The sequence below is a fragment of the Nocardioides sp. WJ219 genome (assembly GCF_058559815.1).
On the sequence record NZ_JBZUJV010000013.1, the window covers coordinates 1 to 57,671 of the forward strand.

Annotated in this window: 38 protein-coding genes and 3 tRNA genes (1 of these 41 running past the window's edge); 18 read left to right on the forward strand and 23 right to left on the reverse strand. The window is 74.2% G+C overall.

The window, feature by feature from the left end; genetic code table 11:
- From AC4MBH_RS22375 to AC4MBH_RS22400, 6 genes are all read right to left on the reverse strand, one after another.
- A partial coding sequence (locus AC4MBH_RS22375; protein WP_491797623.1) for an Ig-like domain-containing protein occupies positions 1–3,092 on the reverse strand: 3,092 nt, incomplete at its 3' end.
- 119 nt (positions 3,093–3,211) lie between these two features.
- Positions 3,212–3,538 (reverse strand): hypothetical protein, encoded by a 327-nt coding sequence (locus AC4MBH_RS22380; protein WP_491797624.1) that lies wholly within the window; start codon positions 3,536–3,538, stop codon positions 3,212–3,214.
- A 102-nt stretch (positions 3,539–3,640) separates the two neighbouring features.
- The gene (locus AC4MBH_RS22385; protein WP_491797625.1) at positions 3,641–10,015 is read right to left on the reverse strand and encodes a DUF5979 domain-containing protein; all 6,375 of its coding nucleotides are present in this window, start codon (positions 10,013–10,015) and stop codon (positions 3,641–3,643) included.
- 104 nt (positions 10,016–10,119) lie between these two features.
- The gene (locus AC4MBH_RS22390) at positions 10,120–11,730 is read right to left on the reverse strand and encodes an RNA polymerase sigma factor (RefSeq protein WP_491797626.1); all 1,611 of its coding nucleotides are present in this window, start codon (positions 11,728–11,730) and stop codon (positions 10,120–10,122) included.
- 111 nt (positions 11,731–11,841) lie between these two features.
- Complete coding sequence (locus AC4MBH_RS22395; RefSeq protein WP_491797627.1) at positions 11,842–12,939, reverse strand: AI-2E family transporter; 1,098 nt, start codon at positions 12,937–12,939, stop codon at positions 11,842–11,844.
- Between the two features lie 205 nt (positions 12,940–13,144).
- Complete coding sequence (locus AC4MBH_RS22400) at positions 13,145–13,987, reverse strand: helix-turn-helix domain-containing protein (RefSeq protein ID WP_491797628.1); 843 nt, start codon at positions 13,985–13,987, stop codon at positions 13,145–13,147.
- Positions 13,988–14,089: 102 nt separating this feature from the next.
- Between AC4MBH_RS22400 and AC4MBH_RS22405 the strand changes: the two genes are divergently transcribed.
- On the forward strand, positions 14,090–14,797 hold the full coding sequence (locus AC4MBH_RS22405; protein ID WP_491797629.1) for an SDR family NAD(P)-dependent oxidoreductase: 708 nt from the start codon (positions 14,090–14,092) through the stop codon (positions 14,795–14,797).
- 128 nt (positions 14,798–14,925) lie between these two features.
- Entirely contained in the window at positions 14,926–16,749 is a 1,824-nt protein-coding gene (locus AC4MBH_RS22410) for a thiamine pyrophosphate-requiring protein (RefSeq protein WP_491797630.1), read from the forward strand.
- Between the two features lie 3 nt (positions 16,750–16,752).
- On the opposite strand, the gene AC4MBH_RS22415 is transcribed toward AC4MBH_RS22410, so the two are convergent.
- Complete coding sequence (locus AC4MBH_RS22415; protein WP_491797631.1) at positions 16,753–17,181, reverse strand: DUF2000 family protein; 429 nt, start codon at positions 17,179–17,181, stop codon at positions 16,753–16,755.
- 49 nt (positions 17,182–17,230) lie between these two features.
- On the opposite strand from AC4MBH_RS22415, the gene AC4MBH_RS22420 reads away from it, so the two are divergent.
- Positions 17,231–18,091 (forward strand): AraC family transcriptional regulator, encoded by an 861-nt coding sequence (locus AC4MBH_RS22420; protein WP_491797632.1) that lies wholly within the window; start codon positions 17,231–17,233, stop codon positions 18,089–18,091.
- Here the strand turns inward: AC4MBH_RS22420 and AC4MBH_RS22425 are convergent.
- The 3 genes from AC4MBH_RS22425 to AC4MBH_RS22435 all read right to left on the reverse strand — a co-directional run bounded on the left by AC4MBH_RS22425 (position 18,058) and on the right by AC4MBH_RS22435 (position 21,102).
- The gene (locus tag AC4MBH_RS22425) at positions 18,058–18,957 is read right to left on the reverse strand and encodes a DICT sensory domain-containing protein (protein WP_491797633.1); all 900 of its coding nucleotides are present in this window, start codon (positions 18,955–18,957) and stop codon (positions 18,058–18,060) included. The two genes, AC4MBH_RS22420 and AC4MBH_RS22425, sit on opposite strands and share 34 nt — an antisense overlap.
- Positions 18,958–19,028: 71 nt before the next feature.
- The gene (locus tag AC4MBH_RS22430) at positions 19,029–19,715 is read right to left on the reverse strand and encodes a helix-turn-helix transcriptional regulator (protein WP_491797634.1); all 687 of its coding nucleotides are present in this window, start codon (positions 19,713–19,715) and stop codon (positions 19,029–19,031) included.
- A 97-nt stretch (positions 19,716–19,812) separates the two neighbouring features.
- The gene (locus tag AC4MBH_RS22435) at positions 19,813–21,102 is read right to left on the reverse strand and encodes an acyl-CoA dehydrogenase family protein (RefSeq protein ID WP_491797635.1); all 1,290 of its coding nucleotides are present in this window, start codon (positions 21,100–21,102) and stop codon (positions 19,813–19,815) included.
- A gap of 114 nt (positions 21,103–21,216) precedes the next feature.
- On the opposite strand from AC4MBH_RS22435, the gene AC4MBH_RS22440 reads away from it, so the two are divergent.
- The gene (locus AC4MBH_RS22440) at positions 21,217–21,912 is read left to right on the forward strand and encodes a hypothetical protein (RefSeq protein WP_491797636.1); all 696 of its coding nucleotides are present in this window, start codon (positions 21,217–21,219) and stop codon (positions 21,910–21,912) included.
- On the opposite strand, the gene AC4MBH_RS22445 is transcribed toward AC4MBH_RS22440, so the two are convergent.
- The gene (locus tag AC4MBH_RS22445; RefSeq protein WP_491797637.1) at positions 21,878–22,444 is read right to left on the reverse strand and encodes a GNAT family N-acetyltransferase; all 567 of its coding nucleotides are present in this window, start codon (positions 22,442–22,444) and stop codon (positions 21,878–21,880) included. The two genes, AC4MBH_RS22440 and AC4MBH_RS22445, sit on opposite strands and share 35 nt — an antisense overlap.
- Before the next feature lie 89 nt (positions 22,445–22,533).
- Here AC4MBH_RS22445 and AC4MBH_RS22450 point away from each other — a divergent pair, with 89 nt between their 5' ends.
- Complete coding sequence (locus tag AC4MBH_RS22450) at positions 22,534–23,211, forward strand: PaaI family thioesterase (protein WP_491797638.1); 678 nt, start codon at positions 22,534–22,536, stop codon at positions 23,209–23,211.
- A gap of 191 nt (positions 23,212–23,402) precedes the next feature.
- On the opposite strand, the gene AC4MBH_RS22455 is transcribed toward AC4MBH_RS22450, so the two are convergent.
- Positions 23,403–24,920, reverse strand: coding sequence for an NAD(P)/FAD-dependent oxidoreductase (locus AC4MBH_RS22455; protein ID WP_491797639.1), 1,518 nt, complete (start codon positions 24,918–24,920; stop codon positions 23,403–23,405).
- 234 nt (positions 24,921–25,154) lie between these two features.
- Between AC4MBH_RS22455 and AC4MBH_RS22460 the strand changes: the two genes are divergently transcribed.
- From AC4MBH_RS22460 to AC4MBH_RS22470, 3 genes are read left to right on the forward strand one after another with little or no spacing between them, the layout of a single operon-like run.
- Entirely contained in the window at positions 25,155–26,147 is a 993-nt protein-coding gene (locus tag AC4MBH_RS22460; protein ID WP_491797640.1) for an ATP-binding protein, read from the forward strand.
- On the forward strand, positions 26,144–26,524 hold the full coding sequence (locus AC4MBH_RS22465) for a fluoride efflux transporter FluC (RefSeq protein WP_491797641.1): 381 nt from the start codon (positions 26,144–26,146) through the stop codon (positions 26,522–26,524). Before AC4MBH_RS22460 ends, AC4MBH_RS22465 begins: the two co-directional genes overlap by 4 nt.
- Complete coding sequence (locus AC4MBH_RS22470) at positions 26,521–26,844, forward strand: fluoride efflux transporter FluC (RefSeq protein ID WP_491797642.1); 324 nt, start codon at positions 26,521–26,523, stop codon at positions 26,842–26,844. Before AC4MBH_RS22465 ends, AC4MBH_RS22470 begins: the two co-directional genes overlap by 4 nt.
- 6 nt (positions 26,845–26,850) lie before the next feature.
- Here the strand turns inward: AC4MBH_RS22470 and AC4MBH_RS22475 are convergent, their stop codons facing one another.
- The 4 genes from AC4MBH_RS22475 to AC4MBH_RS22490 all read right to left on the reverse strand — a co-directional run bounded on the left by AC4MBH_RS22475 (position 26,851) and on the right by AC4MBH_RS22490 (position 28,059).
- Positions 26,851–27,201, reverse strand: a complete 351-nt coding sequence (locus AC4MBH_RS22475) for a metallopeptidase family protein (RefSeq protein ID WP_491797729.1) — start codon at positions 27,199–27,201, stop codon at positions 26,851–26,853.
- A gap of 57 nt (positions 27,202–27,258) precedes the next feature.
- Positions 27,259–27,651, reverse strand: a complete 393-nt coding sequence (locus tag AC4MBH_RS22480; protein ID WP_491797643.1) for a hypothetical protein — start codon at positions 27,649–27,651, stop codon at positions 27,259–27,261.
- Positions 27,652–27,802: 151 nt separating this feature from the next.
- Positions 27,803–27,876: transfer RNA gene (locus AC4MBH_RS22485), tRNA-Asp, on the reverse strand.
- A gap of 110 nt (positions 27,877–27,986) precedes the next feature.
- Positions 27,987–28,059 (reverse strand) — tRNA-Glu (locus tag AC4MBH_RS22490).
- A 116-nt stretch (positions 28,060–28,175) separates the two neighbouring features.
- Between AC4MBH_RS22490 and AC4MBH_RS22495 the strand changes: the two genes are divergently transcribed.
- The 4 genes from AC4MBH_RS22495 (at position 28,176) to AC4MBH_RS22510 (ending at position 32,938) form a co-directional block, all read left to right on the forward strand.
- Positions 28,176–29,549 (forward strand): TerD family protein, encoded by a 1,374-nt coding sequence (locus AC4MBH_RS22495; protein WP_491797644.1) that lies wholly within the window; start codon positions 28,176–28,178, stop codon positions 29,547–29,549.
- A gap of 10 nt (positions 29,550–29,559) precedes the next feature.
- Positions 29,560–31,143, forward strand: a complete 1,584-nt coding sequence (locus tag AC4MBH_RS22500) for a TerD family protein (RefSeq protein ID WP_491797645.1) — start codon at positions 29,560–29,562, stop codon at positions 31,141–31,143.
- An 87-nt stretch (positions 31,144–31,230) separates the two neighbouring features.
- A complete protein-coding gene (locus AC4MBH_RS22505) occupies positions 31,231–32,805 on the forward strand; it encodes a serine/threonine-protein kinase (RefSeq protein ID WP_491797646.1) in 1,575 nt (524 codons plus the stop codon).
- A 59-nt stretch (positions 32,806–32,864) separates the two neighbouring features.
- A tRNA-Phe gene (locus AC4MBH_RS22510) sits at positions 32,865–32,938 on the forward strand.
- 62 nt (positions 32,939–33,000) lie between these two features.
- Here AC4MBH_RS22510 and AC4MBH_RS22515 read toward each other — a convergent pair.
- From AC4MBH_RS22515 to AC4MBH_RS22530, 4 genes are read right to left on the reverse strand one after another with little or no spacing between them, the layout of a single operon-like run.
- Positions 33,001–33,723 carry a hypothetical protein gene (locus AC4MBH_RS22515; RefSeq protein ID WP_491797647.1) on the reverse strand — a complete coding sequence of 241 codons (723 nt, stop codon included), beginning with the start codon at positions 33,721–33,723 and terminating at the stop codon, positions 33,001–33,003.
- Positions 33,724–33,731: 8 nt separating this feature from the next.
- Positions 33,732–45,413 carry a DUF7927 domain-containing protein gene (locus tag AC4MBH_RS22520; protein WP_491797648.1) on the reverse strand — a complete coding sequence of 3,894 codons (11,682 nt, stop codon included), beginning with the start codon at positions 45,411–45,413 and terminating at the stop codon, positions 33,732–33,734.
- Complete coding sequence (locus AC4MBH_RS22525) at positions 45,406–46,341, reverse strand: fimbrial biogenesis chaperone (RefSeq protein ID WP_491797649.1); 936 nt, start codon at positions 46,339–46,341, stop codon at positions 45,406–45,408. Before AC4MBH_RS22525 ends, AC4MBH_RS22520 begins: the two co-directional genes overlap by 8 nt.
- A 20-nt stretch (positions 46,342–46,361) precedes the next feature.
- A complete protein-coding gene (locus tag AC4MBH_RS22530) occupies positions 46,362–46,922 on the reverse strand; it encodes a hypothetical protein (protein ID WP_491797650.1) in 561 nt (186 codons plus the stop codon).
- 336 nt (positions 46,923–47,258) lie between these two features.
- Between AC4MBH_RS22530 and AC4MBH_RS22535 the strand changes: the two genes are divergently transcribed.
- Positions 47,259–48,938, forward strand: a complete 1,680-nt coding sequence (locus AC4MBH_RS22535) for a PAS domain-containing sensor histidine kinase (protein WP_491797651.1) — start codon at positions 47,259–47,261, stop codon at positions 48,936–48,938.
- 153 nt (positions 48,939–49,091) lie between these two features.
- Positions 49,092–50,993 carry a putative bifunctional diguanylate cyclase/phosphodiesterase gene (locus tag AC4MBH_RS22540; protein WP_491797652.1) on the forward strand — a complete coding sequence of 634 codons (1,902 nt, stop codon included), beginning with the start codon at positions 49,092–49,094 and terminating at the stop codon, positions 50,991–50,993.
- 32 nt (positions 50,994–51,025) lie between these two features.
- On the opposite strand, the gene AC4MBH_RS22545 is transcribed toward AC4MBH_RS22540, so the two are convergent.
- Positions 51,026–51,745: a sigma-70 family RNA polymerase sigma factor gene (locus tag AC4MBH_RS22545; protein WP_491797653.1), complete on the reverse strand. Its 720-nt coding sequence runs from the start codon at positions 51,743–51,745 to the stop codon at positions 51,026–51,028.
- A gap of 209 nt (positions 51,746–51,954) precedes the next feature.
- Between AC4MBH_RS22545 and AC4MBH_RS22550 the strand changes: the two genes are divergently transcribed.
- Positions 51,955–52,470: an RsiG family protein gene (locus tag AC4MBH_RS22550; protein WP_491797654.1), complete on the forward strand. Its 516-nt coding sequence runs from the start codon at positions 51,955–51,957 to the stop codon at positions 52,468–52,470.
- A gap of 84 nt (positions 52,471–52,554) precedes the next feature.
- The gene (locus AC4MBH_RS22555; RefSeq protein WP_491797655.1) at positions 52,555–53,583 is read left to right on the forward strand and encodes an LLM class flavin-dependent oxidoreductase; all 1,029 of its coding nucleotides are present in this window, start codon (positions 52,555–52,557) and stop codon (positions 53,581–53,583) included.
- Positions 53,584–54,124: 541 nt separating this feature from the next.
- On the opposite strand, the gene AC4MBH_RS22560 is transcribed toward AC4MBH_RS22555, so the two are convergent.
- Both AC4MBH_RS22560 and AC4MBH_RS22565 read right to left on the reverse strand, forming a co-directional pair.
- Positions 54,125–54,889 (reverse strand): class I SAM-dependent methyltransferase, encoded by a 765-nt coding sequence (locus tag AC4MBH_RS22560; RefSeq protein WP_491797656.1) that lies wholly within the window; start codon positions 54,887–54,889, stop codon positions 54,125–54,127.
- Positions 54,890–55,912 carry a methylenetetrahydrofolate reductase gene (locus AC4MBH_RS22565; protein ID WP_491797657.1) on the reverse strand — a complete coding sequence of 341 codons (1,023 nt, stop codon included), beginning with the start codon at positions 55,910–55,912 and terminating at the stop codon, positions 54,890–54,892.
- Between the two features lie 133 nt (positions 55,913–56,045).
- On the opposite strand from AC4MBH_RS22565, the gene AC4MBH_RS22570 reads away from it, so the two are divergent.
- Entirely contained in the window at positions 56,046–56,807 is a 762-nt protein-coding gene (locus tag AC4MBH_RS22570; RefSeq protein WP_491797658.1) for a histidine phosphatase family protein, read from the forward strand.
- Positions 56,797–57,671, forward strand: partial view of an NAD(P)H-hydrate dehydratase gene (locus tag AC4MBH_RS22575; RefSeq protein WP_491797659.1) — the 5' portion only. 40 nt of this gene lie beyond the right edge of the window; 875 of the gene's 915 nt are visible here — the first part of the coding sequence; its start codon is at positions 56,797–56,799; its stop codon lies off the right edge, out of view. Before AC4MBH_RS22570 ends, AC4MBH_RS22575 begins: the two co-directional genes overlap by 11 nt.

Here is a 57,671-nt window from a genome sequence, read left to right on the forward strand (position 1 = left end):
CCGGTGTAGCCGGGGGCCGGGGTGAAGGTGACCGTGCCGTCGGTGTTGATCTGCCAGGTGCCCTCAGTGGTGGCCAGGGTCTTGCCGCCGTTGGTGGCCTGCCCACTGGTGAACACCGTCGCCGACGGCACCAGCGGCGCCGTCGGGTCACCGGCATCGTCGTCGGTCACCGCCGGCAGCGTCACCGGGGTCTCGAACGGCGTGCTCGCGGTGTCGTCGTTGGCCACCGGGCTGATCGGCGCCACCGTGATCGTGATCGTCGAGGACACGTCGTTGCCGTTGGCGTCGGTGACCGTGTAGGTCACCGGCGTCGCGACGTCGGTGAACTGCGGCTCGGGATCGAAGGTGACCTCACCGGAGACCGGGTCGACGGTGTAGAAGCCCTCGCCCGGCACCGTCAACGTCCGGCCGCCGTCGGAGACCGTGCCCGGGTTGCCCGCGGCCAGGAACCGCACCGAGGTCTCGTCCCAGCTGCCCGCCGTACCGTCGGCCAGCAGACCCGGGGTGTCGTTGGTCAACGGGTCCACCGTCACCTCGACGTCCTGCGGCGTCTCGTCCTCATCCGGCGTCGCCGACGGACCCGGACGCACCGTCACCGTCAGCAACGCCGTGTCGGTCGTGCCGTTGTCATCGACGATCCGGTACTCCACCGCCGGCGTCGTACCGACGTAGCCCGCCACCGGGGTGAACGTCACCGTGCCGTCACCGTTGACCTGCCAGGTGCCCTGAGCGGTGACCAACGTCTTGCCACCCGCAGCCGCCTGCCCGCTCGTGAACACCGTCGCCGACGGCACCAACGGCGCCGAGGGCGCCCCCGCCGCGTCATCGGTCACCGCCGGCAACGTCACCGGGGTGTCGAACGGCGTGCTCGCCGCGTCGTCCTCGGCCACCGGACTGACCGGCGCGACGGTGATGGTGATGGTGGAACCGGTCTGGTTGCCGAAGGAGTCGGTGACCGTGTAGGCCGCCGGGGTGGTGGTCTGGGTGAACTGCGGCTCGGGGTCGAAGGTGACCTGGCCGCCGGCGCCGATCGTGAACACGCCCTGCCCGGGGATGGTCAGCGTCTTGCCGCCGCCCGAGACGGTGCCGCCGGGGGTGCCGCCCGGGGTGAAGACGAGCGACCCCGCGTCGAACGTGCCCGGTGCGCCGTTGGCGCCGGCGCCGGGGGTGTCGTTGCCGAGGGCGGGCGGGTCGAGGACGACGGTGACGTCCTGGGGCGTGACGTCCTCGTCGGGCACGGCGGTCGGGCCCGGGCGGACGGTCACGGTCAGCAGGGCCGTGTCGGTGCCGCCGGCCGCGTCGGTGATCCGGTACTCCACGGGCGGGGTCGTGCCGACGTAGCCGTCGGCCGGGGTGAACGTCACCGTGCCGTCGCCGTTGACCTGCCAGGTGCCCTGCGCGGTGACCAACGTCTTGCCACCCGCAGTCGCCTGCGCGCTGGTGAACACCGTCGCCGACGGCACCAACGGGGTGCCGGGGTCGCCCGGGCTGTCGTTGCCGGTGGCCGGCAGGTTCACGGGGGTCTCATACGGCGTGTTGGCGCTGTCGTCGGTCGCCACCGGCGGGCCGGAGGCGACGGTGATCGTCGCGCTGTCGGTGTTGTCGCCGGTCGCACCGCGGTCGGTCACCGTGGCCACGTTGTCGAACGTCGCCCCGGACGCCGTGCCATCCGGGATGGCCTGGGTGTAGGTGACGGTGACGGTCTCACCGGGGTCGAGCCCGCGGGACCCGGTGTCGGGCGAGCTGGCGACGCCGTCGGCGTACGGACGCGAGCAGGTCAGCGTGGCCGGCATGGCGGCGCCGGGAGCCGCGTCGCAGCTGACCGCACCCCGCGCCAGGCCACGGTCGTTGCTCCCACCGGTGACGACCGCGGAGACGACCGTCTTGACGCCCGGGCCGGGCAGGGTGTCGGACAGCGTGAGCAGGTCGCCCCGCGCCATCGGGTCGGGCCCGTTGTTGGTGACGGCGACCGTCCAGACGACGGTCTGGCCCGGCGCCGGGGCGGGGTCGTCGACGGTCTTGGTCACGGCGAGGTCGTAGCTGCAGGGCACGAAGTCGAGGAGGACGTCGCCGGCCTGGCCGGCGCCGGCGGTCGCACGCTGGCCCGCCGGGGCCGAGCTGACACCCGACACCGCCGCCCCGGCTCCGCCGGGGCTGGTGGCCGCCACGAAGCTCGACCCACCTCCGCCGCCCGCGCCGGAGACGCCGGTGGGCTTCAGGCCGCCCGTGCCGTCGTCGTTGGTGGTGCTCGAGGCGCCGCCGCCGGCACCGAACCAGCCACCGCCACCGCCACCGCCGCTGTCGGGGTTGGCGTCGACGCCGCCGTTGCCACCGGTGCGGCCGTCGCCGGCCGTGCCGTTGCGGGCCGGGGTCGCGCTGTTGACGCCACCCGCGCCGGGCGCGTCGGTGCCGCCCCCGCCGCCACCACCGACGGTCACGTCGTCGGCGGCGTTGCTGTCACGGCCGTTGGTGCCGGTCGCGCCCGCCGTCACACCGGGGCCGGTCGGCAGACCGGCTGCCCCGCCTGCGCCGCGGTTGGTCGAGTGCCCGCCGGCCGAGCCACCGCCGCCGCCGGCCACCACGACGTCGGTGCCGTCGAGCTGGAGCGACGTCCAGCCGCCACCGCCGCCGCCCTGGTGGGTGACGCCGGACGTGGGGGTCGCCGTGCCGCCGCTGCCGCCGCCGTTGGCTCCCGCGACGCGGTCCTGGGCGCCGCCGCCGCCCACCACGCCGGTGTAGCTCTCGCCGGGGACGACCGAGTACCGCGCGTTGATGCGGGCCGCCGCGCCGTTGGCGCCCGGCTGGCTCGTGCCGCCGGCGACCAGGTTGTGACCACCGGCGCCACCGGTCACCCGGACGTCGACGAAGCAGGACCCGTCGGGCACGACGCCGGAGTAGGGCCCGACCGCCGTGACCGAGCGCGTCTGCGGGTCGGGGGCCGGCGCGGCGACGGCCGGGGTGACGCCGGGGCCGCCCGCGACGCCGATCAGGCCTGCCGACACCGCGACCCCGAGGGCGAGGAGCGAGCGGGCGGTACGGGTGGAGGGTCCCGGACGCGTGGCGGAACGATGGGCGGAGGGGGCGCTGGGCATGCCAAGACTTTCGGGTGGGGAGGGGGTCGGCCCACCCGAAAGGGGGAGGGACGCCGTGCCAAGGTAAAGGATTTTCAGCGGTTTCGTGGAATGACCGGTGAGACGGGAGTCCCGGGGGGTCATCGGCGACCGGCACCGGCGTGGGACGACCACGCGTCGGGGAACGGCGCCGGCCAGCGCTGGTCGTGGCCGACCGGCGGGAAGAGCACCCGGAGGCGCACCTCACCGTCGGTCAGCTCGCGCCACGCGAGCCGCTGACGCTCCTCGTCCCGCTCCACGGGGCGACCGGGGAGGACCCGGGCGGGATCGACGCCGTGGTCACGCAGCCAGGTCGCGATGACGGCGGCCAGGTGCGGTGGCAGGTCGTCCACCGGAGCGGGGAGCTCCAGCACGTCCGGGACTGCCGCCTCGTCGAGCACCGCGGCCGCGGTTGCCGTACAGCTCATCGTCAGGACCTATCTGAGTGGGGGTCTTCCCAGGTAAGACGCCGCGACGCGGCCCGGCTTACGCGGGACGGCGCGGAAAGTTCCGGCCGCCCCGCCGGGCCTTCAGCGCGGCTGCCGGGCCCGTCGCCGCCCGTCCCGGACCAGGACGCCGCCGAGCAGCAGGAGCCCCGCTCCGGCCAGCGCCAGCAGCAGGCTCGGCCCGCCGGTGTCCGGCAGCCCCCACCCCTGGCCGTCCTGGTCGCCCGGGCCGTCGTCGCCGTCGTCCTGACCGTCGTCCTGACCGTCGGTGTTCTCGTCCACGACGGAGAACGTGTTGACCACCGTCACCTCGGCCCCCGGCGCCACCACGACGACGCCGTCGTCGTCACCGTCGGAGTCCTCGAAGGTCACCGTGGCCCCTGCGGGCACGTCGACCTCCTCGACCTGGCACTCGGCACCGAGCGGCACGCTGATGGTCCTGGTGGCACCGGCGCGCAGCCGGAAGGCCGCGTCGCGGGGGGCGAGGGACACGTCGCCCTGCCCGGTGGTGCAGGCGACCTCGAAGCGGTAGGGGCCCGCCGGGCCACCGACCACCCGCTTGCCCACGACGAGCTCGCCGGCGGCGAAGGTGTTGGTCACCGTCGTGCGCGTCGAGCCGTCGGCCGCGACGACCGCCGGGGTGGCCGGGCCGCCGTGCTCGACGACGGTCGACGTCGCGCCGCCGTCGTCGGTCTCCACCACCCAGCACTCCGCGCCGACGGGCAGTCCGTCGATCGTGACCGGCTGGTCGTCGGTGACCTGGTGGGCCTGCTCGGTGAGCAGCGGCGTGCGGACGCCGTCCTGGGGCAGCACGCAGGTCACCGCGACGGTGTACTCACGTCCGTCGGCGTAGCCCGCCGCGTCGCCGTCGACGACCTTCTCCACCGTGTACGACGCGAGGTCGAAGGTGTTGGTCGCCGCCAGCTCCAGCTGCTGCAGGTCGTCCGGCGTGCCGGCAGCCACCTCCAGGCCGGTCGCGAACGAGCCGGCGTTCAGCGCGTGCGACGTCGCACCACCGGTGCCGGTCTCCTCGCCCCAGCAGCGGGAGCCGAGCGGCAGGAGCACGGGGTCACCGCCGGCGTCGGTGAGCGCACGTCGCTCGCCGCCCTTGATCTCCACCGAGTCGGAGAACACCACCGAGGTGGGGTCACCCACCGCGCAGGTCACCAGCACGGTGTAGACGGCGTCCACGGCGTACTGCTCGGTGGCACCGGCGCCGGCCAGGACCTTGCTGAGGGCCAGGGTGCCGGCGGAGAACTCGTTGACGAACGTCGCCGTCACGGTGTTGTCGGCGTCGTTCTCCACGATCTGCAGCGTCACCGGCGGTGGGGTGCTGTCGGCGCCCCCGGTGCCGGTCTCGGTGACGGTGCACTCGGCCCCCACCGGGAGCAGCAACGAGACCTCCTCCTCGATCTCGGTCGCGTCCCCGACGCGCTCGAGCAGCACGGTCTCGGTCGGGAGGGCGGTGCCCTCGAAGGTGCAGGCGACGGTGAACGCGAACGGCCCGTCCGGCAGCGTCGCACCCGCGCCCTCGATCTCCTTGCGGATCCGCAGGTGTCCCTGCTCGAAGGTGTTGGTGACGACCAGCTCGAGCGGCTCGGTCGGCGCCGCGGTGACGACCACGCCGTTGGCGGGGACGACCTCGGTGCTGGTCGCTCCCCCGTCGCCGGTCTCCACGGCGGTGCACAGGGCGCCGGTGGGCGCCGGCACGACCTCGGTGTCGTTGCCGACCAGCGACAGCGTCCGGGGGAACCCGGTGACGACCTGGCCCTGCCAGGTGCAGCTCACGTCGACGGTGTACGTCGTCGACCCACCGAACGACGCGGCCGCGCCCTCGACGGCCTTCTCCACGGTCACCGCGCCGAGCGGGTAGTCGTTGACCACGTTGACCCGCTGCGGCTGGCCGCCGCCGAGGCTCGGGGCGATGACCCGGATCGCGGGGTCGTTCGTCGGGTGGTTGGTGACGCCGCCCAGGGCGTCGTCCTCCCAGACCGCGCACTCGGCGCCAGCCGGGATGCCGTCGACCCGCTGGGTCTCCCCACCCTGCAGGCGGAGCGTGTCCTCGGCGACGACGGTGTCCGCCTGCCCGCCGATCGGGTCGATGGTGCACCGGTAGTCGATGTCGAACGTCCGGCCGGCCAGCGGCAGCCCGGCCGGGTTGGCGCCGACGACCTTGGAGACCTCGAGGCTGCCGTAGGCCGTCGCCACGCCGACCTTGATCGGCTCGGTGGGCGGCAGCACCCGCTCCTGACCGTTCGAGCGCAGCGTCTTCTCGGCGTGGCCGAAGGAGTTCCAGGCGATCGTCGGGTCGGCGACGCGCGGCACGTCGAGCGGCGTCGTCATCGAGAAGCCGATGCTGACGCCCTGGCCGGGAGCCAGCGGGGCACCCGTGCCCCAGGCGACGCGCAGCTGCATGCCCACGGCGGCGGGGCCGAACGCACCGTCCCAGGTGTCCGCGCCGCAGGTGTCGGACATCGAGAGGTCACCGGTGCACAGGTCGGCCTCGGTGTCGGCGTACTCGACCGACAGCGCGCCGGCGCCGTTCAGCGTCGGCGCACCGGCCAGGGTCGGCCGGTTCTGCCACTGGGTGCCGCGGTCGAGGCCGCTGAGCACGACGCCCTTGTCGCCCGCGACGGGGAACCGGTCGATGACCCGCATCTGGGTGGCGGGCTCGGTGCCGGCGTTGACGAAGGTGAGGAGGTAGTCGTACTGGTCGCCCGGGTTGACCAGCGCGACGCACGGGAACGCGGTGTAGGTGCGGCCGCCCTCGCTCCGGGTGGGGCAGCTCGCGTCGCCCACCGGCACGGTCCGGAGGGAACGGTTGTTCCACCAGCCGAGGGAGTCGCGGCCGGCGACCCACTTGCGGGCCTCGAACGCCGCGCCGGCCTTGGTCGAGACCGCGGCGGAGTCGGTGCACCAGGTGCCCTCGGCGTCGGGCGCCGAGCCGGTCCCCGGCGCGCAGGTCAGGCCGTCGGCGGGCGAGGTGGCCCCCATGACGTTCTGGTGCAACTGGCCCTCGCTCACGCCCGGCGAGAGCCGGACCTGGATCTCGATGACGAAGCGGGTGCTCGGTCGCATCAGCCAGTCGCCGAACTCCCAGCGCAGACCCGCGATCCGGCCGCCCTGCGTGGTGGTCTCGAACGTCGGCGTCGGCACCGGCGCGGTGCCGGCCGGCACCTGGGCGTCGACGACGCGGTAGCCCACGCCGTTCTCGAACGACTCGTCGAAGGTGAGCCCGGCAGGCAGCAGGTCACGCACGACCACGTCGGGCAGGTTGGTGGAGCCGGTGTTGGTGACCAGCAGCCGGAACGGCGCGGTCTCGCCGGGGGCGATGGCACTGTCGGGCGTCTTCGTCACGTCGAGCTCGGCGTCCCCGTCGGTGAAGGTCAGGTCGGCGGTGACCGGGTCGATCTCCTGCAGCTGGCCGGGGTTCTGGAGGCTGGTCTCGAGCCCCCCGGTCAGGGTGTTGGAGACCTGCTCGGGGATCGGCGTCGACGGGTCGGAGCGCAGCGTCGTCCGTGGGTGCACGTCGACCACGACGATGCCGGTGCACGCCTCCGGCGTCGGGGCGCCCTCGCACGGACGGAGGTCGTAGCCGCCGCCGTTGCTGGTGAAGGTGAACCGCAGCCCCACCACGTCGTCGGCGGCGACGCCGGCGGGCAGCGGGTACGCCGACCCGTTGGTGATCGGCGCGACGGGAGTGCCGGTGACCCACGCGCCGGCGACGAGGGCGTCGACCTGCACGCGGTTGGCCCCGCGCGGGAACTGCACGGACCGCACGGCACCGACGTCGATCGCGTCGTAGAACTGCGGGCGCTGGTCGGTCAGCCGCAGGCGGTTGGCGCTCATGTTTCCGGTGTTGGCGATCGTCATCCGCACCTGGGCGGTCTGCTCGTCCATGCCGGGGATCGGCGTGACCAGCTCACCGGGGGTGATCCGCTTGTTGATGGCGGCCGCGCTCTGCGCCGGCGCCGTCTCGACGGCCGGCGAGCACGCGGGGTCGCCGCTCCAGTCGAGGGCGCCGGCGGCGAAGCAGTTGTTGAGCTGCACGTCGTCGGCGATGCCGGCGCGACGCTGGACGAACAGGTCGAGGAAGACCCGCTTGGTCGGGGCCAGCTCGCCGTCGACGACGACCCGGATCCCGAGGGCCCGCTCGAGGAGCCCCGCGTCGGCGGTGGCGTACGGCACCCAGGCGCCGGTGCCTCCGGCGGCGTCGTCGAAGACCTCGACGGAGACGTCGGGCACGCCCGAGTCCTTGCGCGCCGTCGCGGAGACGATCCGGACCACGCTGAACGGGCTGACCACGCCGTCGGTACGCGGGCGGCCGTCGCCGTCGACCGGCGGGTCGTAGAGGATCGGGTCGACGAGCGGCACGTTGCCGTTGTTCTGCAGGGTCAGGCTGAACTGGATCGGCTGGCCCGGCGGCAGCTCGGTCTGGCTGACGGTCTTGACCCCGGTGCCCGAGCGGCGCTCGCGCTCGACCGGCAGGGTCGCGCAGGCGTTGCCGCTGCTGGTGCCGGTGCTGCTGCTGGTCGTGGCCTTGGCCTGGAACGACGCGCAGTTGCCGACGCCCGGGGAGCTGCCGTTGGGCAGCTCCTCGTCGGTGACCAGCGCGTTCAGCCTGCCGTGCACGTCGAGGAACGCGGTCGCGTCGATGGCGATGGAGGGCTGACCGTTGCCGTCGACACCGGTGTAGACGACCTCGATCCGGGTGACCCGGGTGCCGGCACGCGCGACGTCGACGGTCTGGTTGCCGGTGTGGTCGACGACCAGGTCGGCGCTGCCGTCGGCGTAGGAGACCACGAGGTGGGCACCGGTCGCGCCGGCCGGGAAGCGCAACCGGACCTTGGAGACGTCGAGCTTGTCGAACTCGGAGGCCGGGACGGCGTCGGGCTCGACGATCCGGATCTCGCGCAGCGGGAAGGCAGACCTGTTCTGGACCGACACGGTGGCGGTCACGGGCGAGCTGCGACCGACCACGGCGTGCTCGCCGGCCTCGGCCGGGTTGAAGTCGGCGTCGGTGTCGGGGCGGAACGTCTTGCCCGCGTTGACGACGACGGTGTCGGGGAGGACGTCGTAGGTGTCGCAGGCGGCGGCGCCCTGGGTCAGGTCGCCCTCGTCGTCGACCGCGCCCGGGACGGCGCAGTTGCCCACCGTGACCTTGGCGGTCGGGCGCAGTGCAGCGCCGCTGGAGCGGAAGGTGTCGCGCAGCTCGAGGCCGGCCGCCACGGCACCGCCGGTGGCGTCGTACGGCAGGGTCGCGCCGTCGGCGTCGTCGAAGACGACCACGAAGCCGGTGACCGCGCCGGCAGTGGTGCCGCCGGGCAGGGCCAGCGCACCCAGGGTCGTGGCGGACGCTCCGGCGGTGTAGTCGCCGGGCCAGGCGCACGCGGAGCCCGCGTCGGTGCAGACGAACAGCCGGGCGCGGTCGGCGCCCAACGGCCACCGGGTGACCTCGACGCCGGTGAGGTCGAAGTGCTCGAAGGTGTCGACGTCGGCCTCGGTGATCAGGAGCTCGTCGACGGCTGCGGAGCTGGAGGAGTTGTTGCGGACCCCGAGGTCGATCGTCGACGCCTCGCCGCTGAGCGCGACCGCTGCGCCGTCGCGCCAGTTCTTGGTGGCGACCGGTCGGACCTCGCGCGGCACCGAGACCGTCACGTCGGAGGTCGACTCGGCCGGCGGGGAGTTGTCGGCGACCGTGCTCCCGGTGTTGGGGATGACGGTCCCGTCGGCGATCGCCGTGGCGGCGGGAAGCCGCATCCCCACGTCGAACGTGCGGGTGGCGCCGTCGTTGAGGCCGACCGAGCCCACCGGCTCCTGCAACGGCTCCACGAACCGGATGCTCAGGACCCGGGTGGCCGGGTCGTAGGAGACGGTGCGGCTGCCCGGGATGCTGTTGGGCAGCGAGGTGACGTCGAGCCCGGCCGGCAGGACGTCGGTGAAGGTCTGGTTGACGCAGCCGATCTCGAGCCCGGAGCAGCGGACCACCAGGGTGTAGGTGAACTCCGCGCCCGGCGTCAGCGGCGCGCCCTCGAGGCTGTTGGTCTTGGTCACGCCCACCTGTGACGGCGGCAGGTCGGCGCGGGCCTGGGGGAGGCGGTCGACCTCCGCGTCGACCTGCGGGTCCACGTCGGGGTCGGCTTCCGGGTCCGCGGACGCCGGGGCGCTCGGCGGGGCGTCGTCCTGCCCCGTCGCCTCCTCCGCCGGCGCCGGTGGAGCGGTGTCCTCGCTGGTGTCGGGCGCCTCGGTGCTGCCGGTCGGCGACCCAGTGGGTGCGGTCGGGACCGCACCCGGCTCGGAGCCGGGTTCGTCGGACGACGCGGCGCTCGCACCGGTCCAGGACAGGAGCGCGACGACCATCAGCAGCGCCGCCAGGCCACGCAGGCCGGGGCGGGCGGGACGGCGCGGGACCTCGCGGCGGTGCGCGGAGGTGGTCCGGGCTCGGTGACCTCGGGACATGGGACGTGCGGCACTCATCGTCGACCTGGACCTATCTGCTTCGGGGTGTGTCGCAGGTAGGACGCCGGGGGTACACGCCGCTTACGCGGGTCTGTCCAGAAATCTCAGCGGGAGTAGGCGAGCCGGTCGTTCCGCGGGCGCGGGTCGCGGTTGCCGGTGGCGTGCACGACGGCGTCGAGGCCGAACGCCCCGGGTGCGACCACGTCGAAGGCGAGCGGGCCGCGGGTCGACACCACGTCGCAGATCACCCGCAGCGGGCGGTCGTCGACCTCGCGGCACGACGCCGCCGCCCACGACGGCCCGCTGTGCACCGTCCACGAGTCCACGCCGCGGAACGACACGGACACCTGGACGACGGGCAGGCCGCCGTCGCCGACCCGGAGCTCGACGTGCTGGTACTCCACCAGGTCCTCACCCCGGGCGTCGTCGAGCCACAGGTCGGCGCGCGGCGCGGGCGGTGGGGGCGACGGGTCGACGGGCACCGTGGGCGGCTCGGTCGGCAGCACGGGCGTCGTCGGCGGCGTCGTCGGCAGGGGTGGCACGACGGGCGGGGGGGTCGGCGGGACCGTCGGCTGCGTCGGGGAGCCGGACGGTGAGCCGGACGGGCCGGCGGGACCGGACGGGCCGGGGGCGGGCTGCGTCGGACCCGGGCGACCGGGGGTGGGTGCCGCCGGGTCCGAGGGCGGGGTCGCCGGGTCGCTCGGGGACCCGTCGGTCGACGGGGACGACGAGGTGTCGACGCCCGCCTGTCCCCCGCTGCCCGCGGCGTCGCCGCGGTCCGCGCGGTCCGGCGACCGCGTCGCGACCACCGCCTGCACCCCGCCGGCGGCGAGGACGACGGCCGTCACCGCCGCGACCGCGACCAGGACGTGCCGCTTGCGCGGTCGCCCCGACGCCAGCTCGGCGTCGGAGGGCGCGACGGGGCTGCCCTCCCAGGCGGCCGTCACGTAGGCGGCGCCCGCGACGCCGAGCACACCAGGTCCGAGCAGCAGCCCGGTCCCGCGGCTGATCCGGCGCAGGTCGGCCACCGCCGACGTACAGGTGGCGCACGCGGCGAGGTGGGTCTCGACCGCGCGCCGCCGCCGGGGGCGCAGGGCGCCCCGGGCGTGCGCGGCCAGGGACCCGCGGGTGGGCTGGCAACCGTCGGCCAGGGGACCGAGGTGGGCGGTCAGGTAGGCCTCGCGCAGCCCGTCGCGGGCCCGGAAGGCGAGGGCGGCCACGGCGTTGGCCTTGATGCCGAGCAGCCGGCCGATGGTGTCGTGGTCGTCGTCCTCGACCACGGTGTGCCACAGCACCGTCTGCCACCGCTCGGGGAGCGTGCCGAACGCCTGGGCGACCAGCCGGGCCTCCTGCTCCGCCTCGACCGGGTCGCTCGCCGCCGGTGCCGTCTCGTGGTCGTCCGGCTCGTCCTCCCAGACGTAGCGCCGGTCCTTGCGGACGTGGTCGACGTGGACGTTGCGCACCGCGGTCAACAGGTAGGGACGGAACGACGTGACCGGCCCGCCGCCGTCGCGCAGCGCCCGCAGCACCCGGGCGAACGCCTCCGAGGCGACGTCGTCGGCGGTGACCGGGTCGGTCAGGCCGCGGGCGAACCGGAGCGCCGCCGAGTGGTGACGCTCGAAGAGCGCCGCCACCGCTGCGGAGTCGGCTGCCCGGGCCAACGCCATCAGCTCGGCGTCGCTGGCGTCACCCGCGCGGTCGGCTTGCATCGTCATGGCGCCGGTCAGTGTGCCACCGCAGGTCAACGAGCCCCGCTCCCGGCGGCCGACCGGGATGGTGGCGACCGACGGCGCCCGGGTCCAGGACGGCGAGGAGTGGGCCCCTGGCTACGTCGTCCGGGACCCCGTCGCCGTCGGCGTGGTGCGCTCGTCGGCGCGGCCCGTCCGCTCGTCGACGACCTCGTCGAGGTACCGCAGCACGACGGCGACCACGGCCACGACCGGTACGGCGAGGAACGCGCCGGTGATGCCGAACAGGGTCGACCCGAGGGCGACCGAGAGCAGCACGACGGCGGCGTGCAGCTGCATGCTCTTGGACTGCAGCCACGGCGAGAGCACGTTGCCCTCCAGCTGCTGCACGGCCAGGACGACGCCGAGGATGATCAACGCCCCGGTGGGGCCGTCGGAGACCAGGGCGACCAGGACGGCCAGCGCACCGGCGACGAAGGCCCCGACGATCGGGACGAAGCCGCAGACGAAGGTCAGGATCGCCAGCGGGATCGCCAGCGGTACGCCGACGATCACCAGCGCCAGACCGATCAGGACGGCGTCGATCGCGCTCACGATCGCCTGGGTGCGGATGTAGCCGCCGAGCGTGGTCCACGAGCGGCGCATCACCTCGGACAGGTGGGCGCCGACGTGGTCGCCGGCCACGCGCTCGACGAGCGGCAGGAAGCGGCGGCCGTCCTTGAGGAACAGGAACGTCAGGATCAGGGTGATGATGACCGTCACGGTCACCGAGGTCGCGGCACCGACACCGGTCAGGACGCCGGAGGCGATCGCGGAACCGCTGTTGCTGAGGCGGTCCTGGACGGCCTGGATGCCGGCGTCGATCTGGGCAGCGCTGACGAAGTTCTGTGCCTGGACCCAGTCCTGGAGCTCCTGGAGACCGGCACCGGCGTCGGAGGCGATGTCGCCGGCCTGTCCACCCACGGCTGGGGCGATCAGGAAGCCGACACCGACCAGCACCCCGAGTCCGCCGAGGAGCGTGACGGCTGCGGCGGGCCCGGGTGGGAGCCGGAGGCGTCGCTCCAGCAGCCGCGCCACCGGCTCGAGGACCGAGGTCAGCAGCAGCGCCAGCGCGACCGGCAGCAGGATGCTCCACAACCGGCCGACGAGGAGGCCGACGAGGACCGCCGCGATCGCGATCAGGATCCAGCGACCGCTCCACGTCGCCAGCCAGGCGATGCCGCGGCCGATCACCACGGGTCGGGTCGGGGGCGGGGCGACGGTGACCCGAGGCGGCGCCGGCGCCTCCGTCGTACCCGACCGCTGCTTGCGGCGGGCCGCGCTACGGATGACGGTCGGCGGACGCGGTGGAGGTCACGGTCATGCCTGCGACGCTAGGGCCGCGGCGCGGCGGGTACCTCCACCCGTGCAGGGGAGCCCGCTGGGCAGTCCGGTTCGGGGCTCAGCCCTCGGCGGGCTGCTCCCGGGCGCGGGTGGCCGAGAGGGTGCCGAGCAGGGCCAGCGCCTCCGCGCTGCGCGAGCCCGGCTCGGCGTGGTAGACGATCAGCTCCTGGCCGGGCGCGGAGCGCACGTCGAAGGCGTGGATGCCGAGCGTGAGCCCGCCGACCTCCCGGTGGTGGAACCGCTTGCTCTCCAGCCGCTTGCCCCGGGCCTCGTGCCGCTCCCACAGGGCCACGAACTCCGGGGACTCGCGGCTCAGCTCGGCGAGGACCTCGCGGATGCGCGGGTCGTGCGGTGTCCGCCCCTGCAGGACCCGGAACCCGGCGACGGTGTTGCGGGCCACGAGGTCCCAGTCGGGGTAGAAGGTGCGGGCGTCGGGGTCGAGGAAGACCTTGCGCATCAGGTTGGGGCCCTGCTGGAAGCCCTCGAAGAGCGCGAACGCGAGCGCGTTGCCCGCGAGGACGTCGTAGGCCCGGCCGAGGATGACCGCGGGGGTCTCGGACCACAGGTCCATCAGCCGCAGCAGCTCGGGGTCGACCCGCTCGGGGAGCACGACCCGCTCGGTGTCGGGGAGGAGCCCCGCCACCCGGTAGAGGTGCAGGCGCGCGTCGGCGTCGAGCCGCAGCACCTGGCTCAGCGCGTCGAGCACCTGCGCCGACGGGCTCTGCTCGCGGCCCTGCTCGAGCCGGATGTAGTAGTCGACGCTCACCCCGGACAGGGTGGCGACCTCCTCGCGCCGCAGGCCCGGCACCCGCCGCACGCCGTACGTCGGGACGCCTGCGGTCTCCGGGCTCACCTGGCCCCGGCGCGCCCGCAGGAACTCGCCCAGAGGAGTGGTCGCCATGACGTCGATGCTACGAGCGCCGCGACCGTCGTGGGTGGGTGCAGCACCCCCAGGGGCGAGGCGCCCTCCCCGGCGGCACCGATCTGCGCGACGGTCGTCGGCATGACCCAGGACAGCACCGGCACCGACGTCACCGCCGCTCCGGGCACGATCGCCGTCGTCGGCGCCGGCCCCGGCATCGGCGCGGCGGTGGCGCGCCGCTTCGCGACGGAGGGGTACGCCGTGGGGCTGGTCGCCCGCGACGCCGAGCGCCTCGCGCGGCTCGCCGCCGGCCTGCGCGACACGACCGGCGCGACGGTCACGACGGCCACCGCCGACGCCACCGATCCCGACGCGCTGCGCGCGGCGCTCCGGTCGACGGCCGACGACCTCGGCACGGTCACCGCCCTCTGCTACAGCCCGATCCCGGACCTCGGGTTGATCAGGCCCGTGCTCGACACCCGCCCCGACCAGCTCCTGGCGTCGTTCGGGCTCGGCGTCGCCGGCGCGGCCGCCGCCGTCGAGGCGGTCCTCCCCGGGATGCGCGAGCGCGGCCGGGGGTCGCTGCTGTTCACGACCGGGAGCGCGGCGATCGCGCCGCACCCCGACCGCGCGGCCAGCGCGGTCACCACGACGGCGGTGACGACGTACGTCGCCCTGCTGCAGCGCGCCCTCGCCGGGACCGGGGTGCGTGTGGGGCACACCGTCATCGTCGGTCCCGTCGGTCCCGGTCGGTCCGACGCGCACGACCCCGACGACGTCGCGGCCGACCTGTGGCGCCACCACCGGGGCGAGGCCGGCGGCGACCCCTCGGTCCTGCGCCTGCACTGAGCCCACGGGCGGACCGGCGGCCGGGTGAAAGCCGGCCGGCCGGTTACCGGAGGCGGACCGCTCCGGACGATCGAGAGGACCACCGCCATGAGGGCTGCCGTGCGTCACGCCGTGGACGACGCTCACCGATGACCGACGACGAGCAACCCTTCCTGGTCGCGGACCTGGTGGTCGAGCGCCTGGGCGCATGGGGCGTCCACCGGATGTTCGGCTACTCCGGCGACGGCATCAACTCCCTCCTCGGTGCGCTGCGCCGGGCCGGAGGCGAGCCGACGTTCGTGCAGGCCCGGCACGAGGAGAACGCCGCGCTGATGGCGGTCGGCCACGCGAAGTACTCCGGCGAGGTCGGCGTGGTCACCAGCACCCAGGGTCCGGGTGCGGTCCACATCCTCAACGGCCTGTACGACGCCAAGCTCGACCACGTGCCCGTCGTCGCGATCGTCGGGCAGCAGGAGACCACGGTCCTCGGCTCGCAGTACCAGCAGGAGATCGACCTTCCCGCGCTGTTCGCCGACGTCGCCCCCGGGTTCGTGCAGACCGTCCTGGCCCCGGAGCAGGCGGCGATGGTCGTCGACCGCGCCTTCCGCACCGCGCTGGCGACCCGCGGCCCCACCGTCGTCGTGCTCCCCCACGACGTCCAGAAGGAGCCCGCGCCCGACGGTGTGCCGCACGAGCACGGGGTCGTGCCGACCGCGGTGGAGTGGCGTCGTCCGCTGGTCGTGCCCTACGACGACGACCTGCGCGCGGCGGCCGACGTGCTCAACTCCGGACGGCGCGTCGCGCTCCTGGTCGGCCAGGGCGCCCGCGAGGCCGGTGCGCAGGTGCGCGCCGTCGCCGAGCGGCTCGGGGCCGGCGTGACCACCAGCCTGCTCGGCAAGCCGTGGGTCGACGAGCGGCTGCCCACCAGCTGCGGCGTGATGGGCCACCTCGGCACCACGGCGTCGGGCTGGCTGATGGACCAGTGCGACACCCTGCTCGTCGTCGGCAGCAACGACCCGTGGACCGAGTACTACCCCGCGCCCGGACAGGCGCGGGCGGTGCAGGTCGACCTCGACGGCCGCCACCTCGGCAACCGCTACCCCATCGAGGTGGGCCTGGTCGGCGACGCCGCCGAGACGCTCACCCGGTTGCTCCCCCTCCTCGACGAGCGCACCGACCACGCCTGGACCGACGAGGTGCGTGCCCGCGTCGAGCGGTGGCACGAGATCGGCGAGCAACGGGCGACGCTCCCCGCCGAGCCGCTCAGCCCCGAGCTCGTCGTACGCCGGCTGAGCGAGCACCTGCCGGCCGCGTCGCGGGTCTCGGTCGACGTCGGCTCGGTCGTCTACTGGTACGCCCGGCACCTGCGCCTGCCGCCCGGCGTCCAGGCGCACCTCTCGTCGACCCTGGCCAGCATGGGCTCCGCCCTGCCCTACGGCCTCGCCGCCAAGTGGGACCGGCCCGACCTCCCGCTGGTGGCGCTGGTCGGCGACGGGGCCATGCAGATGAACGGCATCGCCGAGCTGGTCACGGTGTCCCGGGCCTGGCCCACCTGGGCCGACCCGCGGTTCGTGGTGCTCGTCCTGGTCAACGGCGACCTCGCCGAGGTGACGTGGGAGCAGCGCGAGATGGAGGGCGACCCGAGGTTCGCCGACAGCCAGGACCTCCCCGACTTCCCCTACGCCGGCTACGCCGACCTCCTCGGGCTGCGCGGCATCCGGCTCGACGACCCCGCCGACGTCGACCGCGTCTGGGCCGAGGCCCTCGCGGCCGACCGGCCGGTGGTCATCGAGGCGCGGGTCGACCCCGACGTCCCGCTGCTGCCGCCGTTCCCGGCGGGCGCGGCCAAGCTGGCGGGCTTCCGGCGCGGCCTGGCCCAGGAGGGCGCCGCCGGCGAGCACGCCCGCGCGCTGCTCGACGCCCATGCGGCCCACGAGGGCGACGAGGGCGAGGGAGGCGACGGGCCCGGCTGAGCCCTACGGGTGCAGGTGCGCGCCCTTGACCGTCTTGTCCACCGCGTTGCGCGGACCGTGCACCGCCACGCCGACCAGGTCGAGGTCGGCGCCCGCCACGGACGCCACGACCCCGCGGTTGGCCTCGTCGTGGCCGGTCCGGAACATGTCGCCGGTGTAGACCGCCAGCGGGATCTCGCGCCGGACCGCGCGCTCGCGCGCGGCGGTCAGGTCGGCCGCGGACCCCTCGAAGACGAGCACGGGCATGCCGAGCAGCGGCAGGTACTGCTGGCCGTCGGCGTCGACGTAGGGGTCACCCACGAGGTTCGGCGCGGCCGCGGTGATGCCGCTGACCAGGAACGCGGTGACGTTGAGGCGCTGCCACGGCTCGAGGTCGTCGCGCACGATGACGGCGATCTTGGTGTCGAAGGGCGGCACGAGGGCTTCGTTCATGGCTCCATGCTCGGTATGGAGGACCGAGGTGGCTTGTACGTTCTTGACCGTGGGCGCCCCTCCTCCCGAACCGGTCCTGCGCCCGAGCCACCCCGGCGTCGGCGGGGTGCGGGAGGTGCTGGCCGCCCACTTCCCGGCCGAGTCGCACGCCTACCCGATGCACAGCCACGACGCGTGGACCCTGATGGTGATCGACGACGGCGCGGTCTCCTACGACCTCGGTCGTCGCGCGCACGTCGCCCCGCCCGCCGCGGTGACCCTGCTGCCGCCCGACGTGCCCCACAACGGGAGGGCCGCCGGCCCCCGGGGCTTCCGCAAGCGCGTCGTCTACCTCGACCCCGACGCCCTCGACGGCGTCGCCGTCGACCGGGTCCTCGGCGACCCGTGCCGCCGCGACCCCGCGCTGGTGCGGCAGGTCGCCGCGACGCACCGGGCGCTGGTCGGGGCCGCGGCCACGACGGACCGGCTCGACGCCGAGTGCCGGCTGGCCGTGCTGCGCGACGGCCTGACGGCGAGCTGGGGCGGACCCACGACGTCCGACCCGCGTCCGCCGGCCTCGCTGGCGGTCCGGCTGCGCGAGCTGCTCGACGCCGGGGTGGTCGACGGCGTCGGCCTGGACGCCGCCGCTTCCGAGCTCGGCAGCAGCGCCTCGAGCCTCGTGCGCGCGTTCCAGCGCGAGGTGGGGATGTCACCGCACCGCTACCTGGTGAGCCGTCGGCTCGACCTCGCCCGCCGGCTGCTGCTCGAGGGCGCGAGCGCGGCCGACGCCGCCACCGCGGCGGGCTTCTTCGACCAGGCCCACCTGACCCGGCACTTCCGGCGCTACCTCGGCGTCACGCCGGGTGCGTTCGCCGGCGGGGTGGCTCGGCGTCCGGGTCAGGGACGGCGGGTGAGCGGGTCGTCGACGTAGGCGACGACCCGGTTGAACAGCGAGGTCACCTGGGCCAGGTCGGCCTGGCGGGAACCGAGCGCTCCGTCGAGGCGGCGGGCGACGTCGTCGGCACCCGTGGCGCCGAGGTCGGCGGCCACCCGGGCACACACGCGCGCGGCCTCGCGGACGGCGCCCTGCTCCACGGTCCACACGGTCTCGAAGATGCGGTCGCGGTCACGCACCGACGCCTGGCCGGGGAGCTCCCACGCGGTGAGGGCGAAGGACAACGCGTCCCCGTCGCACACGACCGCCCACTCCCGGCTCATCGGGTGGTCGGGCGGCAGGGCGACCGGCACCGGCTGGCCGGACCCGACGTCGTCGCGGTCCTCCGGCTCGAAGTCGGCGAAGACGAACGTCGAGCTCATCGTGCGGGCCAGGTCGGCCCAGCGGACCTCCGCGGAGCGGTAGTGCTTCGAGCGCTGGAACGCGCCGAACAGGTCGGCGTGCTGGGCCCGGGAGGCGAACTCGTCCTCGATGGCCCACGACAGCCCCAACAACGTGGACTTGCTGAGCCGTTGAGGGGTCAGCGTGGGATGGGTGTGCCGCAGGCGCGCGAACACCGAGGGCGAGCCGGGCGGGTGCTCCGGCGGGCGCTGGGCGGCGGTCGCGTGCGCGATGGCGACGTCGAGGCGCACTCCCTCGTCGCGACGACGGGCGACGTCGCGCACCAGCGCGACCTGCTCGACGTCGTAGCGGCGGTGCCCGCTCTCACGCCGGCGTGGCACGGGGAACCCGTGCCGGGACTCCCACACCCGCAGGGTGGCGGCGCTGACCCCGGTGCGCTCGGCGAGCTCCCCGATGCTCAACCCTCCGACGACCAGCTCGGACTTCGACACAGTGTTCACTCCGGCTCGTGGGATTGTTCGACACATGGTGGAGGGCGCGGCGGATCGCCGGCCCACCGGGGGTCGAGGGGTCAGCCGACCAACGGTTCGGGCCGGGCGTCGCGCAGCACGGCGATGCCGTGGTCGAGCCCCCACAGCACGGCCTGGGTACGGCGCTCGACGCCCATCTTGCGGTAGGCACTGCGGATGTAGGTCTTGACCGAGTTGATGCTGAGTCGCAGCGACTCCCCGATCTCGCGGTTGCTCAGGCCCGACACGATGAGCCCGACGATCTCGGACTCGCGCGGGGTGAGGCCGACGGCGGCGAGGTCGAGGACCTCGCCCCCCGCAGCGGAGGGCTCCGGGGTGCTGACGGGCTCGGGCTGGACCGGGGCGCTCACCACGGCCTGGCTGACCGGCGCCGACTCGAAGCGGCCCTCGACGAGGCGCTCGACCGAGACCACGATCTGCGAGGCCGTGAGCGACTTGGCGAGGTGGGGGTTGGCCGGCGCGGCCGGGAGCTGGTCGGGCCCGGCCCAGCTGAAGACCGCGGCCTGGGCGGCGCTCATCGTCTGCAGGTCACGCAGCAGGGAGCGCGCCATGCTGGTCTGGCCCATCGGCTCGTAGAGCACGACGTCGAGGGCGTCGGGCGCGGCGAGGGCGTCGCGGTTGTCGATCACGGCCACCCGGTGGGAGTACGGCGCCAGGAGGGTGCGAAGACCGGCGGCGGCCAGGTCGGAGTCATCGACGAGCGTGATGCGGAGCGGCTGAGCAGTCATGGTCTGTCTCCTGAAACTTCGACGGGATGTCTAAGAATCTAGCCCCATCTTCAACACGATGTCCAGGATCACCCCCCGAGGGGTGAGGGCGCCGGCATCAGCGGGCGGGCCGGAGCTGGTCGAAGAGCGACGGCGGCAGGTCGAACAGCGGCTCGCGACCGAGCTCGGCCCGCGCCAAGGTGGTCAGGTGGGCCTCGTCGGGGCCGTCGAAGATGCGCATCGCGCGGTGCCAGCCGTAGAGCATCGACAGCGGCGTCGCGTCGGAGACGCCGGCCGCGCCGTGCAGCTGGATGGCCCTGTCGATCACCGAGAGCACCGCTCGCGGTACGGCGACCTTGGCCGCGGCGATCAGGTGGCGGGCGGCCTTGTTGCCCTCGCTGTCGACGACGTACGCCGCGTGGTGGCACAGCGCGCGGGCCTGCTCCAGCTCGATCCGGGACTCGGCGATCCGCTCGCGCACGGCGCTCTGCTCGGCCAGCGGCCCGCCGAAGGCGGTGCGCTCCTGGGCGCGGCGCACCATCATCGCCAGCGCCCGCTCGCCCGCGCCGAGGGCGCGCATCACGTGGTGGATGCGGCCGGGTCCGAGTCGGGCCTGGGCGGCGGCGAACCCGCCGCCCTCCTCGCCCAGGATGTTCGACACCGGCACCCGGACGTCGGTCAGCTGCACCTCGCAGTGGCCGTGCTGGTCCTGGCGCCCGAACACCGGCAGCGACCGCTGGACGTCGACGCCCGGGGTGTCGACAGGGACGATCAGCATCGACTGCTGGCGGTGGGTCGCCGCCTCCGGGTCGGTCTTGCCCATCACGATCAGCACCCGGCAACGGGGGTCCGCGGCGCCGGAGATCCACCACTTGCGGCCGTTGACGACGTACTCGTCGCCGTCGCGCTCGATGCGCGTCTCGATGTTGGTCGCGTCGCTGCTGGCCACCCGCGGCTCGGTCATCGCGAACGCCGACCGGATCTCGCCGGCCAGCAGGGGCCGCAGCCACCGGTCCTGCTGCTCCGGTGTGCCGATGAGGTGCAGCAGCTCCATGTTGCCGGTGTCGGGGGCCTGGCAGTTGATCGCCTCGGGAGCGAGCTCGTTGCTCCACCCGGACAGCTCGGCGATCGGGGCGTACTCGAGCTGGGTCAGGCCGCTCTCGGACGGCAGGAAGAGGTTCCACAAGCCGCGCTCGCGCGCCCTGACCTTGAGCTCCTCGATCACGGGCGGGACCGAGTGGTCCTCCGGCCCGGCCTGCTGGGCGGCCTCGTGGCGGTGGGTCTCGTAGGCCAGCTCGGCCGGGAACACCTCCTCGCGCATGAACGCGACCATCGCGGCGTGGCGCTGCTGGGCCAGCTCGCTCGGGGCGGGGTAGGCGGGGTACATCCCGGACGGCCCGAAGGACATGGCGGCTCCTGGTGGCTGGTGGGGTCTGGTCCGTGGGCAGTGTCGCAGCACGCCCGGGCCGGACTTTCGGGCAAGCAGGGGACGACGCCCGCGGCCCGGCGTACCCTGCCGTCCATGCGTTTGCGCACGCCCGGCGGCGAACCTGACCCCGCCGCCGAGCTGTTGGGTCGCTGGAAGGCCCACCGCGCCGGGACCTCGGCGTCCGTGCACCGGCGCACGCCGGCGCGGCCCGGCCACGACCGGCCCGACGCCGGCCGCGAGGTCGTCGAGGCGCTCGGCATCGTGGCGCCCCCGGCGGCCCCGGCGGCGCCGGCGTCCCCGGCGCCCCCGGCCGCACCGCCCGAGCCGACGACCCGGCGCGGGCCCGGCGCCGCCCCGGCGGCGTCGTCGACCGACGTGGTGTTCGCGCCCCGGGTGCTGGCGCGTCGCGTGCTCGCCGTGCTGGTGCTCGCGTTCCTCGCGACCACCGGTGTCGCGGGCTACCTGGCCTACGACGACCCGACGACGCTGACGGTCGGCCTCGCCGTGACGGCCGGCGTCGTCACGCTCGTGCTGTACGCCGTCCGCACCGGCTCGACGCCGGCCCGGCTGGCCATCCGCGGAGGCCAGCTCGAGGTCGTGCGTGGCAACGTCCGGGAGGTCTTCGACCTGACGAGCCGCTTCACGCGGCTGGAGGTGATCGGTCAGCCCGAGCGGCGCGGCTGGAAGGTGCTGATGGCGCGGTTCGGGCGCGACCCGCTGGTCATCGACTCCTCGATGGTCGACCCGATGGCGTTCACCGCAGCCCTCGAGCAGCACCGCCCACGCTGACCCAGTAGCGCCTGATGCCGGCGCGGGTGTCCTCGTGGACGCCGCCGGCCGACTCGATGGTGCGCTGCGACGCCTCGTTGCCGACCTCGCAGGTCAGCAGCACGCGGTCGAGCCCCAGCCCGGCGGCGTGGGCGAGTCCGAGCCGCAGCGCCCGGGCGGCGTGCCCGCGGCGGCGTGCCGAGGGCCGCACCGAGTAGCCGATGTGCCCGCCGTGCTCGACCAGCGCGTCGTTGAGCGTGTGCCGCACGGCGAGGAACCCGGCCACGACGTCGTCACCCGGCCGGGTCTCGAGGATCCAGAAGAAGGTGCACGCGACCCGGCCCTCGGGCAGCTCGGCCGCCGGGTCGGCGTACCGCAGCCGGTCGGCGACGAACGCCGCGCACCCCGCCTCGTCGACGGTGGGCGGCGCGTCGGGGTCGATGCCCGAGCCGTGCGGGTAGTCCCCGCCGAAGTCGCGCAGCGCCTCCGCCCACGACGCGTGCAGCCGGACGTCGGGCAGCGCGAGGGCGGTCGCGGACTCCACGGTGAGCATGGGTCATTCGAGCAACCGCGGACCGTCGACCACAACCGGATTACGTCCCGTCGCGGGGCCGGTCCTAGAACCTGTTCTAGGGTGCGGGCATGCCCGGTGGCTTCCAGCGCGACGACCTCTCCCCCGCCGAGGTCGCGCGCCAGGCCGCGCTGTACGGTCCGTTCACCGACGCCGTGCGCGACCTCGTCGACGCCACGATCCGCACCACCGTCGAGGACGACGAGGTCCGTCGCGCCCAGGCCGACATCGAGGCGATCACCGCGCGGCTGCGTCGCCGCCAGCTCCCCGGGGCGTACGGCGTCCATCACGGAGCCGACGGGCGCGGCCGCCCCTGGGGCAACGCCGTCGTCGGGGTCCGCAACCCCGTCGCCCCGCCCCTGCGCGTCGAGCACCACGAGGCGGCCGACGGCCGGGTCTGGTGCGACTTCCACCTCGGCGCGCCGTACGAGGGCCCCCCGACGCTCGTGCACGGCGGCGTGCTGGCCCTGGTGCTCGACCAGGTGCTCGGCGAGTCCGCCGGCGCAGGCGGACGCCCCGGCATGACCGGCACCCTCACCCTCCGCTACCGCCAGGGCACCCCCCTCGGCGACCTGCGCGCCGAGGGCTGGATCGACCGCACCGAGGGCATCAAGACCTGGGCGAAGGGCCACGTCATCGGCCCCGACGGCATCACCGTCGAGGCCGAGGGGGTCTTCGTCCTGCCGCGCTGGGCGCGGGCGAGGATCGACTCCGGCCAGGCCAACGGGACGCCGAGGTTCTTCGAGTAGGCGGGGGTCTTCGGGGTCTCCGGCCGGGGGGTCTGGGGGCCTGATAGGGGTTTGCCCGGTGAACCGGCGATCCCCCGACTGCCCAGGCAGAGCCTGAACTTCCTGGGCGATGCATTGCCTGGGAAGCTCAGACTTCCCCGGTGCACCGGTGAAATCCCGAGCCGTGCCCGGGACCGCACCACCGCCGACCGCTAGATCTTGCCGGCGACCGACTTCATCCCGCGCTGGCTCTCGTCGGTCAGCCGGATCTCCTCGGCGGCCTGGGTCTCGAGCTCCTCGCGGCGGTCGCGCTCGGTGTCGGAGTCGACGTCGTAGGCGCCGGGGGCGGAGACCAGGTCGGTGGCGCCGCGGCGCAGGCGGGCCAGGGCGATGCGGCCGAAGATCTGCTGCTCGGTGGCGGTGCGCTCGGAGCGGCCGCGGCCCAGGAACGAGACGAACCAGTGCAGCACCGCGGTGATCCGGTTCTTGAAGCCGGTGATGTAGACGAGGTGGACGGCGAGCCACATCAGCCAGGCGATGAAGCCCGACAGGCGCAGCTTGCCGACGGTGGCGACGGCGTTGAAGCGGCTGATGGTGGCCATCGAGCCCTTGTCGAAGTACTTGAACGGCCCCTGCGCGGGCTTGCCCTTGAGCCGGCCGTCGATCTCCTTGGCGGCATACTTCGCACCCTGGATGGCGACCTGGGCGACGCCGGGGAGGTTGTCGAGGGCGATCATGTCGCCGACCACGAACACCTCGGGGTAGCCGGGCAGCGTGAGGTCGGGGTTGACGCCGATCCGGCCGGCGCGGTCGAGGGGGGCGCCGGTCTGCTCGCTGAGCGTGCGCGACAGCGGCGACGCCTGGACGCCGGCGGCCCACACCTTGGTGACGGCCTCGACGCGCTCCTCGCGACCGTTCTTGAACTTCACCTGCAGGCCGCGCTCGTCGACGCCGGTCACCATCGCCCCGAGCATCACCTCGACGCCGAGCTTCTCGAGGCGGTCCTTGGTCCACAGCCCGAGCTTGCGACCGAACGGCGGCAGCACCTGCGGCGCCGCGTCGATGAGCACCACCCGTGCGCTGCGGGTGTTGATGGCCTTGAAGTCGCGCTTGAGGGTGCGGTGGGCGAGCTCGGCGATCTGACCGGCCATCTCGACGCCGGTCGGGCCGGCGCCGACGACGACGAAGGTCAGCAGGTGGTCGACGTTCTCGCCGCGGACGGCGCCGAGCTCGGCCATCTCGAAGGCGCCGAAGATCCGGCCGCGCAGCTCGAGCGCGTCGTCGATGCTCTTCATGCCGGGGGCGAACTCGGCGAACTGGTCGTTGCCGAAGTACGACTGACCGGCGCCCGCGGCCACGATCAGCGAGTCGTACGGCGTCACGATCTCGCGGCCGAGCACGTGGGAGGTGATCTGTCGCGTCGAGAGGTCGACGTCGGTCACCTCGCCGAGCAGCACCTGGGCGTTCTCCTGCCCGGCCAGCACCTCACGGGTCGGCGGGGCGATCTCGCCCTCGGAGAGGATCCCGGTCGCCACCTGGTAGAGCAGCGGCTGGAACAGGTGGTGGGTGGTCTTGGCGACCATCGTCACGTCGACGTCGGCGCGCTTGAGCGCCTTGGTGCCGAACAGCCCACCGAAGCCCGACCCGATCACCACCACGCGGTGGCGCGCGCTGGACGGGGGCACGGCGTGGGCGTCGCCTGCGCCGGCGGTGTCGTGGTGGCTGGTCATGTCGCTCCCTCTGGTCGCGGAACCCTGCCAGTACCCATCATCCCGCGCCCGGGGGTCCGACACCCAAACTCCGGGCGCGTCTCGTGCGTCACAGGGACCGGGTAGGACAAACTTCTCCCGGTTGCGTTTGCCACGGGCTCGGTCGGGTAAGCGAGCCGGGATCGGCCCGACCGGGCCCGTCCTCGCTGTCCCGACCGCCCGACCGCCCCACCGCCCGCAATCCGGAGTCCGCCCGTGCCGCTGAACAGGCCCGCCCTGTCGCTGGGCGCTGGTCCGCGCGGGGTGCAGGACGCGCGGCGCTGGGTCGTCGGCACCTTTGAGGACATGGACCGCCGCGACCTCGTCGAGTGCGCCGAGATGGCGGTCTCCGAGGTGGTCACCAACGCCCTGCTGCACGGCGCACCGCCGATCCAGGTCCGGGTGCGCGGCACCCGCGAGCACCCCCGCGTCGAGGTCAGCGACGGCTCGCAGGAGCCACCGAGCCTGCCGTCCGGTCCGCCCGACCTCGACTCGATCGACGACTTCGACCTCGACGGCCTCGACGACCTGCTGCTCACGTTCGGACGTGGGCTGAGCATCGTCGCGCGGGCCTCCGACGCGTGGGGCGCCGAGATCGAGGACGACGGCAAGATCGTCTGGTTCACCCCGGCGGCGTCGTTCGCCGAGGACGCCGGCACCGAGGGCGTGATCACCGGCTCCCTGGGCGACGCCGCGGGCGAGCAGCCGGTCGACCCGATCGACGTCCACCTGGTCGACGTGCCGGTCCGCGACTACGTCTCCTTCCACAACCACTTCCGCGAGCTGCGCCGCGAGGTGCGGCTGCTGGCGATCGGCCACGAGGCCGACTACCCGCTGGCCAAGGACCTCGCCGCGCTGTTCCACCGGCTCGGCCGGCCGCTGACCCTGGGCAGCGTGCGCACCGAGATCGACCGCGCGTTCGACGCCGGGGAGCCGTCCACCGACCTCGACGTGCGGATCGGCCGCCAGGAGGCCCTCGGGATCTCGCGGTTCATCGAGCTGCTCACCCTCACCGACGCCTTCGCCCGCGCCCAGCGGATGCTGGCCCTGGCCCGCACGCCGCGCCAGGTCCGGTTCCAGGAGTGGTTCCTCGGCGAGATCCTCCACCAGGCCGAGGGCGCGGCGCCCCGGCCCTGGACCGAGCCCGACGACGCCGGCGACACCGGCGACACCGACGCCAGCACCCACCGCCGCTCCAGCGTGTCGTGAGACGGCTGCTCCTCGCCGTGGCCGTCGGCGGGGCGCTCGGGGCGGTGCTGCGGTGGGGGCTCGGTGAGCTCGTGCCCGACCGGTCGGGCTTCCCCTGGACGACGTTCGGCATCAACGTGGCGGGGTCGCTCGCCCTGGCGCTGCTGCCGCTCGCCCGCGTCGTACGCCGCTCGCCCGCGTGGGCGGCCGCGGCCGGGCCGGGCCTGATCGGCGGCTTCACCACGCTGTCGGCGACCGCCGAGCAGCAGCGGGCCCTGGTCGCCGACGACCGGGTCGGGCTCGCGGCGGCGTACCTGCTCGGCACCCTGGCCGCATGCTGGGGCGCGGTGCTCCTCGCCCAGGCACTCGTACGCCGTCGGGCCGGGGCCCCGGCGTGACCCCGGCACTGGTCGCGCTCGGCGCGGCCGTCGGCGCGCCCCTGCGCTGGTGGCTGGCGACCCGGTTCGACGCCGCCACCCCCTGGGGCACCCTGGCGGCCAACCTGGCCGGCTCGTTCGCGCTGGGCCTGCTCTCCGGCGCCGCCGTGCGCGGCGACGCGCTGGCGCTGCTCGGCACCGGGTTCTGCGGCGGGCTGACGACCTACTCCGCGTTCGCGGTGCAGACCGCCGAGCGCGGCCGGCGGGGCGCGGCGTACGCAGCGATCACCCTGCTCGGGTCGCTGGCGGCGTGCGCCGCCGGGTTCGCCCTCGCCCGGTGAGCCCGCTCAGCCGAAACCGAGCTCGTGCAGGCGGGCGTCGTCGATCCCGAAGTGGTGGGCGACCTCGTGGACCACGGTGACCCGGACCTCGTGCTCGAGCTGCGCCTCGTTGTCGCAGTAGTCGAGCAGCGGGTTGCGGAAGACGAAGATCCGGTCGGGCAGCGCGCCCCCGTACATGTCGTTGCGCTCGGTCAGCGCGACGCCGTCGTAGAGGCCGAGCAGGTCGTCGGGCTCGTCCTCGGGCGGCTTGTCCTCGACCAGCACCACCACGTTGCGCACGTGGCGGGCGAGCTCGTCGGGGATCTCGTCGAGCGACCGGTCGACCAGGGCCTCGAACGCCTCGCGCTCCATCTCCATCGGCACGACGCCATCGTGCCCGACGGGTCGTGAGCGCCCCGGAACGCGAGGCGGGCGTCAGCCGACCCGGACGGTGACGCGGGCGCGGCTGTTGCGCACGTCGGCGGCGTCGGGGTCGCCGACGACGCGCAGGACGCGGGTGCCGGTGCGGCTCAGCACGACGCGCACCGAGTAGGTGCCGTCGCGGCGGGTGTGCACGACCGCGCCGCGCAGCGGCGTCCAGCGGCCGTCGTCGAGGCTGCCGACGCGGACGACGCCGCCGTGGGAGAGGCGGCCCGAGATGCGCAGCTGCTCCCCCGAGGACACCGAGGTGTCGGAAGCGGTGGCGGTGATCGAGCTCGCCACCGCGGCGTCCGCCGGCTCGGGCAGGGCCGTCGTGGCGACGGTGAGCGCCGCCGCGGCGGCGGCCGCGGCGAGGGTCGGGCGGAGGTGGGGGCGGCGGGCGGTCATGGGGGGTCCTCTCGGGTTCGTGGTCGACCGCGCGGCGGCGCGGTCTCACCCCGGAGACGCGCCGGCGGCCCGGAAGGTTGCAGCACGCCCGGGCGGGACGACGAAGGGCCCTGCCCGGCTGCTGCCGGACAGGGCCCTTCGTGTGTCACTGCGACCCCGACGGGACTCGAACCCGCGGCCTCCGCCGTGACAGGGCGGCGCGCTAACCAACTGCGCTACGGGGCCAATGGTCGTGCTGTGCTGCGACGTGCTGGTGGAGCGTGGGAACTCTAACGCACGGCCCGTGCCGCCTCCCAATCGGTTGGCACCGACCCACCGGCCGGCGCCACCGGACGCACCCCCAACGGGATTCGAACCCGTGCTACCGCCGTGAAAGGGCGGGGTCCTGGGCCGCTAGACGATGGGGGCCGGACTGCCGGACCATCGTAGTGGGCGGGGCGCCGCGCCCCGTACACGCGTTCCGCGTTCGCAGGTAGGTTGCCTACCGACCCCGACGCGACCCACAGGAGCGAGGACCACTGCGCATGATCCAGCTGACCAAGGGCACCAACGCCCCCCTGCAGGCCACGCAGGTGACGGTGACGGTCGACATCAACGCCAACGCCGACCTCTCCGCGCTCCTGCTCGCCGCGGGCGGCAAGGTCCGCAGCGAGAACGACTTCGTCTTCTACAACGCCCCCAACGGTCCCGGCGTCCAGTGCAAGCCGCCGGCGGGCGGGACCGGGTGGCAGGTCAGCGTCGACCTGGCCGCGGTGCCGGCCGACGTCGAGATCGTCCGCCTCGTCACCTCCCTCGACGACGGCGGCAAGACGTTCGGCCAGGTCGGCCAGCCGGTCGCCCGGATCAGCGACGGCTCGGGCACGCCCCTGGTCGAGTTCGCGATGACCGACCTGTCCTCGGAGGTCATCGTGATGCCGGTCGAGCTCTACCGCCGCCAGGGCGCGTGGAAGGTGCGCGCCGTCGGTCAGGGGTACGCCGGCGGCCTGGCCGCGCTCCTCAAGGACCACGGCATCGACGCCACCGACGAGCCGGCGCCCGGGGCCTCGGCGGCGTCCACGGCCTCCGCCGCGCCCGCGCGTCCCGCGCCCGCCGCCTCCGTGCCTCCCCCGCCGCCGGCCCCGGCGCAGTCGAGCCCGCCCCCGCCGCCGGTCTACCCGAGCCAGCCGCCGACGCCCCCGTCGACCCCGTCGGCGCCTCCCCCGCCGCCGCCCGCACAGCCCGTGACCTACCCGCCGCCGCCGGCGTCCTCCGCCCCGACGCCCCCGCCGGCCCCGCCCGCCCCGGCGGCGTCGGGTGGCACCGTCAACCTCACCAAGGGCCGACCGGTCAGCCTGGCCAAGGGCCAGTCGGTCAACCTGGTCAAGGACGGCAACCAGAAGCTCACCATGGTCCGGATGGGCCTGGGCTGGGACCCGATCAAGAAGGGCGGGTTCTTCGGCAGCCGCGAGGTCGACATCGACCTCGACGCCTCGGCGGTGCTGTTCGCCGGCGGCCAGCCGGCCGACCTGGCGTTCTACAACAACCTGACCACCAAGGACGGCTCCATCCAGCACATGGGTGACAACCGCACCGGTGAGGGCGACGGCGACGACGAGGTCGTGGCGGTCGACCTGAGCCGCGTGCCGGTGCACGTCGACACCGTGTTCTTCATCGTCACCAGCTACCAGGGCCAGACCTTCGAGCAGGTGCAGAACGCCTTCTGCCGCCTCGTCGACCACCAGGACGGCGAGCTGGCCCGCTACACGCTCGCCGGCGGCATGGCCTACACCGGCATGGTGATGGCCAAGATCCACCGCGACCCGGGCGGCACCTGGAAGTTCACCGCCATCGGTGACGGCATCCAGGCCAAGACCCCGCTCGACGCGTTGCCGCTGCTCAACGGCTACCTCGGCCGCTGACGGCCCGCCGGTGACCGCACTGCGCAGCGGCGAGAACCGCCCCTGGCCCGACGCCCGCGTCACGGCGTACGTCGCGGGCGCCCAGGTCGGCGCCCTGCTGCTCGGCGCCGACGGGCGGGCGGTCGACGGCGCCCCGTGGGTCGACGCCACCACCCCGGCCCGCGGCGCCGTGGAGCACGTGCCGGGCTCGGTGCAGGGCGTCACGGTGCTGCTCGGCGAGGTCGACGCGGCGGTCACCAAGGTCCTGGTGGTGGCGACGTCGTGGGCCGCGCCGCCCACCGCGCAGCTGCTCACCTCCGACGGCGCCGTCGCCCACACGATCTCCCCGGCCGGCCTGACGACCGAGAGGGCGCTGGTGATGGCGGAGGTCTACCGCCGCGAGGGCGCGTGGAAGGTGCGCGCGCTCGCCCAGGGCTACGACGGCGGCCTCGCCGCGCTGGCGACGGCGTACGGCGCCCCCGCGCCGGCCGGCAGCGCGCCACCGCCGCCGCCCCCGCCGACACCGACGCCGACGCGGCAGCCGCCCGCGGCGACGGCGCCCGCCCCGGCACCGGGGCCCCAGGTCGACCCGGTGCGGCAGATCGGGATGATCCTCGACGACGCCTCGCGCACGACCGCGTCGTTCGAGTCGTCCGAGGCCTTCGCCGAGCGGCGCCTGGAGGAGGAGCTCGAGCACGTCGTCGGCGACCCGGCCATGCGCAACAGCCCGGCCGGGGACGCGGCCCGCACCCAGGCCCAGCAACGGCGCGACCGGCTCGTCGCCGACGCCCGCGCCCGCTACTCCGCCGACCTCGCCCAGCTGACCGGCGAGCTCGACACCCTGGCGCAGGTGCTGCCGCCGTCGCTGGCGCCCTGGAGCGCCCCCGGGTGGCGGGAGTCGCCGACCACCGGCGAGGCGGCCTGGGCCTTCCGGCTGGGCGAGCTCTCCACCGCGTCGGCGCCCGACTTCCGGCTGCCGATGGTGCGGGTGCTGCCGCTCGCGCCGGCGCTGTGGATCGAGACCGAGGACGGCGGCGAGGTCACCGCCGCCCGGATGATGGCGGCGCTGGCCACCCGGGTGCTGCTCGCGCTCCCCCGTGCTCCGCGCCTGAGCGTCGTCGACATCGGCAACCGGGCGATGCTCGGGCACCTGCCGACCACCGAGCCGCCGGCCACCGACCCCGGCACGGCGTCGCGGGTGCTGCAGGAGCACGTCGAGCACCTCGGGATGATCGCGATGGCGCGCCGGTCGGGCGCCTTCGACGACCTCCCCCCGGAGCACCGGCCGGGGCGGCTGCTGCTGCTGCCCGACTTCCCCGGCGCGCTCGACGACTCCTCGGTGGCCGCCGTGCACCAGCTGGTCACCCACGGCGCCGACTGCGGCGTCAGCGTGGTGATCTCCGGACGACGTCCCGAGAGCCTCGGCATCGCCGTCCTCGACTTCCTCCACGAGGCGTGCCTGCGCGTCCCCACCGCGCCCGGCGGCGACCTGGTCGACGCGTTCGGTGGGGTGACCTGGGTCTTCCACCCCGACCTCGGCCCCGACGACCCGTTCGTCGCCCAGCAGGTGCAGGACACCGTCAGCCGCAAGATCGCCGAGCGCGACCGGCCCTGAACCTCCCTCGCCCCGGCGGGGGCAGGCGCGCCCGCGTGGGTACCGTGACGGGACCCCGCTCGATGCTCCCGACCGGAAGGACCCGCCGTGCCCGCTCAGCCGACGACCATCGGCGGCCGCTTCGACGTCGAGCGCGAGGTGGGCCGTGGCGGCATGGGCACGGTCTGGCTGTGCCGGGACAACAAGCTCGGCCGCCTGGTGGCGGTCAAGGAGGTCGGGCGGCTCCCGGGTGAGTCGAGCACCCACCTGAGCCGGGCGCTGCGCGAGGCGAGGTCGTCGGCCTCGCTCAACCACCCCCACGTCGTCGCCGTCTACGACGCCGTCGAGGAGGAGGACCACGCCTGGCTGGTCATGGAGTACGTCCCGTCGCGCACGCTGGCCGAGGTCGTGGCGGCCGAGGGCGCCCTCCCGCCCGAGCGGGCCGCCCGGATCGGCGCCCAGGCCGCCGACGGGCTCGCCGCCGCCCACGAGCACGGCATCGTGCACCGCGACGTCAAGCCCAGCAACGTGCTGGTGACCGACGACGGCATCGTCAAGATCACCGACTTCGGCATCGCCCGCACCCACGGCCAGGAGGCGCTGACCCGGTCGGGCATCGTGCTCGGCACCCCCGGCTACTTCTCCCCCGAGCTCGCCCGGGGCCAGGAGCCACAAGCATCGGCCGACGTCTGGGCGCTGGGGGCCACGCTGTTCTTCGCGGTGGAGGGGCAACCGCCGTACCCCGAGCAGGACAACGCGCTCGCCCTCCTGGCCCACATCGCCAACGAGCCGACGCCGGCGCCGGCGCGGGCCGGGTTCCTCGCCGAGCCGATCGCCCGGATGATGGACCCCGACCCGGCGGCCCGGTGGACCATGGCCGACGCCGCCCGCGTGCTGCGGCGGCTCACCGACCAGCACCCCGCCGAGCCGAGGGGCCGTGACCGCACCCGGGCGACCCCGGTGGCGGCGTCCCCGGTGACGCCCGTGGAGCCGGCGACCACCCCGGTCCCGGTGGCGGTGCCGGTCCCGGAGCACGTCTCCGAGCCGGTCCCCGTCCCGGCCCCGCACCCGACGCCCCCCGACCGGGACCGCCGGCGCGGCGGTCGGCTGGCCCTCCTCGTGCTGGCGGCCGTGCTCCTGCTCGCCGCCGTCGGCGGGGTCGTGCTGCTGCTCGGCGACCGCGACGACGACCCGGGCACCGCGACCGACCCGACGGCCTCCTCCTCCACCCGTGCGTCGTCGTCGCCCGCCGCCAGCGACCCGCCGGAGCAGGCCGAGACGACCCCGCCGGCGGGCGACCCCGAGCCCCCGGAGCCGGAGCAGACGGAGTCGGAGCCGACCGAGACCGAGACCAGTGACGCGCCCGTCGTCACCTCCGACCCCGAGGCGTTCGGTACCGAGTACTACGGCTACCTGCCCGACGACACGGCCAGCGCCTACGCCCTGCTGTCCCCCGAGTACCAGGCCGGCACGTCCCTGGGGAAGTACGAGGGCTTCTGGCGCACCGTCTCGGCGCTGGAGGTCCGCGGCACCAGTCTCGTCGACGACACCACGGTCGACGTCGAGCTCGCCTACACCTTGAATGACGGCACGTCGCTGGTCGAGACCCAGCGCCTCTACCTCGAGCCGACCGACGACGGCTTCGTGATCTTCGACGACGAGCTCTTCGCGGCGGGCGGCTGAGCGCGGGTCGGACCGATGCAGCCACGTCCCCGCGGCTCGGGTAGGCTCCTCGTCGTTCGGGGCAGGTAGCTCAGTTGGTACGAGCGATCGCCTGAAAAGTGATAGGTCGGCGGTTCGACCCCGCCCCTGCCCACCGAGCCGAGCGCCCCCGCTGGTCCAGCGGGGGCGCTGTCGTGCCCGGGCCCGGTCTCGCGGTCAGCGCACGTGGTCGAGCTCGTCGGCGGACGACGCCGTGCCGGGGGCCTCGTCCGACACACCGCGCGGCGCGCTGTGCCGCCCACGCCGACGACGTCGGAGCACCAGCAGCACGGCGGCGAGGATCGCGACCACGCCACCGGCCACGAGACCGACCCGTGCCGCGACGCCCACGCCCGTGCCGGACCCCGCCTCGTCCGACGCCGCCTCGTCGGCCTCCTCCTGCGCCCGCGCGGCGCTGCCCGCGGGCAGCTCGTCGGAGTCGGTGGCGCACACCAGCGGCGCGTCCGCGGTCGGCATCGAGGCGCAGGCCACCGAGGCCAGCCGCAGGACCTGGTCGGGGGTCTCCTCCACGGTCATCGTGACGTGCAAGACCCGGCTGCGCTGCGGCCGCAGGTCCACCGACCACACGACCGAGCCCGCGCGCGCCGCGCCGCCGCGGTCGGCGGACTCGAGGGTGAGCCCGTCGGGCATCGTCTGGATCACCCGCAGGCGCCGTACGGCCTCGGTGCCGGTGTTCTCCACCGTGATCGTGTAGTCCAGGGTGTCGCCGACCTCGGCGGAGGTGCGCCCGTCGTCGATCGCGATGCTCAGCCGGGGCTCCGGCGCCTGGGCGCCGGCGCTGGTCGGCGCGGCCACCAGGACGGCGCCGCCCAGGACACCGCCCAGCACACCGCCCAGGACGGCGAGCGCCCGCCGGTCGTGCGGTCCGTGCAACTTCATGGGGTCTCCTAGCGAGCGGTGACGAGGTAGTCCAACGTCGTCGAGTAGGTGTCGGGAGCCACGAGGGGCAGCTCCACCTGGTAGTCGTTGCTGACCGCGTCGCCACCGGCGGCCGACGCCGTGTCCTGCCGGTGGATCGTCGTGGGGGCCAGGTGGGAGAGCGGGAGGTAGGTCCCGTCGCCGCTCTCGCGGACCCCGAACAGCGACACCGGGATCGTCTCGTCGTTGCCGGGCGAGCCCGTCAGCGCGGCGTCCTGGGCCCGGACGGTGACGTCGTAGCCCCCCGGGCTGTTGGTGGTCACCGTCATCGTGACGGCGTCCTCGAGGGTCACCGTGGCGCGGGGCGGGCCGGTGAGGGTGAAGGCCTCGGTGAGCCCGCTGAGCTCGAGGGTGCGGGGGGCGACCGTGGTCGCCGTGACGCACGCGGGGTCGGCGCTGTCAGGGGTGCAGGAGCTGCCGGTCACCGTCGAGGTGACGCGGTTGGTCAGCACGGCGTCACCGGAGCCTTCGACCACGGTCGTCACCGAGTAGGTGATGGTCACGGTCGCCGCCCGGGCGAGCGGGCCGGTCCAGGTCAGGACGCCGCCGGCGTAGTCGAGGACACCGGCGTCGGCGGCCGCGTCGCCGCTGTAGGTGGCGTCGTCGAGCACGCCGGAGAGGGGGTCGACGAGCGTGACGGTCGGGTAGTCGGCCTCACCGGTGTTGGTCGCCGAGATCGTGTAGTGCACGGTCGCGCCGGCGGCCGCGTCGGTCGTGTCGGCGTACTTGGTGACCTCGAGCTCCGGCACCAGCACGCCGACCGTCACGGTGCAGTCGGTGCCGGCGGTGCCGGCGGTGCGACAGGTCGACCCGGGTGAGGTGGACAGGGCCGTGTTGGTGACGCTGCCGTCGCCCAGGGCCGGGAAGTCGGCGGCCACCGAGTAGGTGATGGTCGCGGTGGCCCCGACGGCGAGCGCGCCGGTCCAGGTCAGGACGCCGTCGTCCCAGGCGACGGTGCCGGTGCTCGCGGCGGCGTCGTCGGCGTAGGTCGCGTCGTCGAGCACGTCGACGAGCGAGTCGGTGACCACCGCGGGGGCGTAGGCGGTCTGTCCGGTGTTGGTCACGGTGACGGTGAAGACGAGGTCGTCGCCGGCGACGACCGTGTCGGTGTCGACCGTCTTCGTGAGGGCGAGCGCCGGGACCAGGACGTCGACCACGGCCGTGCACGCCGCCACGGGATCGGCGGCCGGGCAGGTGCTGCCCGGGCTCGGCGAGGTGACCGTGTTGGTCATGTGCTTGTCGCCGGTGTCGGGGTCGTCCACGGTGATCGAGTAGCTGATGGTCGCGCTCGCTCCGACCGGGAGTGCCCCGGACCAGCTGAGCGTCGAGTCGGCGTAGGTCAGGACGCCACCACCCTCGACGACGGCGTCACCGTTGTACTCGGAGTCCGGCAGCACGCCGGTCAGCGAGTCGTCGACCACCGCGGCCGCGTAGGCCGTCTCACCGGTGTTGGTGATCGCGATCGTGTAGCCGACCACCGACCCGGGGGTCGTCGTCGGGGCGCCGGCGGACTTCACGATCGTCAGTGCGGGCACCAGGACCTGCACGGTCGCGGTGCACGTGCTGTCGTCGCTGTCGGCCGGGCAGGTGCTGCCCTGCGCCTCGGCGACGACCGTGGCCGCCATCGTCCGGTCGCCGGCGCCGGGCGCCGCGACCGTGACCTGGTAGCGGACGACGGCACTCTCGCCGGTCGCGAGGCTGCCCGTCCAGGTGAGCGTCGAGCCCTCGAGGCCGGTCACGCCGGCGGTGGCCGTGATGCCGCCGGCGAGCGTCGCGTCGTCGAGCACGTCGCCGAGGTCGCTGGTCACGGTCGTGCCGACGTACGCCGTCTGCCCGGTGTTGGCGATCACGATGGTGAACGTGACCGGGTCACCGGGCGTCGCGGTGGCGACGTCGGCGCTGGTGGAGACCGCGAGGCCCGGGACCAGGACGGTGACGTGGTCGGTGCACTGCGGCTCGCTCCCGCAGGTGCTGCCGGGCGCCGTCGAGGAGACCGAGGTGGCGAGGTCGAGGTCACCGGCGTCGGGCTGCGCGACGACGACGGTGTACGTGATGGTCGCCGTGGCGCCGACGGGGAGGTCACCGACCCAGGTGAGCCCGGGCGCGGTGTAGGAGACGGCGCCCAGGTCGACCGTGGCGTCACCGGCGTAGGCGGCGTCGTCGAGGACCCCGTCCAGCGCCGTGGTGACGGTGGCGTCGGCGTAGTCCGACTGCCCGCCGTTGTGCACCGTGACGGTGTAGCCCACGGTGGCGCCCGGCACGGTGGTGCTGCGGTCGGCGGTCACCGCGATCTCGAGACGGGGGACGAGGACCGGGACCAGGGAGCCACAGGCCGCGGCCGGGCCCGAGACGGGACAGGTGCTCCCGAGCTCGTCGGAGATCACCCAGTTCTCGAGGTGGCCGTCGCCGAAGTAGGTGCTGTCCACCTGGACGGTGAACTCGATCGTGACGCTGTCACCGACGGCGAGGTCGCCGGTCCACGTGAGGACCGGTGCCGCGTAGTCGACCGAGCCCGTCGAGGCCGACGCGTCGTCGCCGTAGGTCGCCCCGTTGAGGACGCCGCCCAGGTGGTCGGTGACCGTGGCGCCGACGTACGGCGTCTCACCGGTGTTGGTGGCGGTGATCGTGTAGACGACCGTGTCGTCGGGTGCGGTCACCGTGGTGTCGGCGGTCTTGGTGATGCTCAGCCGCGGCATCAGGACCGGGACGCTCGTCGCGCACTGCGCCGCCCCGCCCACCACCGGGCAGGTGCTGCCCATGGCGTCGGTGGTGACCCGCGTGCTCAGGTTGCGGTTGCCGGCCGGGGGGTTGTTCACCGTGAACGACCCGGTCACGGTGATGCTCTCCCCGGGCGCCAGGCTGCCGGTCCACCGGACCCGCCCGGTGCCCGTCACGAGCAGGAGGTCGCCGCCGGTCGCAGCGGCGTCGCCGTTGTAGGTCGCGTCGTCCAGCGAACCGACGAAGCTGTCCTCGACGACGAGGTCGACGTAGGGGACCTGGCCGGCGTTGGTGACGGTCACGGTGCTGCGGACGACGCCCGTGGGCATCGTGGTGGCGACGTCGGCGCCGTTGACGATGACCAGGCTCGCGATCGGCACCGAGGTGGAGCAGCTCGCGGCCGGCGCCGAGACCGGGCAGCTGCTGCCCGCGGTGTCGGAGACCACCGTCTGGTCGAGGCTGAAGTCCCCGGTGGGGGTCTGGGCGACCGTCACCGTGTAGGTCAGGGTCACCGCGGCACCGGGGGCCAGCGGGCCGGTCCACTCCAGTGCGCCGCCCGTCATCGAGACGGATCCGGCGGTGGCGGTGGCGCCGCCGGAGTACGTCGCGTCGTCGACGAGGTCGGCCAGGGGGACGCTCAGGTGGGCGGCGGCGTAGGTGGTCTGACCGGTGTTGGTCGCGGTGACGGTGTGGGTCACGGTCGCGCCGGGCACCGTGGTGGCGGCCTCGGCCGACGCCCTGATGGTCAGGGCCGGCGTCAGGACGTCCACCCAGCTGGTGCAGGCCACGTTGCCACCCGCCGGCGGGCAGGTGCTGCCGGCGTCGGCGGAGCTGACGGGGTTGACCATCGCCTTGTCACCGCTCGCCGAGGAGCCGACGGTCACCGAGTAGGCGATGGTGGCCGCGTCGCCGGGCTCGAGCGCACCGGTCCAGGTCAGGGTCGATCCGCTGAGGGCGAGGGCGCCGGTCGTGGCCGTCGCCCCGGCGTCCAGGGTGGCGTCGTCGAGCACGCCGACGAGGGAGTCGTCGACCGTCGCGGCGGCGTACGGCGTCTCGCCGGTGTTGGCCACGGTGATCGTGTAGCCGACGCTGTCGCCGGGCTCGGCCGTGGTCGCGCTGGCGACCTTCGTCAGGGTCAGACCGGGCAGCAGGACCGGGATCGACGACGTGCACCCGGGGTCGGTGCTCCCGGGCAGACAGTTGTTCCCGAGGGCGTTCGAGACCATGGTGCCGGTGATGAGCCGGTTGCCGGGGTCGGGGTCCTTGACGGTCATGGTGCCCTGCACCGTCACGGTGCCGCCGACGGGGATGTCACCGGTCCAGGTGAGGGCCGTCGCGCTCAGCACGAGGGTGCCCGAGGTGGCGGTCTGGTCGCCCGTCGGCACGGCGTCGTCGACGGTGTCGGCGCTGGGGCTGCTGACCGTGATCCCGAAGTAGGGCACCTGGCCGGTGTTGGTGAAGGTCGCGGACAGGTGGACGAGCGAGCCGGGGGTCGTGGAGGTCTCGTCGTAGGCCCGCGTCAGGGCCAGCCGGGCGACCGGGACCACCGAGGTGCACCGGGGGTCGTCGCTGGACGCGAGGCAGTTGTTGCTCAGCGCGGGCAGGGCCGAGGTCACGGTGCCGTCGAGGACCTGGTCGCCGGTGATCGCCGCGTTGACGGTCACGGAGTAGGTGAGGGTCACGGTGCCCGCTGCCGGCACCGTGCCGGACCAGCCGACCACCGCGGCGTCGTACGACGCCGTGCCCCCGTCGGCCGCCAGGTCGGCGTTCCACACGGCGTCGTCGAGGATCCCGGCCAAGGGGTCGGTGAGGTCGGCCGCGACCTCCTCGTCGCTGGAGTTGACGGCCGTGACGGTGTAGTGGACGACGCGGCCCGCGGCGGTGGCCTTCACGTCGGCGGTCTTGGTGAGCGTCAGGGCCACCGAGTCGGTGATCGTCACGCTCGCGGTGCACCGGGTGTCGACGGAGCCGGGGGCGCAGTTGCTCCCCGTCGTCGTCGAGGTCACCGTGTGGGTGAGGTCGTGGTCGCCGGTGTCGGGGTTGTTCACCGTCACGACGTAGGTGATGGTGGCGGAGGCGCCGGGGGCGAGCGCACCCGACCAGCTGAGCACCCCGCCGCTGTAGCCGACGGTGCCGCTGGTCGACGTCGCGCTCGCCGGGTCGTACGCCGCGTCGTCCAGCAGGCCCGCGAGCGAGTCGCTGATGGCCGCTGCCGGGTAGGAGGTCTGCCCGGAGTTGGTGACCTTGGTCGTGAACGTCACGGGGCTGCCCAGCGTCAGCGTCGCGTGGTTCGCGGTCGTGACGACGGTCAGGGCGGGCGTCAGGACGACGACCGTGGTGCGGCAGGCAGGTGCCCCGCCGCCGGCCGGGCACGAGCTGCCGACCACGTCGGAGCTGACCGGGTTGACCATCGTCTTGTCGCCCGGGTCGGGTGAGCGCACGGTCACCGAGTAGGTGAGGGTCGCGGTCGCCCCGACGGCCAGGTCGCCGGTCCAGGTGAGCCTGGGGGTCGTGTAGCCCACGGACCCGGCACTCGCCGTGACGTCCCCGTTGTAGGTCGCGTCGTCGAGGACGCCGACCAGGGTGTCGGAGACGACCGCGCCGGCGTAGGGCGCCTCGCCGCTGTTGTGCACGGTGATCGTGTAGCCGACGGTGCCGCCGGGCACCGTGGCCGTGGTGCTGGCGGTCTTGGTGATGCTCAGGGCCGGGACCAGGACCTGCACCGCGAACGTGCACTCGGGGTCGGGGGCACCCGCGGGGCAGCTGTTGCCGGCGGCCGTGGACGACAGCGTGGCGGTGACGACCTTGTTGCCGGTGGCGGGGTCCCTGACCCGCACGGTGCGCGTCGTGGTGACGGTGCCACCGACCGGGATGTCGCCGGTCCAGATCAGCTCGGTCGGCGTCCGCACCATCGTGCCCGAGCTGACGACCTGGTCACCGACCGGGATGATGTCGTCGATCGTGTCGGCGCGCGGGCTGACCACCGAGATCCCGGTGTAGGGGACCCGCCCGGTGTTGATGAACGTCTGGGTGACCACCACCGAGGAGCCCGGCGTCGCGGTCGGCGCGTCCGCGCCCTGCTGGAGCCGCAACCGGGCGACGGGCACCGTGGTGGCACAGCGGGGGTCGACGTTGCCGACCGCGCAGCTGCTCCCGCGGCTGTCGGAGACCACGTCGTTGGTGAGGAGGTCGTCGCCGAGGTCGGCGTCCTGCACCACGACCGCGTAGGTCACCGTGGCCGTGGCTCCGACGGCCAGGGCTCCGGTCCAGCCGATCGTCGAGCCGGAGCGGCCCGCCGTCCCGGCCGTGGCCTGGAGGCTGCCGGTCACGAAGGTCGCGTCGTCGAGGACGCCGACGAGCGAGTCCTCGAACGTCGCGGCGGTGTAGGGCGTGGCACCGGAGTTGGTCACGGCCACGGTGTAGGTGACGGTCTCGCCCGGCTTGGTGGTGGTGCGGTCGGAGGTCTTGGCCACCGTCAGCCCCGGCACGGTGACCAGCACCACGCTGCGGCAGGCCGGGTCGGCGCTGCCGGCGACGCAGTTGCTGCCCCGCGACGAGGACACAGCCGTGTTGACCATGGTCTTGTCGCCGACACCCGGGTCCCGCACCGTGACCGCGTAGCTGATCGTCGCCTCCGCACCGGGTGCCAGCGACCCGGTCCAGGACAGCACGGACGAGTCGTAGGACACGGCCCCCGAGGTGGCGGTCGCGCCGCCGGCGTACGTCGCGTCGGTCAGCACGTCGGTCAGGTCGTCGGCGAACGTGGCCGCGGGGTAGGCGGTCTCGCCGTCGTTGACCACGGTGATCGTGTATCCCACCGGGTCGCCGGGTGTCGCCGTGCCCCGGTCGGCGGTCTTGGTGATGCTCAGTCCCGGCACCAGGACGGTCACCGCGGTGCGGCAGGTCGGGTCGGTCGAGTCAGCCCTGCAGGTGCTGCCGGGGGCGTCGGACGTGATGAGCGTGCGCAGCACCCGGTCGCCGGTGTCCGGGTCGTCGACGGTGAACGAGACCGTGGCGGTCGCGGACGCGCCGGGTGCCAGGGTCAGCGTCCACGAGATGGTTCCGTCGGCGTTGACGACCTGGCTGCCGCCGGACACCAGGGCGTCGGCGTTGTAGGTGGCGTCGTCGTTGAGGCCGTCGAGGTCGATGACGGCGACGACGTCCGTCTGGGTCGTCTCGCCCGTGTTGGTCACCGTCTGCGTGAAGCGGACGACGCCGCCCGGGGTGGTCGTGACCGCGTCGGCAGCGCTCGTGAAGGCCAGGCCCGGCAGCAGCACGCTGACCGTGCTGCGGCAGCGCGGGTCGGTGCTGGCCGCACCGCAGCTGCTTCCCGGCGTCGTCGAGACCACGACGGTGTCCAGCGACCGGTTCCCGGCGTCGGGCTGGCGCACCGTGACCGTGTAGGTGAGCGTGACGGTGGCCCCGACGGCCAGGGGCCCGGTCCAGGTGAGCGTCGGGCTGCTCCAGGCGACCGAGCCGGCCGACGCGGTGGCGTTGCCGTCGTAGGTCGCGTCGTCGAGGACGCCCGCCAGCGACGCGGCGAAGGTGGCCGACGCGTACGGCGTCTGGCCGGTGTTGGTCGCGACCACCGTGTAGGTGACCGCGGACCCGGGGGTCGTCGTGCTGACGTCGGAGGACGTGGCGATGCTCAGGGCCGGCACCAGCACCTGCACGCTCGACCGGCACGCCGAGGCGGACCCTCCCGGAGGACAGGTGCTGCCGGCGGCGGAGGACGTCGCGACCGTCGTCAGCGTCTTGTCGCCGGGCACGGGATCCCTGACGGTCAACGCATAGGTGACGGTGACGACGGCGCCGGTGGCGAGGTCGCCGGTCCAGGCGAGCGTGCCGGAGGCGTAGGTGAGCGTGCCGGCCGTCGCGGTCGCGCCGCCGTCGTAGGTCGCGTCGTCCAGCGCCGCGGCCAGGGCGACCGACACGGAGGCCGCGGAGTACGGCGTCTGGCCGGTGTTGGCGATGGTCAGGGTGTGGGCCACGGAGGCCCCCGGGGTCGTCTGCGCGGCGGCGGCGGTGTGGGTGATCGCCAGGCCCGGCACCAGGACCGGCACGCTGGTCGAGCACTCGCTCGCGGGGTTGCCGCCGGGACACGAGCTGCCCGGTGAGGAGGAGACCAGCGTCGAGCTCAGCGACCGGTTGCCGGGGTCGGGGTCGCGCACCGTCACCGAGTAGGTGATGGTCGCGCTGGCGCCGGCGGCCAGCGTCCCGCTCCAGCTGAGCGTGGTGCCGTCGTAGGACACGTCGCCGGTGGTCGTGGCGGCGTCGGCGGCGTACGTCGCGTCGTCGAGGACGCCGGACAGGTTGACGCTGAACGCGGCCCCCGTCGACGGGACCGGGCCGGTGTTGGTGACGACGACCTGGAACCGGACCGTGCCACCGGGCCGGGTGGTGCTGACGTCGGCGGTCGTCACCATCGTCAGCCCGGCCACCGCGACGCTCGACGAGCAGCGCGCGTCGGTGCTGCCGGGGGCGCAGTTGGTGCCGAGCGTGGTGGAGGTGGCGGTGTTGGACAGCGTCTTGTTCCCGGCACCGGAGGGCGCGACCGTCACCGAGTAGCCGATGGTGACCGTGCTCCCGGCCGCGATGCTGCCGATCCAGCCCAGCGTCGCCGCGGAGTAGGACAGCGTCCCGCTCGACGCGACCGCGTCCTGGTTGTACGACGCGTCGTCCAGGACGCCGGCCAGGGGATCCTGGAGGTCGACGTCGCTGCGGGCGCCGGACCCCGTGTTGGTGATCGTGATCGTGTACGAGACCGTGCTGCCGGCCGTCGTGCTGGACACGTCGGCGGCCTTGCGGATCACCAGGGTCCCCGGCCCCACGACGAGGGTGACCGACTTGGTGGCGGTCTGGCCGAGGGCGTCGACCACCGCGACCGTGAACGGGTGGCTGCCCTGGGTCGTGGGCGTCCCGGAGAGCACGCCGGTGCTGGTGTTCAGGGTGAGCCCGGGCGGGGTGCTCCCGGCGGCGATCGACCAGGTGAGGGGCGCCGTGCCACCGGTGACGGCGAACGTCGTGGTGTAGGCGACGCCCACCTGACCGGCCGGCGGGGCGCCGGCGGCGAAGGCAGGCCGGGCCGTGATCGCGACCGTGACCGTCCGGGTCGCGAGCTGGCCGAACGAGTCCGTGGCGCCGATCGTGAAGCTGTAGCTGCCGGCGGTGGTCGGCGTGCCGCTGACGAGGCCGGTGGAGCCGTTGATGGTGAGCCCCGGGGGCAGGCTGCCGGACCGGAGGGTCCAGCCGAACGGCGCCGTACCGCCGGACACGGTCGGCTGCTGGCTGTAGGCGACGTCGACCTGGCCCCCCGCCGGCGCGAACGTGACGACGGGAGCCGCGGCGATCACCAGGGTGACCGACCTGGTGGCGCTCTCCCCGGCGGCGTCGACGACCCGGACGACGAACGTCGAGGACCCGCCGGCCGTGGGCGTGCCGCTGAGCACCCCGGTGGAGGGGTTCAGGGTCAGCCCGGCCGGCAGCGCGCCCGACGACACCGACCAGGTGAACGGCGCGGTGCCGTTGGTGACGGTGAGCTGGTGGCTGTACGGCACCGCGACCTGGCCGGCGGGAGGCGCGGCGAAGCCGAGGCTCGGCGAGGAGTTCGGGGTGACCGCACCGGTCCTGGCGGAGGCAGGACCGGTGCCGGCCGCGTTGGTCGCGGCGACCGTGAAGGTGTACGCCGTGCCGGGGGTGAGGCCGGTGACGGTCTGGGTGGTGCCGGGCCCGAAGGTCCGGGTCGGCTGCGCCACGTCCCCGAGGTACGGCGTGACGACGTAGCCGGTGATCGCGCTGCCATTGCTGGCGGGCTCGGTCCACGTCATCAGGACGGCGGAGTTGCGTGCCGACACGGCGGTCACCGTGGGGGCGCCGGGCAGCGCGTAGGGGACCACGGGGCTCGACCTCGCGCTCGGCGCCGAGGTGCCGTAGGCGTTGACCGCGGCGACGGTGTAGGTCCACGACCCACCGGCGGCGAGGCCGGTGAACGTGGTGCTCGTCGCGCTCGGCGCGACGGTCCGTGTCGGCTGGGCGACGCCGTTGAGGTAGGGGGTGACGACGTACTGGGTGATGGGGCTCTCGTGGGCGGCCGGTGCGGTCCAGGACAGGGCGACGGTGTTGATCCCGGCGGTCGCCGTCGGCGCTGCCGGCGTGGCCGGCCGGTCGGCGTAGACGTAGGTGTCCCAGCCGGCCGCCCCGCGACCGACCACCGTCACCCTGGTGGTGGCGGCGGCGGTGCGTCCCGGCATCGACGGGATGCTGACGAACTGGGCCCCGTACCAGGTGGTGCCGAAGGTGAAGCACCCCGTCGTCTGGCCGGAGGCGCACGGCACCAGCACCACCGAGGTGCCGGCCTGCTGCTCGGCCACGGTGCCGATCATGATCGCGGTGGGTGCGATCGCCGTGCTGAGGTCGACGTCGACGACCCCGCCGCCGGCGACCGGCCCGATCGTCGGGGACACCGAGATCCCGGTGGTCGCACTGGACGGGGTCCCGGCGGAGGTGACGAGGTCCGTGGCGGCTGCGCCGTCGGTCGACGTCGCGTGCGTGGGCGACCCGTTCTGGATCGTCGACGCCGTCATCGACGCCCCGGTGACGACGCCGACGACCGTGATGGCCGGCAGGTTCGTCCCGGCCGCGAAGGACGTGGCGCTGGTCGTGCAGGTCACCGTGCGCCCGACGGGCGCCTGGCACACCCAGCCGCTGCCGTAGGCGACCGAGGGAACCATCCCGGCAGGTACCGTCTGGGCCACCGAGATCGCACCGGTCACGGGGGCACCACCGGCCACGACGCCCGTCGCCACGCTGTAGTTGACGGGGTCCCCGGGCGCCGGTGCGGCGGCGCTGTAGCTGGTGGTGGCCACCGTGATCTGGGGCACCGGGCTGAACGTCGTCACCTTGACGTCGGAGACCTCGTGGGCATCGGTGATCCCGCCGGTGGAGCCGACGAAGCCGAACGCGAGCTGCTTGGGAACGCCGTTGGCGTTGAGCCACGTCGAGGAGGGGTAGAGGCCGGCGGTGACCGCCGGGAGGGCGCCGGTCAGGGTCCGGGCCGCCTGCCCGACCGGGGTGAGGACCACCTTGTAGGTGCCCGCCGCCACGCTGACGCCGGTGTCGGAGGTGAACGCGGCCACGGTCGGGTTGATCAGCACCTGCGCGGGAACCTGCGACGCAGCCCTGGTCGACGCGCGCAGGTTGACCTTCGACGTCGTCGTGCCGTTGTACGTCGTGGTCCGTCCGCAGTAGCCGACCGTCCCGTTGCCCGGTCCGCGCACGACGACCGCGCCCGGGACGGAGGCGGTGATGTTGGGGACGCTCGCGCAGCCGGACCCCTGCCACCCGGGAGCGCTGAAGTTGCCGTAGACGTCGAACCCCACACCCAGGTAAGCGTTCGGGAGACCGGCGATCGAGCCGGAGGGCGAGTACCCGAGCGATCCGCCACCGGATCCGATGGTGGTCGGCGGGGCCGGGTGGGCCGGGTCGACGGCGGCCAGCATGAACGCGAGGCCGTCCGCGCCGCCGCCTCCCCACTGGTAGGAGTTGAAGGTGACGTCGAGTCCGCTCGAGGTCGGGATGCTCGCCGTGCCGACGACGCCACCGATCTGGCTGCCGCTGGAGCTGGTCAGGCGGAGCTTGCCGGTGCCGGCGCCGTCGGTGGTCCCCGGACAGCTCAGCAGTGGTCCCGTCCCGGCGTTGCCGCTCGCGGTCAGGCAGGCGGCGTTCGTGCCTGCCGTCGGGGTGGGCACGGAGACCGAGCCGGTGCCGTTGACGGTGTTGTTGGCGAAGGAGTTCTGGAAGAGCACGGTGCCGGCCGCGGCCGCGGGCGGGGGCGGGGGCACCACGACCGCGACCAGGGCGCCGACGAGCGCACCGACGACCAGCGCGACGCGCCGACGGGGCGGCGGCCGGGGATGTCGGGCGCGCCTACCCACCGGCGACACCGGCGGGCGGGCTCAGCGCGGCGGCTGCCTCGAGCACGTTCTTCCGGTACCGCCGCCGCGCGAGGCGGTGGACCGCCACCGCCAGCAGCAGGGCCCCGAGGAGGGCGAGCGCCCACCAGATCGGGAAGACGACGACGCGCACGGACATCGTCGAGGTGGTGCCGTCGTCGTTGACGATGGTCACGGTCGGGTGGCACACACACATCAGCGGCGGGTCCCACGTGGTGGTGATCTCCCGGGTCCCACCACGCATCACGGTGAAGTCGGGGAAGGGCGCGGCGGTGCCGGCAGCGCTGACGAGCAGCGGCGTCTCCCCGCGGAAGTCGCGGTGCACGGTGCCGGTGTCCTCGACCGTCGCGGTGACGTCGACCGTCCCACCCGTGACGAACCCCGGGATGTCCAGTCCGGCCACGTCCGCTGAGCTGTCGACGGCGCCCGGCACCGTGATGAACACGGGCGAGGCGATGCCGCGGTTGACGCTCACGTTGGCCTCGCTCTCGCCGGCCGGCACGAGGAAGACCAACCCGAGGTGGTGGTCGCCCGGCTCGGGGTCGGCGGGGACGTCGATGGTGGCCGAGACGACCTGCGTCTCGCCGGCGGGCACCTCGAACGTGGTCGGCGAGATCGTCACCCAGGCGGAGGCCGAGTACGGCGCGGTCTCCTGGAACGTCAGCGTTCCGTCCCGGTCGGCGACGAAGTTCTGCTTCTCCACCGTCACCTGCATCGGTGCGGTCCCGCCGTTGATGACCTGGATCTCCTGCGTCTCGCCGACGGCCGCCTGCCCCACGACGAGGCGGGCGGGGCTGATCGCCAACGAGAACCCGGGTTCGGGCGCGGGATCGGCTGCGCTCGACGACGGGACGAGGACAGCCAGGCCCATGGCCACGCACGCGGTCACGGTCCTGGCTGCCTTCGTCATGTGTTGGTGTCCTGTTCTCTCTAGAGCGGGGTCGACGCGAGGTAGTTCAGCGTCGCGCTGTAGGTGTCGGCGTTGACCGTGGGCATCCGCATCCGGAAGTCCGTGCTGAGCTGGTCGCCGCCGTTGGCAGAGCGGCCGGCCTGGGTGTGCACGAGGACGGGGGTGCCGCCGGTCGCAGTGAGCGGGGTGAAGGTGCCGCTGCCGGACTCCCGGACGGTGAGGTCACCGATCGGGATGGAGTCGGTGTTGCCCGGCGTGGTCGGCGCCATCGTCGCGGTGGCCGACTGGACGGTGACCGTGTAGCCCGTGAGGTTGTTGGTCTCGACGTTGTAGGTCACCGGCGTGCTGGTGCTCACCGTCTGGCCGGGCGTGCCGGCCAGGGTGAACGCCGGCGTGAGGTCGGTGAGCGTGATGCCCGCCGAGACCTCCGCGTTCGCCTCGGTGTCGCCATCGGGAGCGGCCGAGGCCGACCCGGCGGAGACCGCGAGGACCGACGCGGCCAGCGCAGCCGCGGCGAGCCCGCGGGCCGCGAGTCCGGCTCCTCGGCGCTTGGTGGAGGTGTGGGGGGACACTGCGGACATGGCGTCACTTCTCTCGGGTTGGAGCGCGTGACCGGGGAGGTCTGCGTTCTCGCTCACCAGGAACATCGGAGGTTCGCGGACCCCGATGAAGGGACCAAGGTCCCTACTTGTCGCCGGGTGTCCACCTGACGGCCTCCCGGAGCCGCCGGCGTGCCGGTGCCGCCGGAGCGGCGGAGCGGCGGGATCCAGCCCGAGCCAGGACCCTCCATCCCTGGTATCGGCTCCGGGAGGGACGCCTTGAGGCGCCGACCGGCCGCCCCCGGCTCAAGTCACGACCCCTCGCGACCGACGAACCACGTGTCCCCCAAGATGCGCGACCCGGTGGTGAGGATCCCCTTGACCCGATCTGGCACGCGCCCTCTAGCGGGCGGAACCCGGTCCCTCGGGCGCGACCCGGGGCGTCGTACGACGTCGTCCGCGCAGCCCGACCTGGCCACCGCGACGCTCGACGCCACGGACAGCCTCATCATCGTCGCCGAGGTCGGCACGGGCACCGTGGTGGCGCTCAACACCGCCGCGGAGACCGTCATCGGCCTGCCTCGTGCCGAGGTCGTCGGCCGGTCCCTGTGGGCGTTCTGCTCCCCCGACGACCGCGCGTCGGTCGCCGGCTTCTTCGCTGGCGGCCGGGTCGAGGGCCTGCCCCTGACGTACGAGGCGACCACCGTCAGCGAGACCGGGGCGCACTACCGCGTCGTGTGGTCGTGCACGTTCCTGACCGATCCCGCCGGCGAGCGCACCCACATCGTGCTGACCGGCGTCGACGTCACCTCGGGGCGCGCGACGAGCGGCGTCTTCGGGCAGCTGATGCACGCGGCGACGTCCATCGTCCTGATCGGCACCGACCAGGGCGGACGCATCACGTTCTGCAGCTCCGGTGCGGAGCAGGTGCTCGGCGCGACCCACCTCGACCTGGTCGGCCGTTGGCTCCCGGCCGCGGCGTTCGGCACCGGGGAGCTGAGCGCGCAGATCGCCCGCCGGTCCCGGCCCGACCACTCGCGGAACCTGGGGGTGGAGATCACGTCCCAGGACCGGCGCTGCGCCCCGCCTGCGGATGGCGGGCGGGACGACCGCCGAACGGACGGGTGCCAGCTCGAGCACGGGCCGTCCGACGACGACCTGGGACGGTCGTGCGACTGGACGGTCACGGGAGCCGATGGCAGCTGGCTCATCGCCGAGATGACGGTGACCCCGGTGCTGGACGCCCTGGGCGGCGACGCCGGCTACCTGCTCGTCGGGGCTGAGGTGACCGAGCAGCGTCGGATCAAGGACCTCCTGGTCTCCAGGCTGACCAGGGAGGCGGAGGCCGCCGACCGCCTCCGCGAGCTGGACCGGATCAAGGACGACCTCGTCGCCACCGTGAGCCACGAGCTCCGGACCCCGCTCACCAGCATCCTGGGATCCGTCGAGCTCCTCCAGGACGAGGCCGCCGGTCCGCTGACCGTGCAGCAGCGGAGGCTGACCGACGCCATGGAACGCAACGGCGGCCGCCTGCTCGCGCTCGTCGACGACCTCCTCACGGTCTCCACCATCGACGCGGGCGAGCTGCGGTCCGGCTCGTCGGCACTCGACCTCAGGGACGTGATCGCCTCGGCCCGCCGCACCCTGCAACCCCTGATCGACGGACGGCGGCTCACCGCCCGCTTCCCCGTGCTCGCGACCCCTGCCGTCGTCACGGGGGACGCCGGCCAGCTCGAGCAGGTGGTGTGCAACCTGATGAGCAACGCGGTCAAGTTCACCGAGGACGGCGGCACCGTGGAGTGCGCCCTGTCCGTCGAGGGGTCCCGGGCCCGGCTCACCGTGAGCGACGACGGCATCGGCATCCCCGAGCACGAGCAGCCCCGCCTGTTCCGGAGGTTCTTCCGCTCCACCACCGCCACCGACCGAGCGATCCAGGGCACCGGGTTGGGGCTGAGCATCGCCTCGTCGATCGTGCGCGTCCACCGCGGCGACATCTCGATCGTCTCGGCACCCGGTCGGGGCACCCGGGTGGTCGTCGACCTGCCCCTCGCGGGGTAGCCCGAGGCGTCGGGGGTGTCCGCCGGCCGTCGGCACTCACCTACCCGATCTCCAGGTCACCGCCGGCGCCGAGTGTTAAATTGGTCACCCACGAGGCGTCCCGGACCCCGACCCCCTCGACGATCACCGAGCCAGGCCGGGGAGTCTCGACAGATGGGGATGCTCGCAGCGCACGACCCTCCCGAGGAGCGGCTCGGCGAGGCGGCCGACCCGCTCGCCGTCGTGCTGAGCGAGTTCGCCCGCACCCTGCTCACGGACTTCTCGATCCAGGAGATCCTCGACCACCTGGTGACGCGGATCGTCGAGGCACTGCCCGTCTCCGCCGCGGGCGTCTCGCTGATCACCCCCGGTGGGCCGCCGCGCTACGTGGCCGCCTCCGACCAGGCGGCCCTCGACTACGTGCGCCTGCAGAGCAGGCTGGGTGACGGTCCCTGCATGGAGGCCTTCGAGACCGGTCTGCTCGTGAAGTCCCCCGACCTCCGGCAGGAGACCAGGTTCCCCGGGTTCGCGACCGCCGCCCTCGAGCAGGGTCTGCGGGCCGTCTTCAGTGCTCCGTTGCAGCACAGCTCGGGGCGGCTGGGCGCGCTCGACCTCTACCGCGAGACCCCGGGGCCGCTCAGCGAGCGCGACCTCGTGTCGGCGCAGACGCTGGCCGACGTCGCAGCGTCGTACGTGCTCATCGCCACCGCCCGCGAGGAGGGTCGGATGAGTGCCGAGCTGTTCCGCGAGAGCTCGCTGCACGACCCGCTCACCGGCCTGCCCAACCGGCTGCTGATGATCGAGCGGATGACGCACGCGGGGCACCGGGCTCAACGGGCCCAGACGGTCGCGGCGGTGCTGTTCGCCGACCTCGACAACTTCAAGCAGGTCAACGACACCTTCGGGCACGAGGTCGGCGACCAGCTGCTGATCGCGGTCGCGGCGCGACTGCGGGCGCTGGTCCGGCCTGGCGACACGCTGTCGCGGCTCGGCGGCGACGAGTTCCTCGTCCTGTGCGAGGACCTGGCGGCCGAGGACGACGTGGAGGAGCTCGTCGTCCGCATCGACCGGGCGTTCGCCCGTCCGTTCCCGCTGCCCCACGGGGACGTCTCCATCACGGCCAGCGTCGGGGTCGCCTACTCCGGCCCCGGCCAGGCGATCACCGCCGAGCTCATCCGCGACGCCGACAGCGCGATGTACCGGTCCAAGCGCTACCGCAACGCGCCGGACCCGGACCCGGACGCGGGCAGGACCGAGCGGGCGCGCCGCGGGGTACGGCGGACCGACGACCTGACCGACGACCTGCGCGCCGCGTTGGCCGAGCAGGCGCTGCACCTGGCCTACCAGCCGGTCGTCCGCACCACCGACGGCCGAGTCGTCGGCGTGGAGGCGCTGCTGCGCTGGGACCACCCCGCCCGAGGACAGATCCCGGCTCCGCGGACCGTGGCCCTCGCCGAGCGGGCCGGGTTCATCGACGACCTGGGCGACTGGGTCATCCGGCGCGGCTGCGAGGACCGCGCCGGCTGGCCCCGGGCCGAGGGCGCGGGCCCGCTGAAGCTGGGCGTGAACGTCTCGACGGTGCAGCTGCTCAACCCCTCCCTGGTGCGGACGATCCAGGGGACGCTGTCGGACCTCGGTGTCGACCCGGCCACCCTCGTCGTCGAGATCACCGAGAGCATCCTGATCCAGGACGGGCAGCGGGCGCTCGTCGTGCTGCAGTCGCTCAAGGGGCTCGGGCTCGGGGTCGCCCTGGACGACTTCGGGACGGGCTACAGCTCGCTCACCCACCTCCACCGCTTCCCCGTCGACGTCGTCAAGATCGACCGCAGCTTCGTCGAGAGGATGACGATCGACAGCGCCGCCGTCGCCATCGTGCGGGCCGTGACCAACCTCGCCCACGAGCTGGGCCTGGGGGTCGTGGCCGAGGGCACGCAGACGCAGCGCCAGGTCGACCGGTTGAACGAGATCGGGTGCGGCTCCGCCCAGGGGTACTACTTCGCCCGGCCGATGTCTGCCGCGGACATGGGGACGCTGCTCGCGGCCCGTCCGACCGCCACCGTGCTGCCCGTCTCCTGAGCCCGGCGACCGGTCCCCCGGGGCGTGTGCCGTCAGGCGACGAGGCCCCGCAGCACGCGCCTGGCTCGGTCCAGCAGCTGGCCGATGCGCACGTCGCTGACCTCGAGGACCTGGCCGATCTCGGCCAGGGACAGGTGCTCCCAGTAGTAGAGCGCGATCACGACCTGGTCGCGCTCGGGCAGTTCCCCGATCGCGGCGACCAAGCCGTCCGGCAGCACGCAGGGACCACCGGGCACCCCGTCGGTCGTGGGCGACGGGACCTCGTCGGCCAGGTCCCCCGGACCGACGCCGCTCAGGGCGGCCTGGGATCCGTGGCTCCGGCGCCGGCCGAGCTCGTGCTCGGAGATCTCGAGCTCCTCGGCGATCTCGGCCTCGTCGGGTCGACCCTGCAGCCGGTGCTCCAGCGTGGCCGTCGCCGTCGCGATGTCGCGCAGCTGCTCGCGGACCTGGCGCGGCACCCAGTCGGCCGCGCGGAGGGCGTCGAGCATCGCCCCGCGGATCCGCGGGGCGGCAAAGGTCTGGAACTGCAGACCGCGCTCGGGGTCGAAGAGCTCCATCGCGCCCAGGAGCCCCATCACCCCGTCGGAGACGAGGTCGTCGTGCTCCACCCAGGCGGGCAGACCGGCGCGCACCCGGCCGGCGACCTGGGTCACGAGCGGCGAGTAGTGGACCACCAGGCGGTCGCGGGTCGCGCGATCACCGCTGTCCTGGTACTCGCGCCACATGGCCTGGACCGGCTCTGACGTCTCCATGGGGGGTCCCTCGCTCGCACTGCAAGGCTCTCGCCTCGTCAGGGACAACGAGCGGTGGGGCACCGGGTCACGGTCGCGGCCGGACCGGCAGGCCTCTCAAGCGTAGGCTCCGGGGTACCGAAGGATCAGGTGAGCGCGTCGCGGGGGCCCCGACGACTCTCCCTCCCACCTGCTGCGCGGCCGCTCCGGCCGTCGGACGAGGACCCCCCATGAGTGGTGAACCACCCACCCGGCGCCGACCGACGGTGCGGCACGCCGTACCGGCCCCCGAGCTCGCGCGACTCGACCTCGACGGGCTCCGGGCCTACCGCGCCGCCCTCAGCACGGAGGAGGAACGGGTGTCCTACTGGCGGCGCCTGATCCACGCGCGGGTCGACCTGCTCGAGGCCCAGGCCGCGCTCGGGGGCGCCCTGAGCCTGGACGACCTCGTCCGCGTCCTCGGGGACACCGGCTCCGGCCGGTCCCGGCGCGCGCTGATGCGCGTGCCGGCGCCCGACCAGCTGCCCGACCTGCCCGACCTCGGCGAGCTCTGCGAGGCGTGGGCCGCCCACCCCGACGACGTCGACGAGATCGCCCGCCTCGTCGAGCGCCTCTGCGCGACCGAGGCCACGCTCAGCGCCTACCGCCGCGCCCTGCACGAACGGATCGACGCCGCGACCGGCGAGCTGATCCTCCGCTACCGCGCCAACCCCCGAGCCGCGCTCGCCCTCGTGCCCCGGGAGTGACGGCCGGCACGGTGGGGGCGTCCGTGGAATGGCCGGGGTCCGGCGTGCGTTGTCCCGCCACCCACAACGACCAGGAGGTCACCGGTGCACGTCGGCATCGACAGCTTCGTCTCCCGGGTCACCGACCCGGCCACCGGCCACGTCGTCGGCCCCGCCGAACGGATGGCCCACCTGCTCGAGGAGATCGAGCTCGCGGACCGCTCGGGGCTCTACTCGTTCGGCATCGGTGAGCACCACCGCGAGGAGTACTACGACTCCGCTCCCCCGGTCATCCTCGCCGCGGCGGCGGCCCGGACGTCGCGCATCCGCCTCGGCAGCGCCGTGGCGGTGCTGAGCGCCAACGACCCGGTGCGCGTCTTCCAGCAGTTCGCGACCCTCGACCTGATCTCCGGCGGGCGGATCGACCTGGTGGTGGGGCGCGGGTCCTTCACCGAGGCGTTCCCGCTGTTCGGCCTCGACCTGCGCGACTACGACTCGCTGTTCGCCGAGAAGCTCGACCTGCTGCTGAAGCTCCGCGAGTCCCCGCACGTCACCTGGTCCGGGCAGCACCGCCCCCCGCTGACCGGGCAGGGCATCTACCCCCGTCCGGTCCAGGACCCGCTGCCGATCTGGGTCGGCGTGGGCGGCACGCCCGAGTCGTTCGTCCGCGCCGGACTGCTCGGCCTGCCGCTGATGGTCGCCATCATCGGCGGCGAGCCGCGGCGCTTCGCGCCGCTGGTCGACCTCTACCGCCGGGCCGGCGCCGAGGCGGGGCACGCCCCGGAGACCCTGCAGGTCGGGCTGCACGTGTTCGGCTACGTCGGCGACAGCCGCCAGCAGGCCGCCGACACGATCTACCCCGGCTGGCACGAGATGTTCACGACGGTCTCCCGCGAGCGCGGCTTCCCGCCGCCCAGCCGGCCCCAGTTCGACGCCACCAGCGGCCCCGACGGCGCGTTCTTCCTCGGCGACCCCGACGGCATCGTGGCCAAGCTCGGCCGCGTCGCCGACCAGCTCGGCGGCGTCGACCGCATCTCGCTGCAGATGACCAACCCCCGCCTGGCCCACGACGACCTGCTGCGCGGCATCGAGCTCCTCGGCACCGAGGTCGCCCCCCGCGTCGCCTCGCTCTGAGGACGCTGGCCGAGCCGAGACCCGGCGGGGTGCGCATCCTTGGGTGGTTTCGGCTCGGCCACCGTCGGTGATCGGCCGTCGTACGCCGCAGCATCGGTGACCCACGCTGGTCGAGGAGGGCCGCCAGGCCCGTCTCGAGACCCCCCCACGCTGGTCGAGCCGGGCGAGCGCCAGCGAGCCCGAGTCGAGACCCGGCGAGATGCGCCCACCTCAGGTGGTTTCGAGACGGTTGCTAGCGCAACCTCCTCAACCACCGTGGTGATCGGGCGTCGTACGACGCACCCGTCGGCGACTGACGCTGGTCGAGCCGGGCGAGCGCCAGCGAGCCCGAGTCGAGACCCGGCGAGGTGCACATCCTGCGGGGGTCTCGACTCGCGGAGACTTCGTCCCCGCGGCTAGCGCCAGCGAGCCCGAGTCGAGACCCCGAGGTGCGCATCCTTGGGTGGTTTCGAGACGGTTGCTAGCGCAACCTCCTCAACCACCGTGAGTGTCGGCCGTCGTACGACGCACCGTCGGCGACCGGCCGTCGTACGCCGAGGGGTCAGCGCACGCGGCCGGCGAGCAGGGTGCCGACGACGAGGCCGTCGGAGAGCAGGCGCCCGATCTGCTTCGACTGGCGCTGGGCGACCTGGTAGCCCTCCTCGTCGCCGTGGTCGCGCTCGATGACGTCGTCGACCTCGGCGGCGGCCCGCACCCAGTCGTCGGGGGTGGGCGGGAGGTCGTCGACGAGGGCCTCGTCGATGACCTCGAGACCGCTGCGGCGCAGGTGCTCGCCGAGCTCGGCGCGGTCGGGGAACGAGTTGCCCTCGGGCTGGTCGGGCAGGTCGTCGACGGTCCGGACGAAGACCAGCAGCCCCACCGCTCCCCCGGGGCCGACGACGCGCGCGAGCTCGGTGAGGTGGCGCTCCTTGTCCTCGACCGTGCAGAGCACGCCGAGCGACCAGGCGGCGTCGTACGACGCGTCGGGGACCGGCAGCGCGGCGCCGTCACCCACCACGACGGGGAGACCGAAGAGCCGGGCGGCGGCCCGGCAGGCCCCCTCCATCGGCTCGACGAGCGTGGGGAGCACCTCGTGGGTGCGGGCCGCCTGCGCGGCGGGTCCGCCGACGCCGGCGCCGCTGTCGAGCAGGCGGCTGCCGGGCCGCAGGTCGAGCCGGGTCATCAGCCACTCCAGTGCGGCCGGGCTGCCGCTGCCACGGCAGGCCGCGGGCAGGGCGTGGTCGTCGCCGAGCTCGACCACCGCGTCGGCGGTCCACGCCGCCACCGTGTCGAACTCCTCGACCATGGCCTCGTCACTCGTCGTCATCTACGCCGCCTCCCTGATCCGGTGTCCCACCTCGGCCTTGACCTCGGCCCCGTCGGCCTCGCTGCCGGAGCCGCCACGCCCCGACAGGTTCACACCCGCCACCCCGTCGATCGCCAGCAGCTCGCGGGCCTCCTCGACGGCCGCCTCGATCCCGGCCGCGCGCACGTCCCGGGCAGCCAGTACCCGCTCGACCCGCGCATCGTCGAGGTGCAGCCCCGGGAACCGCTGCAGCGCCCGCGCCGAGGTCTCGTCGGTGTAGACCGTGACGCCGGCGACCACCGGGATCGTGAGTCCCTCGGCGCGCGCCCGGCCCACGAACGCCGCCACCCGCGACGGCTCCCCCACGTGGTTGAGGACCGCGACGTGGGCCCCCGCCCGCTGCTTCTGCACCAGCCGGGCCGGGCGCAGGGCCTGCGGGACCGCGTCGGGCGACTCGGGCACCGCGACCGTGTGGCCGCGCTCGGCGGCCAGGGCCGCCAGCTGGGTGCCGTCGAGGTCGAAGACCTGGGTGATGCCCGGCCGCACGCCGGGGGCGCTGCCGTCGCCGGTCACGCACAGCACGCCGTCGACCCCGGCGTGCCCGAGCCCGGCCAGCTCCTGCTCGAGGACCAGGCGGTTGCGGTCGCGGCACGCCAGCGTCACCCACGGCACGCCACCGGCGTCCCGGACCAGGCGGGCCATCAGGGTCGGCGGGTAGTCCGGACGGTTCTGGTGCTCGCCGACCAGGAGCGCGTCGCAGGAACCGGCCATCGCGCCGACCAGCCCGGGCAGCGCGCCGGCGTCGTACGGCGGGAGCGACAGGTCGGTGAGCACGGCTCGACCGGCCGCCAGGGCGGCGAGCAGCAGCGAGGGCGGCGGGTCGGTGCGGCCGGGGACGACCGGCCCGTCCCACGGCACGACGGCGTCGCGGCGGGCGAACGGGCACGGGTGCGGCACCATCTCGCAGCCGCCGTCGTCGCGCACACCGCCGCAGGGGCCGAACGTCATCCGCTTGGGACAGGCCTCCAGCTCGACGGCGCTCATCCTGCGACGCTAGCCGACCGTGGACCGGCCGCCGGCCCGGTGCTGGTAGACCAGGGACCCAGAGCAGTGCCCCGGGTCCTGCATCGTCGCCGGCCCCCGGGGTACCGCCCCGCGACACACGTGAGGAGACGGGATGCGACCGAGGTGGGACGCCGGACCGGCCGAGCTGGTGCTCGTGCGGCACGGGGAGAGCATGGGCAACCAGGCCGACACGGCGGCACGCGACGCCGGGGCCGAGGAGCTCGACCTGCACGAGCGGGACGCCGACGTGCAGCTCTCGGACACCGGCCGCGACCAGGCGCGAGCCGTCGCGCGGTGGCTGACCGACCGCGACGGTGACGGGGCGCCGGACCTGCCCACGGTCGTGGTGGCCTCGCCGTACCGCCGCGCCGCCGAGACCGCGGCGCTGGCCCTCGACGACCTCGACCTCGCGGTCGACCACGACGAGCGGCTGCGCGAGCGCGACCTCGGCGTCCTCGACGGGCTCACCGGCACCGGCATCCGGGCCCGGCACCCCGAGGAGGCCGCCCGCCGGGAACGGCTCGGGAAGTTCTACTACCAGCCGCCGTGCGGGGAGAGCTGGGCCGACGTCGCCCAGCGCGTGCGCGGGTTCCTGCACGACCTGCGGTACGGGCACGACGGCGAGCGGGTGTGGCTGTTCAGCCACCAGGCGGTGATCATGACCTTCCGCTACGTCCTCGAGGGGCTCGAGGAGAGCGACGTCCTCGACCTCGACAAGCGGGTGCGGATCCCGAACGCCTCGGTCACCACCTTCCGGCGCTCGGGCGCCTACCTCGAGCTGGAGAGGTTCGCCGACACCACGGCGGTCGACCGGCTCGACGTCGACACGACCCACGAGGCGCCCCAGGGCGGGCGCGGCGACCATGTCGGCTGAGTCGGCTGGGTCGGCTGGGTCGGCTGGGTCGGCTGGGCCACGGGTCGTCACCCCGGCCCTGCTGCGCGACTGGCCGCTGCCCGGACCCGGCAGCGACAAGGACGGCAGCGGTCGGCTGCTCGTGCTGGGCGGGTCGGAGCGCTCCCCCGGCGCGGTCCGGCTGGCCGGCGAGGCGTCGCTGCGCGCCGGTGCCGGCAAGGTCTCGCTGGCCACCGTGGAGACGGTCGTGTCCGGGCTCGCCTCGCTGATGCCCGAGGCCGGGATGGTGCCGCTGGGCACCGACGACGCCGGCAACATCGACGCCGAGGCCGCGCCCACCACCGCCGAGCACGCCGCGTCGTTCGACGTGCTGCTCGCCGGGACCGGGTTCGTCGACCCCGAGCACGCCGTCGACCTGCTCGACCGGGTCCTGCCCGGGTACGACGCGACGGTGGTGCTCGACGCGCTCGGGTCGGCGTACCTCACCGAGCGGCCGGAGGGCCTGCACCACCTGGACGGGCGCGCGGTGCTCACCGTGAACCCCACCGAGCTCGCCCACACCGCCCACGTGTCGGCGGACGAGGTGGCCGACGACCCGGTCGGCGTGGCGACCCGGGTCGCGGCCCGGAGCCACGTCGTCGTGCTCTGCGGCGGCACCGTGAAGCACGTGGTCACGCCCGACGGCGACGTGTGGGTGGTCGAGGGCGGTGGCCCCGGTCTGGCGGCGTCGGGGTCCGGCGACGTGCAGGCCGGCGTGCTGGCCGGGCTGCTCGCGCGGGGGGCCGACCCGGCGCAGGCGGCGGTGTGGGCGGCGTACGTCCACGCGCGGTGCGGGGAGCGGTTGGCCGCCTCGATCGGCACGCTCGGCTACCTGGCGCGCGAGCT

What these genes read in the sequence shown, in the direction of transcription:
- AC4MBH_RS22380 (WP_491797624.1), bottom strand. Translation starts at nt 3,538, where the DNA reads ATGAGCTGTACGGCAACCGCGGCCGCGGTGCTCGACGAGGCGGCAGTC.
- AC4MBH_RS22385 (WP_491797625.1), bottom strand. Translation starts at nt 10,015, where the DNA reads ATGTCCCGAGGTCACCGAGCCCGGACCACCTCCGCGCACCGCCGCGAG.
- AC4MBH_RS22390 (WP_491797626.1), bottom strand. Translation starts at nt 11,730, where the DNA reads ATGACGATGCAAGCCGACCGCGCGGGTGACGCCAGCGACGCCGAGCTG.
- AC4MBH_RS22400 (WP_491797628.1), bottom strand. Translation starts at nt 13,987, where the DNA reads ATGGCGACCACTCCTCTGGGCGAGTTCCTGCGGGCGCGCCGGGGCCAG.
- AC4MBH_RS22405 (WP_491797629.1), top strand. Translation starts at nt 14,090, where the DNA reads ATGACCCAGGACAGCACCGGCACCGACGTCACCGCCGCTCCGGGCACG.
- AC4MBH_RS22410 (WP_491797630.1), top strand. Translation starts at nt 14,926, where the DNA reads ATGACCGACGACGAGCAACCCTTCCTGGTCGCGGACCTGGTGGTCGAG.
- AC4MBH_RS22415 (WP_491797631.1), bottom strand. Translation starts at nt 17,181, where the DNA reads ATGAACGAAGCCCTCGTGCCGCCCTTCGACACCAAGATCGCCGTCATC.
- AC4MBH_RS22430 (WP_491797634.1), bottom strand. Translation starts at nt 19,715, where the DNA reads ATGACTGCTCAGCCGCTCCGCATCACGCTCGTCGATGACTCCGACCTG.
- AC4MBH_RS22435 (WP_491797635.1), bottom strand. Translation starts at nt 21,102, where the DNA reads ATGTCCTTCGGGCCGTCCGGGATGTACCCCGCCTACCCCGCCCCGAGC.
- AC4MBH_RS22440 (WP_491797636.1), top strand. Translation starts at nt 21,217, where the DNA reads ATGCGTTTGCGCACGCCCGGCGGCGAACCTGACCCCGCCGCCGAGCTG.
- AC4MBH_RS22445 (WP_491797637.1), bottom strand. Translation starts at nt 22,444, where the DNA reads ATGCTCACCGTGGAGTCCGCGACCGCCCTCGCGCTGCCCGACGTCCGG.
- AC4MBH_RS22450 (WP_491797638.1), top strand. Translation starts at nt 22,534, where the DNA reads ATGCCCGGTGGCTTCCAGCGCGACGACCTCTCCCCCGCCGAGGTCGCG.
- AC4MBH_RS22455 (WP_491797639.1), bottom strand. Translation starts at nt 24,920, where the DNA reads ATGACCAGCCACCACGACACCGCCGGCGCAGGCGACGCCCACGCCGTG.
- AC4MBH_RS22475 (WP_491797729.1), bottom strand. Translation starts at nt 27,201, where the DNA reads ATGGAGATGGAGCGCGAGGCGTTCGAGGCCCTGGTCGACCGGTCGCTC.
- AC4MBH_RS22480 (WP_491797643.1), bottom strand. Translation starts at nt 27,651, where the DNA reads ATGACCGCCCGCCGCCCCCACCTCCGCCCGACCCTCGCCGCGGCCGCC.
- AC4MBH_RS22495 (WP_491797644.1), top strand. Translation starts at nt 28,176, where the DNA reads ATGATCCAGCTGACCAAGGGCACCAACGCCCCCCTGCAGGCCACGCAG.
- AC4MBH_RS22515 (WP_491797647.1), bottom strand. Translation starts at nt 33,723, where the DNA reads ATGAAGTTGCACGGACCGCACGACCGGCGGGCGCTCGCCGTCCTGGGC.
- AC4MBH_RS22525 (WP_491797649.1), bottom strand. Translation starts at nt 46,341, where the DNA reads ATGACGAAGGCAGCCAGGACCGTGACCGCGTGCGTGGCCATGGGCCTG.
- AC4MBH_RS22530 (WP_491797650.1), bottom strand. Translation starts at nt 46,922, where the DNA reads ATGTCCGCAGTGTCCCCCCACACCTCCACCAAGCGCCGAGGAGCCGGA.
- AC4MBH_RS22540 (WP_491797652.1), top strand. Translation starts at nt 49,092, where the DNA reads ATGGGGATGCTCGCAGCGCACGACCCTCCCGAGGAGCGGCTCGGCGAG.
- AC4MBH_RS22545 (WP_491797653.1), bottom strand. Translation starts at nt 51,745, where the DNA reads ATGGAGACGTCAGAGCCGGTCCAGGCCATGTGGCGCGAGTACCAGGAC.
- AC4MBH_RS22550 (WP_491797654.1), top strand. Translation starts at nt 51,955, where the DNA reads ATGAGTGGTGAACCACCCACCCGGCGCCGACCGACGGTGCGGCACGCC.
- AC4MBH_RS22560 (WP_491797656.1), bottom strand. Translation starts at nt 54,889, where the DNA reads ATGACGACGAGTGACGAGGCCATGGTCGAGGAGTTCGACACGGTGGCG.
- AC4MBH_RS22565 (WP_491797657.1), bottom strand. Translation starts at nt 55,912, where the DNA reads ATGAGCGCCGTCGAGCTGGAGGCCTGTCCCAAGCGGATGACGTTCGGC.
- AC4MBH_RS22570 (WP_491797658.1), top strand. Translation starts at nt 56,046, where the DNA reads ATGCGACCGAGGTGGGACGCCGGACCGGCCGAGCTGGTGCTCGTGCGG.